General features: G+C 69.0%; 44 protein-coding genes and 2 pseudogenes (1 of these 46 running past the window's edge). 19 read left to right on the top strand and 27 right to left on the bottom strand.

Going from position 1 to position 57,671, the window contains the following annotated elements; all coding sequences use genetic code 11:
- The 6 genes from ACTMVF_RS40560 to ACTMVF_RS40585 form a co-directional block, all read left to right on the top strand.
- On the top strand, positions 1-328 hold a 328-nt coding region (locus ACTMVF_RS40560; RefSeq protein ID WP_441276114.1), incomplete at its 5' end, for a zinc-binding dehydrogenase.
- Between the two features lie 66 nt (positions 329-394).
- Positions 395-1,261 (top strand): alpha/beta fold hydrolase, encoded by an 867-nt coding sequence (locus ACTMVF_RS40565; RefSeq protein WP_441276115.1) that lies wholly within the window; start codon positions 395-397, stop codon positions 1,259-1,261.
- Between the two features lie 31 nt (positions 1,262-1,292).
- Positions 1,293-2,099: a strictosidine synthase gene (locus tag ACTMVF_RS40570; RefSeq protein WP_441276116.1), complete on the top strand. Its 807-nt coding sequence runs from the start codon at positions 1,293-1,295 to the stop codon at positions 2,097-2,099.
- 118 nt (positions 2,100-2,217) lie between these two features.
- Positions 2,218-3,051, top strand: a complete 834-nt coding sequence (locus ACTMVF_RS40575; RefSeq protein ID WP_441276117.1) for an enoyl-CoA hydratase/isomerase family protein — start codon at positions 2,218-2,220, stop codon at positions 3,049-3,051.
- Between the two features lie 847 nt (positions 3,052-3,898).
- On the top strand, positions 3,899-4,501 hold the full coding sequence (locus tag ACTMVF_RS40580; protein WP_441276118.1) for a TetR/AcrR family transcriptional regulator: 603 nt from the start codon (positions 3,899-3,901) through the stop codon (positions 4,499-4,501).
- Between the two features lie 195 nt (positions 4,502-4,696).
- The gene (locus ACTMVF_RS40585; RefSeq protein ID WP_441276119.1) at positions 4,697-5,014 is read left to right on the top strand and encodes a hypothetical protein; all 318 of its coding nucleotides are present in this window, start codon (positions 4,697-4,699) and stop codon (positions 5,012-5,014) included.
- 36 nt (positions 5,015-5,050) lie between these two features.
- Here the strand turns inward: ACTMVF_RS40585 and ACTMVF_RS40590 are convergent, their stop codons facing one another.
- On the bottom strand, positions 5,051-5,728 hold the full coding sequence (locus ACTMVF_RS40590; RefSeq protein WP_441276120.1) for a TetR/AcrR family transcriptional regulator: 678 nt from the start codon (positions 5,726-5,728) through the stop codon (positions 5,051-5,053).
- A 68-nt stretch (positions 5,729-5,796) separates the two neighbouring features.
- Between ACTMVF_RS40590 and ACTMVF_RS40595 the strand changes: the two genes are divergently transcribed.
- Positions 5,797-6,636, top strand: a complete 840-nt coding sequence (locus tag ACTMVF_RS40595; protein WP_441276121.1) for an alpha/beta fold hydrolase — start codon at positions 5,797-5,799, stop codon at positions 6,634-6,636.
- Positions 6,637-6,712: 76 nt separating this feature from the next.
- Here ACTMVF_RS40595 and ACTMVF_RS40600 read toward each other — a convergent pair.
- The 4 genes and pseudogenes from ACTMVF_RS40600 to ACTMVF_RS40615 form a co-directional block, all read right to left on the bottom strand.
- Positions 6,713-7,448 (bottom strand): annotated as a pseudogene (locus ACTMVF_RS40600) (IS5 family transposase); the annotation flags it as partial.
- Positions 7,449-7,501: 53 nt separating this feature from the next.
- Positions 7,502-8,332, bottom strand: coding sequence for a carbohydrate ABC transporter permease (locus tag ACTMVF_RS40605; protein ID WP_441276122.1), 831 nt, complete (start codon positions 8,330-8,332; stop codon positions 7,502-7,504).
- Positions 8,329-9,276: a carbohydrate ABC transporter permease gene (locus tag ACTMVF_RS40610; RefSeq protein ID WP_441276123.1), complete on the bottom strand. Its 948-nt coding sequence runs from the start codon at positions 9,274-9,276 to the stop codon at positions 8,329-8,331. Before ACTMVF_RS40610 ends, ACTMVF_RS40605 begins: the two co-directional genes overlap by 4 nt.
- Positions 9,276-10,586, bottom strand: a complete 1,311-nt coding sequence (locus tag ACTMVF_RS40615; protein ID WP_441276124.1) for an ABC transporter substrate-binding protein — start codon at positions 10,584-10,586, stop codon at positions 9,276-9,278. The genes ACTMVF_RS40610 and ACTMVF_RS40615 overlap by 1 nt, the downstream gene beginning before the upstream one ends.
- Before the next feature lie 163 nt (positions 10,587-10,749).
- Between ACTMVF_RS40615 and ACTMVF_RS40620 the strand changes: the two genes are divergently transcribed.
- From ACTMVF_RS40620 to ACTMVF_RS40635, 4 genes are all read left to right on the top strand, one after another.
- Complete coding sequence (locus ACTMVF_RS40620; RefSeq protein ID WP_441276125.1) at positions 10,750-13,161, top strand: glycoside hydrolase family 2 protein; 2,412 nt, start codon at positions 10,750-10,752, stop codon at positions 13,159-13,161.
- On the top strand, positions 13,158-14,192 hold the full coding sequence (locus tag ACTMVF_RS40625) for a LacI family DNA-binding transcriptional regulator (RefSeq protein ID WP_441276126.1): 1,035 nt from the start codon (positions 13,158-13,160) through the stop codon (positions 14,190-14,192). The genes ACTMVF_RS40620 and ACTMVF_RS40625 overlap by 4 nt, the downstream gene beginning before the upstream one ends.
- A 160-nt stretch (positions 14,193-14,352) precedes the next feature.
- On the top strand, positions 14,353-15,579 hold the full coding sequence (locus ACTMVF_RS40630; protein WP_301996093.1) for a thiolase family protein: 1,227 nt from the start codon (positions 14,353-14,355) through the stop codon (positions 15,577-15,579).
- Positions 15,576-17,702: a 3-hydroxyacyl-CoA dehydrogenase NAD-binding domain-containing protein gene (locus tag ACTMVF_RS40635; RefSeq protein WP_441276127.1), complete on the top strand. Its 2,127-nt coding sequence runs from the start codon at positions 15,576-15,578 to the stop codon at positions 17,700-17,702. Before ACTMVF_RS40630 ends, ACTMVF_RS40635 begins: the two co-directional genes overlap by 4 nt.
- 180 nt (positions 17,703-17,882) lie before the next feature.
- Here ACTMVF_RS40635 and ACTMVF_RS40640 read toward each other — a convergent pair whose 3' ends face one another.
- Positions 17,883-18,899: a hypothetical protein gene (locus ACTMVF_RS40640; protein WP_441276128.1), complete on the bottom strand. Its 1,017-nt coding sequence runs from the start codon at positions 18,897-18,899 to the stop codon at positions 17,883-17,885.
- 222 nt (positions 18,900-19,121) lie between these two features.
- Here ACTMVF_RS40640 and ACTMVF_RS40645 point away from each other — a divergent pair, with 222 nt between their 5' ends.
- Both ACTMVF_RS40645 and ACTMVF_RS40650 read left to right on the top strand, forming a co-directional pair.
- Positions 19,122-20,018, top strand: coding sequence for an NAD(P)-dependent oxidoreductase (locus ACTMVF_RS40645; protein WP_441276129.1), 897 nt, complete (start codon positions 19,122-19,124; stop codon positions 20,016-20,018).
- Between the two features lie 24 nt (positions 20,019-20,042).
- Positions 20,043-20,414, top strand: a complete 372-nt coding sequence (locus ACTMVF_RS40650) for an NTP pyrophosphohydrolase (protein ID WP_441276130.1) — start codon at positions 20,043-20,045, stop codon at positions 20,412-20,414.
- 41 nt (positions 20,415-20,455) lie between these two features.
- On the opposite strand, the gene ACTMVF_RS40655 is transcribed toward ACTMVF_RS40650, so the two are convergent.
- The 10 genes from ACTMVF_RS40655 to ngcE all read right to left on the bottom strand — a co-directional run bounded on the left by ACTMVF_RS40655 (position 20,456) and on the right by ngcE (position 34,215).
- Positions 20,456-21,913, bottom strand: coding sequence for an ArnT family glycosyltransferase (locus ACTMVF_RS40655; RefSeq protein ID WP_441276131.1), 1,458 nt, complete (start codon positions 21,911-21,913; stop codon positions 20,456-20,458).
- Between the two features lie 95 nt (positions 21,914-22,008).
- On the bottom strand, positions 22,009-23,532 hold the full coding sequence (locus tag ACTMVF_RS40660) for an amino acid permease (RefSeq protein ID WP_441276132.1): 1,524 nt from the start codon (positions 23,530-23,532) through the stop codon (positions 22,009-22,011).
- Between the two features lie 145 nt (positions 23,533-23,677).
- Positions 23,678-25,606: a 1-deoxy-D-xylulose-5-phosphate synthase gene (dxs, locus tag ACTMVF_RS40665; RefSeq protein WP_441276133.1), complete on the bottom strand. Its 1,929-nt coding sequence runs from the start codon at positions 25,604-25,606 to the stop codon at positions 23,678-23,680.
- 194 nt (positions 25,607-25,800) lie between these two features.
- Positions 25,801-27,150 carry a sugar ABC transporter permease gene (locus tag ACTMVF_RS40670; protein ID WP_441276134.1) on the bottom strand — a complete coding sequence of 450 codons (1,350 nt, stop codon included), beginning with the start codon at positions 27,148-27,150 and terminating at the stop codon, positions 25,801-25,803.
- Positions 27,147-27,938, bottom strand: a complete 792-nt coding sequence (locus ACTMVF_RS40675; protein WP_441276169.1) for an ATP-binding cassette domain-containing protein — start codon at positions 27,936-27,938, stop codon at positions 27,147-27,149. Before ACTMVF_RS40675 ends, ACTMVF_RS40670 begins: the two co-directional genes overlap by 4 nt.
- 244 nt (positions 27,939-28,182) lie before the next feature.
- Positions 28,183-29,277, bottom strand: a complete 1,095-nt coding sequence (locus ACTMVF_RS40680; RefSeq protein ID WP_441276135.1) for a sugar ABC transporter substrate-binding protein — start codon at positions 29,275-29,277, stop codon at positions 28,183-28,185.
- 124 nt (positions 29,278-29,401) lie between these two features.
- Positions 29,402-30,601, bottom strand: a complete 1,200-nt coding sequence (locus ACTMVF_RS40685) for an ROK family transcriptional regulator (protein WP_441276136.1) — start codon at positions 30,599-30,601, stop codon at positions 29,402-29,404.
- Positions 30,602-30,811: 210 nt separating this feature from the next.
- Positions 30,812-31,744: a carbohydrate ABC transporter permease gene (locus tag ACTMVF_RS40690; protein ID WP_441276137.1), complete on the bottom strand. Its 933-nt coding sequence runs from the start codon at positions 31,742-31,744 to the stop codon at positions 30,812-30,814.
- Positions 31,745-31,758: 14 nt separating this feature from the next.
- Positions 31,759-32,682 carry a carbohydrate ABC transporter permease gene (locus ACTMVF_RS40695; RefSeq protein ID WP_441276138.1) on the bottom strand — a complete coding sequence of 308 codons (924 nt, stop codon included), beginning with the start codon at positions 32,680-32,682 and terminating at the stop codon, positions 31,759-31,761.
- A gap of 66 nt (positions 32,683-32,748) precedes the next feature.
- A complete protein-coding gene (ngcE, locus tag ACTMVF_RS40700; protein ID WP_441276139.1) occupies positions 32,749-34,215 on the bottom strand; it encodes an N-acetylglucosamine/diacetylchitobiose ABC transporter substrate-binding protein in 1,467 nt (488 codons plus the stop codon).
- Between the two features lie 354 nt (positions 34,216-34,569).
- On the opposite strand from ngcE, the gene ACTMVF_RS40705 reads away from it, so the two are divergent.
- From ACTMVF_RS40705 to ACTMVF_RS40725, 5 genes are all read left to right on the top strand, one after another.
- Positions 34,570-38,373 carry a GH92 family glycosyl hydrolase gene (locus tag ACTMVF_RS40705; RefSeq protein WP_441276140.1) on the top strand — a complete coding sequence of 1,268 codons (3,804 nt, stop codon included), beginning with the start codon at positions 34,570-34,572 and terminating at the stop codon, positions 38,371-38,373.
- Positions 38,374-38,393: 20 nt separating this feature from the next.
- Positions 38,394-40,343, top strand: coding sequence for an alpha-glucuronidase (locus ACTMVF_RS40710; RefSeq protein WP_441276141.1), 1,950 nt, complete (start codon positions 38,394-38,396; stop codon positions 40,341-40,343).
- 86 nt (positions 40,344-40,429) lie between these two features.
- Positions 40,430-41,170, top strand: coding sequence for a VanZ family protein (locus tag ACTMVF_RS40715; protein ID WP_441276142.1), 741 nt, complete (start codon positions 40,430-40,432; stop codon positions 41,168-41,170).
- 80 nt (positions 41,171-41,250) lie between these two features.
- On the top strand, positions 41,251-41,970 hold the full coding sequence (locus tag ACTMVF_RS40720; protein ID WP_441276143.1) for a response regulator transcription factor: 720 nt from the start codon (positions 41,251-41,253) through the stop codon (positions 41,968-41,970).
- Positions 41,963-43,042, top strand: coding sequence for a sensor histidine kinase (locus ACTMVF_RS40725; protein ID WP_441276144.1), 1,080 nt, complete (start codon positions 41,963-41,965; stop codon positions 43,040-43,042). Before ACTMVF_RS40720 ends, ACTMVF_RS40725 begins: the two co-directional genes overlap by 8 nt.
- Here the strand turns inward: ACTMVF_RS40725 and ACTMVF_RS40730 are convergent.
- From ACTMVF_RS40730 to ACTMVF_RS40750, 5 genes are read right to left on the bottom strand one after another with little or no spacing between them, the layout of a single operon-like run.
- Positions 43,014-45,083, bottom strand: a complete 2,070-nt coding sequence (locus ACTMVF_RS40730) for a beta-galactosidase (RefSeq protein ID WP_441276145.1) — start codon at positions 45,081-45,083, stop codon at positions 43,014-43,016. The two genes, ACTMVF_RS40725 and ACTMVF_RS40730, sit on opposite strands and share 29 nt — an antisense overlap.
- Positions 45,080-45,763, bottom strand: a complete 684-nt coding sequence (locus tag ACTMVF_RS40735) for a hypothetical protein (protein WP_441276146.1) — start codon at positions 45,761-45,763, stop codon at positions 45,080-45,082. The genes ACTMVF_RS40730 and ACTMVF_RS40735 overlap by 4 nt, the downstream gene beginning before the upstream one ends.
- Positions 45,760-47,415, bottom strand: coding sequence for an ABC transporter substrate-binding protein (locus tag ACTMVF_RS40740; RefSeq protein WP_441276147.1), 1,656 nt, complete (start codon positions 47,413-47,415; stop codon positions 45,760-45,762). The genes ACTMVF_RS40735 and ACTMVF_RS40740 overlap by 4 nt, the downstream gene beginning before the upstream one ends.
- A 22-nt stretch (positions 47,416-47,437) precedes the next feature.
- Complete coding sequence (locus ACTMVF_RS40745) at positions 47,438-48,310, bottom strand: carbohydrate ABC transporter permease (protein ID WP_441276148.1); 873 nt, start codon at positions 48,308-48,310, stop codon at positions 47,438-47,440.
- Entirely contained in the window at positions 48,304-49,299 is a 996-nt protein-coding gene (locus tag ACTMVF_RS40750; protein ID WP_441276149.1) for an ABC transporter permease, read from the bottom strand. The genes ACTMVF_RS40745 and ACTMVF_RS40750 overlap by 7 nt, the downstream gene beginning before the upstream one ends.
- Positions 49,300-49,457: 158 nt before the next feature.
- On the opposite strand from ACTMVF_RS40750, the gene ACTMVF_RS40755 reads away from it, so the two are divergent.
- A complete protein-coding gene (locus ACTMVF_RS40755; protein WP_441276150.1) occupies positions 49,458-50,489 on the top strand; it encodes an acetylxylan esterase in 1,032 nt (343 codons plus the stop codon).
- Positions 50,490-50,516: 27 nt separating this feature from the next.
- Here the strand turns inward: ACTMVF_RS40755 and ACTMVF_RS40760 are convergent, their stop codons facing one another.
- From ACTMVF_RS40760 to acnA, 6 genes and pseudogenes are all read right to left on the bottom strand, one after another.
- The gene (locus tag ACTMVF_RS40760; protein ID WP_441276151.1) at positions 50,517-51,389 is read right to left on the bottom strand and encodes a transferase; all 873 of its coding nucleotides are present in this window, start codon (positions 51,387-51,389) and stop codon (positions 50,517-50,519) included.
- Positions 51,386-52,651 carry a glycosyltransferase family 4 protein gene (locus ACTMVF_RS40765; RefSeq protein WP_441276152.1) on the bottom strand — a complete coding sequence of 422 codons (1,266 nt, stop codon included), beginning with the start codon at positions 52,649-52,651 and terminating at the stop codon, positions 51,386-51,388. Before ACTMVF_RS40765 ends, ACTMVF_RS40760 begins: the two co-directional genes overlap by 4 nt.
- A gap of 143 nt (positions 52,652-52,794) precedes the next feature.
- On the bottom strand, positions 52,795-53,889 hold the full coding sequence (locus ACTMVF_RS40770; protein WP_441276153.1) for a lytic polysaccharide monooxygenase auxiliary activity family 9 protein: 1,095 nt from the start codon (positions 53,887-53,889) through the stop codon (positions 52,795-52,797).
- A 255-nt stretch (positions 53,890-54,144) separates the two neighbouring features.
- Entirely contained in the window at positions 54,145-55,698 is a 1,554-nt protein-coding gene (locus tag ACTMVF_RS40775; protein WP_441276154.1) for a sensor histidine kinase, read from the bottom strand.
- Positions 55,695-55,871: pseudogene (locus ACTMVF_RS40780) on the bottom strand (winged helix-turn-helix domain-containing protein); the annotation flags it as partial. The gene ACTMVF_RS40775 and the pseudogene ACTMVF_RS40780, both read right to left, overlap by 4 nt.
- A 268-nt stretch (positions 55,872-56,139) precedes the next feature.
- Positions 56,140-57,671, bottom strand: the 3' portion of a protein-coding gene (acnA, locus tag ACTMVF_RS40785) for an aconitate hydratase AcnA (protein WP_441276155.1). 1,186 nt of this gene lie beyond the right edge of the window; only the last 1,532 of its 2,718 coding nucleotides appear in the window; its start codon lies off the right edge, out of view; its stop codon occupies positions 56,140-56,142.

Genomic DNA, 57,671 nt, shown 5'->3' on the forward strand with positions numbered 1-57,671 from the left:
GCTCAAGCCCGGCGGCAAGGCCATCGGGATCACCGGTCCCCCGGACCCCGCGTTCGCCCGCGAGGCCGGCCTGAACCCGCTGATGCGCCTGGCGGTCGCAGCCCTGAGCGGCAAGATCCGCAGGCAGGCCAAGAAGCTCGGCGTGACGTATGAGTTCCTGTTCATGCGCGCCAGCGGCGACCAGCTCCGCCAGATCACCACCCTCATCGACCAGGGCGTGGTGCGTCCGGTCGTGGGAAAGGTGGTCGGCTTCGACCAGACCCCGCAGGCGCTGCAGTCCCTGTCCCAGGGCGGCATTCGCGGCAAGGCCGTCATCGGCAGCAGCTGACCCGCCGCAACCGCGACGGGCGACACGAAACACGCAGCGACACAGAACACGCAAGGAGAATCCGTCATGAGTAGCACCGACACCCCGAACGAAGCCGTCATCACCTCCTACGCGAAGGCCCCGGCCCGCACCGTCAACGCCGGTGGCGTCACCTACGCCTACCGCGAGCTGGGCCCGAAGGGCGGTATCCCCGTCGTCTTCTTCGTCCACCTCGCCGCGACCCTGGACAACTGGGACCCCCGCATCATCGATCCCATCGCGAAGGGCCGTCACGTCATCGCCTTCGACAACCGCGGTGTCGGGGCGTCCACCGGTCAGGTGCCGGACAGTGTCGAGGCGATGGCCGACGACGCCTACACCTTCATCAAGGCGCTCGGGTACGACAAGATCGACGTCTTCTCCTTCTCCCTCGGCGGCATGGTCGCTCAGGCCCTGGTGGTGAAGCACCCCGAGCTCGTCCGCAAGCTGGTCCTCACCGGCACCGGGCCCAAGGGCGGCAAGGACATGGACAAGGTCGCCAGAATCACCTACTGGGACATCCTGCGCGCCACCTTGACCCGTTCGGACCCCAAGGAGTTCCTGTTCTTCAACCGCAACGCCACCGGCAAGGCCGCCGGGCGCGCGTTCGTCAACCGGCTCAAGGAGCGCACTGTCGACCGCGACGCGGAGATCAAGACCAAGGCGTTCCAAACGCAGCTGAAGGCGATCAAGAAGTGGGGGCGCTCCGCCCCCGACGACCTGTCGTCGATCACGCAGCCCACCCTGATCGCCAACGGCGACAACGACCGCATGGTGCCTTCGGTCCTGTCGGAGGACCTGCACCGGCGCATCAAGGGCAGCGAGCTGATCATCTACCCCGACTCAGGGCACGGCGGCATCTTCCAGTACCACCAGGAATTCGCCCCCCTAGCGGTCGAGTTCCTGGCGCGATGACCACCAGCTGACCAGGAAAAAGGGCAACATCATGAGCACGTCACCGGCCGCCGCGCCCCTGGAAGTGAAGAAGCCTCTCACCTCCTCGATCCTGCTGTGGGTGCGCACCGACCAGCCCCGCCAGGCCGGCATGGACCACTGGAAGGGCCCGCACTCAGGGATCATCTCCGCCACCCCGGGCCTGGAGGAGTACCGGCAGATCCACCTCGCCGAGCACAACAAGGGCCTGTGGCCGGCCATCGACGGGGTCCAGACCGCGATCCCCGCCGACCGGAAGATCGACGGCGTCGCGGAAGTCACCTTCCAATCGGTGCTTGCACCCCTGAAAGGGCGCGAGCAGACGAAGCTGGCCTACGCCGACGAGATCAACGTGTTCCGCCGCACCCTGCTCTACGCCGGCCCGCCGAACTCATCCCGCTGGTACGACGTCGCAGGCCCCGGAGAGACGGTCGGTGCCCGCGCGCTGATCTACCTTCGCCGCAGACACGGGGTCGGCGCCGGCGCCTTCCGGAAGTTCGTCAACGAGCAGCTCGCACCCGCGCTCGCCGAAACCGGAGTGCTGAAGGAGCTGCGCACGCAGACGTTCCTGCCCTGGATCGAAAAGCTCTGGGACACCCCGGACGTCGCCCACGACAACCCCCACGACCAGCACTTCCACGCCTCCGTCAGCCTCGGGTTCACCGACACCGCAGCACGGGACGCCTTCTTCACCGGCCACGTGATCGAGGACCTGTCCAACCGGCTGGCACCGCAAGTCTCCGCGATCCACGCCTACGACGTCAGCGCCACCCTCACCTACGTCAAGAACGGCGAGATCCTCCCGCGCTACCAGGAGTGAGCAGCGCAGACGGGAAGCGGGACCGACGGATCTGCTCAGCAATCCATCCGCCCCGGCTTCCTTGCCCTCCTCGCACCCCAATCACCGTCTGATACCCCTCACGCATCCGGAGCCAGCCATGAGCGAGCAGCAGAGCACCATCCACTACGAGCGCACCTCACCGCAGATCGCGAAGATCACCTTCGCCAACCCGCCCGTCAACCTCATCACCGGCGAGACAGTCCTGCGCCTCATCGAGATCGTCACCGAACTGGCCACCGACCCGGACATCCAGGTCGTGCTGTTCGACAGCGCCACCCCCGACTTCTTCTACAACCACTTCGACCTGGCCGCCGCCGCCGACTTCCCCGCCCCCGAGGACCCGGACGCGGTGCCGGCCTGGACGAATCTGGTCCTGGAACTCTCCAAAGCGCCGTACATCACGATCGCGGTCATCCGGGGACGCACCCGCGGCGGCGGGAACGAGCTCGCCCTCGCCCTCGATCTGCGCTACGCCAGTCGTGAGAAGGCGATCTTCGGACAGCCCGAGGTCGGTAGCGGACTGCTCCCCGGCGGTGGTGGCAGCGAACGCCTCCCCCGCGCCATCGGACGCGACCGCGCCCTGGAAGCCATCCTCACCAGCGACGACTACGACGCCGACACCGCCGAGCGTTGGGGCTGGGTCACCCGCGCCCTCCCCGACAGCGAACTCGACGCCTTCGTCGGCACCGTCGCCGCCCGGCTCGCCTCCTTCGACCGCACCTCACTCGCCTCGGCCAAAGCCCAGATCAACCGGGCAACCCTGCCCCCGGACGCGGACCTGGTCGCCGCGTACGGCGAGTTCACCCACTCCCTCACCCTCCCCGGCTTCCTCACCCGGGCCGCAGGCACGCAGGCCGTCGTCGAACAGGCCGGCATCGACTTCGAGTACCAGCTCGGGCACTACATCGGCATCGCCAACCAGCAACGCTGACACCCATCAGAAAGCGAGGACGGACGCAGCCGATGCCGCGTCCGTCCTTTTTTGCCCTGGGGCCCACCTGATTTCCGACGTCTTCGGCACCCTGGTCGACCGGCGCACCAACATCGCGGGCGAATTCGAACGCATCGGCGCCCTCTCCGGGCCACGGGCCGATTGGCCGGGACTCACCACCCAGTGGCGCAGCCTGTACCCGCCGACACCGCTGCGAGTGGCGGCGGGGGAAGTGCCCCGGCGTTCGCTGGACGAACTACACCGGATGATGCGCGGACGAGTGCGTGCCGAGCATGGCCTGACCAAGGCTTCGCCGACACCGACATCCACCGCTCGACGGCCGCGACGGTGCACTTCTCGACGCCGGTCGGCCAAGTGTTCGAACGCCATGGATCACGGGGGCCCGACGTGAAGAGATGGCTCGCGCTCGGCGGGATGGCGCCCGCGTTGTTGACGAGCACGGTGACATCCGCCGCGGCGGCGACGGCCGCGGCGATCGATGCGCGGTCGGTGACGTCAAGGGTCAGGGGGACGATGCGTTCGTCGTCCCAGGCGCGGGGGGAAACGGGCGGTGGCGCAGACCTTGGCGGCGCCGCGTGCCAGGGCGTCGTGGACGAAGTGGGTGCCGAGACCGCCATTGGCGCCGGTGACGAGGACGACTGCTCCATCGAGAGAGGGCACTGGTTCCTTCTGCCAAGGGGATGTGAGGTGCGTGGCGGTGTACGGATGGAGCAATGACTCCTCGCCCGGCCGTGGGAGAATGAGCGGAGCCACATTCGAGCCCACGCGATAGCGACTGCAATCGCAACTGATTGCAGTCAGAATCTATCCCTGGAGGACACCGTCCATGTCTGTCGCCTCCCAGTCGGTCGGACGGCGCGAGCGGAACAAGCAGGAAAAACTCGACCGCATCGTCGCTGCCGCCAGTGAACTGTTCGCCGAACACGGCGTCGACGAGGTCACGACCCAGCAGATCGCCGACAAGGCCGACATCGGCACCGGGACCCTGTTCCTTTATGCCAAGACCAAGGGCGAACTCCTCCTCCTTGTCCAGAACGCCAAGTACGCCGAAGCACTTGAGCAGGGCCGGGCGGACGCCAAGACCGTCCCAGGCGTGCTGGACGCGGTGCTGGCGATCGTCCGGCCGATCGTCGAGTGCAACCGCATCCAGATCGACAACGGACGCACCTACCTGCGAGAGATGGTCTTCGGCGACCCCGAGGAGCCCCGGCACGGCGCGGCACTCGCCATCGTCGCGCAGACCGAAGAGGCCGTCGCCGCCGTGCTGCGCCGAGACGAACGGGTCGCACAGGGCGACGCCGCGACGCTGGCACACATCGTGTCCGCCGTGATGTTCCTCAGCATGGCGGCGAGCATGAACATCGCCTTGAGCGTCGAGGAGATCGTGCAGGACATCCGCAGGCAGGTCGACGTCCTGCTGCCTCGCTGAAGCGCGGCCCCAGCCTCAGGCCCGGGCGACCATCCGGGTGGTCCTCGGCTGCGTCATGGCCCGAACTCCTAAATGGCAGATCGTCCGGCCGTTGCTGCCCATTCCGACACGGCCGGAGGGGTGGGGCGGGCGGCCGGAGGGCTACCGCCACCGCGTGCTGCTGGGATTTCGGAGATTGCCGGCCCATTTCGTGGCGTGGCGTGGGACATCCTTCTCCACCCCGAGCACGGCGACGTCCGAGGACGGCAGTACGACGACCGCCGCGCCCTGCTCGCCGACCTGCTGCAGGAGTACGACGTCGGGCCACCGATCCAGCTGGTACCGATGACCGACGACCCCACGGTGGCCATGACCTGGTACCGACAACTCCCGGACCAGGGCATCGAAGGCATCGTCGCCATTTCCCTGTTGGATCGGCCTGTCTTCATGCGCGTACAACGGGAAGACCACCCCGGCGGGAGCCCCGCGCGACCCCGCACGTTCGGACCGCAGCCGTCTTGCGGCGGCATGTGACCGGGGGGTGGTGGGGCTTGCGTCGGTCGGCTGTGGTCAGGCTTCTGGGCTCCGTGCCGCCGGCTGGTCGCTGTTGCCGCGTGCCAGTGACGCGAGAATCTCCTTGCGGCAGACATCGAGGATTTCGTCCGCCAGCGGAGAACCGTCCGGGCATGCGCGCGACAACATGACCGCGCCGACCGAGTGGGCGAGCATGTCGATCACCATGGTGCGGGTCGCGCGCTGGTCCGCATCCGCATCCCCCGGCGTATCACTCTGGGTCTGAAGGGCCGTCAGCAGGCTCTCGATCCCCGCCGCGAACTCCTTCTGGATGTCCGCCGGCTGGCGTGCGGCATCGCCACTGAGGGCCGCGATGGTGCAGCCGTCACCGCGCCCGTCGCGATGCTCCCGGGAGACGTAGCGCTCGACGAACTCGGCGGCGTCCCGGCCCTCGGCCTGCGCCGCGGTCTGTGACAGCCCGCTCGCGGACGCCTCGGCCATCAGGTCGGCCTTGGAGCGGAAGTGCTTGTAGAACCCGCCATGAGTGAACCCGGCGGCTGCCATCAGTTCCGCCACGCCGACACCGTCATATCCGCGCTCACGGAACAGCCTGGCGGCTGTCGCGACGATGTGGGCCCGGTTCTGCTCTGCCTGTGCCTTGGTGACCCGCATGTCCAGCCTTCCCTTCCTCGGTCGACGCTCGACGGTCAAGCATACATAGATGTCGATCGACATCAAAGAGGTTGACTTTTTAGATGATGACCGTCATCGTATTGCTCACCCACTACAGAAAGGCCCAGGCCATGAGTGACACACATCTGACCGCACCGACTCAGTACATCGAGGTCGACGGCGACCGATTCGCCTACCGCCGCTGGGGCAAGCCCTCCGGAGTCCCGCTCTTCCTGGTCCAGCACTTCCGCGGGGGAATGGACCACTGGGACCCGCTGCTCACCGACGGCCTGGCCGAAGGCCGTGAGGTCATCCTGTTCAACGGGCGCGGCATCGCCTCGTCATCGGGCACGCCGCGTAACCGGATGGAGGACATGGCCGACGACATCGCCGCGGTCATCCGGGCACTGGGGCTGGAGCAGGTCGACCTGCTCGGCTTCTCGCTCGGCGGTTACCAGGCGCAGGAGGTCACGCTGCGCCACCCCCAGCTGGTGCGCAAGCTCCTCCTGCTCGGCACCGGCCTCCGCGGCGGGGACCCGACAAGTGACCCCCAGGTGCCGCAGTACGCCCTGAACCCGGTCCCCACCCTGGAGGACTTCCTCTTCCTGTTCTTCGGCCGCTCGGAAGCCGCGAAGCAAGCGGGCAAGGCCTTCTGGGAGCGCCGCCACCAGCGGGCCGACCAGGACCCGCCGAGCTCGCCCGCGGTCGCACAGGCGCAGTTCGAAGCGGTCACGGCCTACGCGGAACCGCTGCCGGGCGAGAATCCCTATGCCTTCCTGAACGCGATCACCCAGCCGACGCTGGTCCTCAACGGCGAGAACGACGTGATGATCGCCTCCATCAACTCCTGGCACCTCGCCCAGAACATCCCCAACGCGCAACTGCTGATCTACCCCGATGCCGGGCATGGAGCGCAGTTCCAGTATCCCGAGCGGTTCCTGAAGCACGCCATTCAGTTCCTCGACGAGTAACACCTGCGGGGCTTCGGTGCAGTCGCTGACGCCTGGTCCATGGTGACGGGCCGACTCATCGGATCCCCGGAACGCGACGGTTGAAGCACCGTTCCACGACGTTGCGTCGCTTGCAGACCTCACGGTCGAAGGCCGGCGGGTAGCCGCCCTGGCTGCCGCGTCGGGCACGGTTGCGGACCTGGTCGGCCCGCTCCGGGATGGTGTGACAGATGGTGCGGCGCCGCAGCCAGGTGCGGATCGCCCTCGAGCTGTAGCCCTTGTCACCGATGACGTGCGCGGGCCGCACTCGCGGCCGTCCCGGCCCCAGGCGGGGGACCCGTATCCCTTCCATCACGGCGGTGCACCGAGTGCAGTCGTTGGTGTTGCCGCCCGTGAGCACCAGGGCGAGCGGGCGGCCCGGGCCGTCGCAGGCCAGATGGATCTTGCTGGTCAGCCCGCCTCTGGAGCGTCCGAGCGCCGGGCTGCGGTGCCCCTTTTCGGGCCCCGGCCGCGTGCTGGTGGGCCCGGGCGATGCCGGAGTCGACCGACACCAGCCAGTCGACGTCCCCGGCCGCGTCGGCCCGGGCCTGCCCGGCCTGCAGCATCCGGTCGAACGTGCCGTCCGCGGCCCGGCGTCGGAAACGGGTGTGCAGGCTCGCCCAGGATCCGTACCGCTCGGGCACCTCCCGCCAGGCCACCCCGGCCCGGAACTTCCACACGATCCCGCTGAGCATCGCCCGGTCATCCGTCCGCGGCCGCCCCATCGACGTCCCAGGCAGCAACGGCCGCACGAAATCCCACTCGCCATCGGTCAGTTCATGGCGACCTATCACCCGACCATGATCCACCCACCGAGATCACATCGACGACAGACCCCAGAGGCTTCTCACCTGGTCGCGCCTTTCATGAAGCCGTTGTAGATGAACCTCTGCAGCAGCAGGAAGACGAGCAAGGTCGGCAGGATCACCAGTACCGATCCTGCCGAGATCGTTTCCCAGTGGGCGCCGAACGGGCCCTTGAAGCGGAACAACGACGTCGAGATCACGCCAAGGTCCTCCGAGGGCATGTAGAGGAACGGGATGTAGAAGTCGTTGTAGGTCGTGATGCCCTTGACGATCACCACCGTCGCGATCGCCGGCTTGAGCAGCGGGAAGATGATCTTGCGGTAGATCGTGAAGGCGTTGGCGCCGTCCAGGCGGGCCGCCTCGTCCAGGGAGGTCGGGATGGAGCGGACGAACTGCAGGAAGATGTAGATCGAGACGATGTCCGTGCCCATGTAGAGGGCGATCGGCGCCCAGAGGCTGTCGAACATGCCGAAGCTGTTGACGATCTGGAAGGTCGCCACCTGGGTCGTGACGCCGGGGACCAGCGCGGCGATCAGGAACAGGGCCACGACCAGCTTCTTGAAGCGGAAGGTGAAGCGGTCGATGGCGTACGCCGTCATGGAGCCGATGAGGACCGTGCCGCCGATGGCGAAGAGCAGGATGATCGCCGTGTTGGCGAAGGCCAAGAGCATCCGGCCGTCCTGGAACGCCGTCGCGTAGTTGCCGAAATTCAGCAGGTCGTCGGGGAGGGCCAGCGCTCCGCTGTCGTTCGCCATCTCCTGCTCGGACTTGAGCGACGTCAGGACCACCGCCGCCAGCGGGAGCAGGACCACCGCCGTCGCGGCGATCAGGGACAGGTACACCAGGGTGCGGGCCACCGCGCGGCGGGTCATGCGAGGTCCACCTTGTCGTCGGGGACGAGGCGCCGCTGTACCCAGGTCACGGCCAGGACGATCAGCAGCAGCACGACCGCGGCCGCGGAGGCGAGCCCCGTCTTGTTGAACTGGAAGGCCAGCTTCACGGTCTGGATCACGAAGGTCTCGGTGCCGGTCGCCCCGCCCGTCATGATGTACGGGATCTCGAAGACCGAGAGCGAGCCGGAGATCGAGAGGATCACGGTGAGGGAGAGGACCGGCTTGATGCCGGGCGCGATGATGTAGCGGAACTGGTGCCAGCGGCCGGCGCCGTCCAGTTCGGCCGCCTCGTAGAGCTCCCCGGGGATCGACTGGATCGCGCCGAGGAAGAGCACGAAGTTCAGGCCCAGGTAGCGCCAGACGGAGACGGCGGCGAGGGAGGTGTTAGCCGACTCCGGGGTGCCGAGCCAGGCTCGGTCCGTCTCCACGCCGAACAGGCCGAGGACGGAGTCGAGGGTGCCGCCGTCCTGGAAGAAGTAGAGGAAGACGAAGCCGATCGCGACCCCGTTGATCAGGTACGGGAAGAACAGCACGCCCTTGAAGAAGTTCCGGAAGCGGACGTTGAAGCTCAGGATCGTCGCGAAGTAGAGCGCGGCGACGATCTGGAAGACGGACGCGGCCAGGTAGTAGCCGCTGACCCAGAAGACCTCGAACAGGTCGGAGCGCGTGAAGAGTTCGGCGTAGTTCTCGGTGCCCGTGTAGTGCAGCTCGGGGCTGACGCCGTCCCAGTCGGTGAAGCTGTACGCGACCATGTTGGCGATCGGCGCGTAGGTGAAGGTGAGCAGGAGGGCCAGCGGGGCGAGCAGGAAGAGCCAGGGGGTGGCCCCGCGCCACAGACGGGCTGTGCGCGGGGCGGGGGCCGGTTCGGGGACGGTCGGTCCTGACGAGGGCTCGACCTCCGCCTTCTCGGTCGTATCCGTCATCAGGACCCCAGCGACTTCTGGGTGTCCGTCCACTTCTTGCCGAGGCCGTTCAGGAAGTCGTCCAGGCTGCCCTTCGTGGCGCCGCGGGCGAGGTCGACGAGGTCCTGGCGGTAGTCGGGCTTGTAGATGCCGACCTCGGACTGGTTGTCGATGGACTTGACCTGGGCGCCCTTGGCGTCGTCGAGGTCGAGGAGCTTGACGCCCGCCTCCTCGTACGGCTTCAGGATCGCCGGCAGCGGATCGGCCTTGAGCGGGGACAGCGCGAGGTTGTCCGCCGCGTAGCCGGACTTGTCGGTGAACCAGTCGATCCAGGCGCGGGCCGCCTCCTTGTGCTCGGAGTTGATGTTGACGGCCTGGTTGTAGTCGGGCAGCGTCACCGCGCAGAACGTGCCGTTCTTCTGGGCGGGGAAGGGCATGAACCCGATGTCGTCCGGGTCGGCGCCGGCCTGCTTCGCCGCGCCCTGCATCTGGATGACCGCCCAGGAGCCGAGCCACATCGTGGCGATCTCGCCCTTGGCGATCCGGGGCTTGGACGCCTCCCAGTTGGTGGTCGTCGGGTCCTTCTCGATGAGGCCCGAGTGCACGATGTCGTACAGCAGCCTGTCGCCGGTCCGCAGATCGGCACCCTCGGCCCACGGGTTGCCCTCGGCGAGCCTGGTGGTGGCCTGTTCGTCGCAGCTGACCGAGCCGTTGACCTCCGTCCACTGCCTCAGCGGCCACATGTCCTTGAAGTTGGTGTAGTACGGGATCGCGTCGGTCTTCGACTTGATCGCCTTCAGGTCGCCGAGGAACTCGTCCGGTGTGGTGGGCCAGTCGGTGATTCCGGCCTCGCTCCAGACCTTCTTGTTGTAGATGAAGCCGGGGACGGCGCCGAGCGGACTCTGGCCGTAGACCTTGCCGTCGACGGTGGTGTAGTCGGTGAAACGGTACTTCTTGCTCCGCTCGGCCTGGGCGCCCAGCGAGGCGAAGAACCTGGGGTAGTCCTTCTTCTCGATCACGGCCGGGATCATGAGGACGTCGCCGTAGTTCTCCGTGTTCATACGGATCTTGACTTCGCCCTCGTAGTCGGTGATGGCGTCGAACTCGACCTTCACCTTGGGATACGTCTTGTTGAACTCCGCGGCGTACTTCTTCATCGTCCCGTCCTGCACGAGGTCGGTCCGATGAGTGAGAACGGTGATGGTGCCGCTCACCTTCGACGGGTCGGCGGCCGCCTTGGCCTCGGCCCCCTGCGAGCTTCCTCCGGTGCCGGTGCACGCCGAGAGCAGCAGGGCACCCGTGACCATGGCGGGGAACGTACGGCGGTTCATGTGCGTCAGCTCCGTTCTTGGGACGGACGAGCACGAGCGGGTTGGCTGGTTCCGAACTCTGACAACGTTTTCTTAACCGGTAAAGTCCGTATCTCGCCAACGATGGCCGACGATGCCAATTGGTTTTCCCGCGCTGGGACTTGATCGGTTTAGGAGAGCGCGCATGCTTCAGGCCACACCGCTCACCGACGGATGGACCCTGCGGCACGAAGGAGCGGCACTCCCGGCCGCCGTGCCCGGCTGTGTGCACACCGATCTGCTGGCGGCGGGGGTGATCCCGGATCCGTTTCTCGGGCGGAACGAGGCCGAGGTGGCGTGGCTGGGGCGGCGGGACTGGACCTATGAGACCGACCTGACGGCGGCGTCCGCCCAGTCGGCAAACGAACAGCACGAGCAGACCGACCTCGTCTTCGACGGGCTCGACACCGTCGCCGAGATCCTGCTCGACGGTCGACTCCTGGGCCGCGTACGGAACATGCACCGCTCGTACCGCTTCGACGTGACGGGGCTGAGCGGGCGGCTCTCGGTGCGTTTCGCCTCCGCGTACGCCGAGGCCGAGGCCGTGCGCGGCAAGCTGGGCGAGCGGCCCGCCGCGTACGCCGAGCCCTATCAGTACCTCCGCAAGATGGCCTGCTCCTTCGGCTGGGACTGGGGGCCGACCCTGGTGACGGCCGGGATCTGGCGGCCGGTGCGGCTGGAGCAGTGGTCGACGGCCCGGATCGCCCGCGTACGGCCCCTGGTGACCGTCGAACAGGGCACCGGACACGTCGAGTTGGCGGTCGACGTCGAGCGGACCCGGGTCGAGGCGCCGCTCACCGTGGAAGCGACGGTCGGCGGGATGCGAGCGCGGGCCGGGATCGACGGGGCGGGCGGGGTCGTACGGCTGACCGTGCCGGACGTGGAGCTGTGGTGGCCTCGTGGATCCGGTGAACAGCCGCTGTACGACGTCGAGTTGACGCTTCTCCAGGGCGAGGAGGCGCTGGATGTGTGGCGGCGGCGGGTCGGTTTCCGGACCGTCGAGCTGGACCGGCGGCCCGATGAGCACGGCACCGGCTTCACCCTGGCCGTCAACGGCGAACGGCTGTTCGCGCGGGGCGTCAACTGGATCCCGGACGACGTGTTTCCGTCCCGGGTGACCCGCGAGCGGTACCGGGAGCGGCTGCGGCAGGCGGCCGACGCGGGCGTGGATCTCGTACGGATCTGGGGCGGCGGGATCTACGAGAGCGAGGACTTCTACGACGCCTGCGACGAGCTGGGGCTGCTGGTGTGGCAGGACTTCCCGTTCGCCTGCGCCGCCTATCCGGAGGAGCAGCCGTTGCGCGGGGAGGTGGAGGCCGAGGCCCGCGAGAACGTCGTACGGCTGATGCCGCATCCCTCGCTCGTGCTGTGGAACGGCAACAACGAGAACCTGTGGGGGTTCCGGGACTGGGAGTGGGAGCCCCGGCTGGCCGGGGACTCCTGGGGCGAGGGGTACTACCTGGGCCTCCTGCCGCGTGTGGTGGCCGAGTTGGATCCGACGCGGCCGTACACGGCGGGCAGCCCCTGGTCCGGGTCGTGGGACCGGCATCCCAACGATCCGGCGCACGGTACGCACCACTCCTGGGAGGTGTGGAACCGGGAGGACTACGCCGACTACCGGCTGAGCGTGCCGCGTTTCGTGGCCGAGTTCGGCTGGCAGGCGCCGCCCGCGTACGCCACGCTGCGGCGCGCGCTGCCGGGCGAGGAGCTCGCGCCGGACTCCCCCGGGATGCTGCACCACCAGAAGGCGGACGACGGGAATGGGAAGCTGCGGCGGGGGCTGGAGCGGCATTTCGCGTTTCCCGAGGGGGACTTCGAGGGGAACTCCGAGGGGAACTTCGACCGCTGGCACTACCTCACGCAGGTCAACCAGGCGCGGGCCGTGGCGGCCGGGATCGAGCACTGGCGGTCGCACTGGCCGGTGTGCGCGGGCACGGTCGTATGGCAGCTCAACGACTGCTGGCCGGTGACGTCCTGGGCGGCGATCGACGGGGACGGGCGGGAGAAGCCGCTGTACCACGAGCTGCGGCGACTGTACGCGGACCGGCTGCTGACGCTGCAAGTGCGGGACGGCGGGCTGGAGTTGGCCGTCGTCAATCAGGCGGCCGAGGGCTGGGCGGGGGCGGTGCGGCTGCGGCGGATGTCCGTCGAGGGGGTGGTGGTCGGCGAGACGAGTGTGGGGTTCGGTGCCGAGGGGCGGACGGTGAACCGGGTCGGTGTGCCCAGGGAGCTGGAGCCGGTCGGGCCGAAGGAGTTCCTCGTGGCGGACGCGGACAGCCTGCGGGCCGTGCACTTCCCCGCGCCGGATCGGGAAGTCCCGTATCCCCGGCCGGAGTTCGACGTGGCGCTCGTGTCGGGCGGGATCGTGGTGACGGCCCGTACCCTCGTACGGGACCTGCTGCTCCAGGCCGATCGGCTGCATCCGGACGCCCGGGCCGACCAGGGGCTTGTCACGCTGTTGCCCGGCGAAGAGGTGACCATCGGGGTGCACGGCTGGGAGACTCCCGACGCGCAGGCCGCACGCTCCGCCCTGTACTGCATGGAGCCCAGCCGATGACGGCCACGCCGACCCCCCGCGTCACCATCAAGGACGTCGCCGCGCGCGCCGGTGTGTCCAAGGGTGCCGTGTCCCTCGCCTTCAACCACAAGCCGGGGCTGTCGGAGGCGACCCGGGACCGGATCTTCCGGGCCGCGCGGGAGCTGGGCTGGGCGCCGAACCTCACGGCGCGGACGCTGGCCGGGTCGCGGGTGGACGTGGTGGGCCTCGCGATCTGCCGGCCGGCGCGGCTGCTCGGCCTCGAACCCTTCTACATGGAGTTCGTCTCCGGCGTGGAGAGCGTCCTGACCGAGCACTCCTGTTCGCTGCTGCTCAGGCTCGTACGGAATCTGGACGAGGAGGTCGGGCTCCAGGAGTCGTGGTGGCGGGGGCGGCAGATCGGCGGTTCGATCCTGGTCGACTTCCGCGCCGACGACCCGAGAGTGGCGGCGGCGCAGCGGCTGAAGATGCCGGTGGTCGCGGTCGGGCACCCGTCGCTGACGGGCGGGCTGACGTCGGTGTGGACCGACGACGCCACCGCCGTGACGGAGGCTGTGCGGTATCTGGCCGCGCTGGGGCATCGGCGGATCGCCCGGGTGGGCGGGGCGGCGGCACTCGGGCACACGTCCATCCGTACGGCCGCGTTCGACGAGGCGGCCGGGGCGCTGGCGCTGGCCGGGGCGTGGCAGGTGGCGACCGACTTCTCCGGGGAGGCGGGGGCGCGGGCGACACGGTCCCTGCTCACGGCTGCGCCGCCTGACCGGCCGACGGCGATCGTGTACGACAACGACATCATGGCCGTGGCGGGGCTTTCGGTGGCGGCGGAGATGGGGTTGCGGGTGCCGGAGGATGTCTCGCTGCTTGCCTGGGACGACTCGCAGTTGTGCCGGCTCACGCATCCGACCTTGTCCGCGATGAGTCATGACGTGCATGGGTTCGGGGCGGAGGTGGCTCGGACGTTGTTCGGGGTGATCATGGGGGATGGGGTGGGGTCGCATCCGGTGCCCACTCCGGTGCTGACTCCTCGGGGGTCCACAGCGCCGCCTCGGTGACCAAAGGGGCGCTCCCCGCCCCCGGTGTTCGTATGTGACGTTCGCCGCTCCCCCTGCCAGGACTGTGCAGCTACGTTACTCATAAGTAGCATGGGTCCTGAGCGCGCGCTCAGCGCAGCGCACCGCAGCAGTGCCATCCCGCACCTGGAGGAGAGCCATCGTGCCTCGTACCGTCAGGGACGTCGTCTTCGTCGACGGCGTCCGCACCCCGTTCGGCAAGGCGGGCCCGAAGGGCATCTACCACGAGACCCGTGCCGACGACCTCGTCGTGAAGGCGATCCGGGAGCTGCTGCGCCGCAACCCCGGTCTCGACCCGAAGCAGATCGACGAGGTCGCCATCGCCGCGACCACGCAGATCGGTGACCAGGGCCTGACCCTCGGCCGTACCGCCGGCATCCTCGCGGGCCTGCCGCAGTCGGTGCCCGGCTACTCCATCGACCGTATGTGCGCCGGCGCCCTGACCGCCGTGACGTCCGTCGCCGGTTCGATCGCCTTCGGCGCCTACGACGCCGTCATCGCCGGTGGTGTCGAGCACATGGGCCGCCACCCGATGGGCGAGGGCGTGGACCCGAACCCGCGGTTCGTCAGCGAGAAGCTGGTCGACGAGTCGGCGCTGTTCATGGGCATGACCGCCGAGAACCTGCACGACCGCTACCCGACCATCACCAAGCAGCGCGCCGACGAGTACGCGGTGCGTTCGCAGGAGAAGGCCGCCAAGGCTTACGCCAACGGCAAGATCCAGCAGGACCTGGTGCCGATCTCCGTACGCCGGACGAACGCCGAGGCCGGCGAGACCGGCTGGGGTCTGGTCACGGCGGACGAGCCGATGCGTCCCGGCACCACCCTGGAGAGCCTCGCCGGTCTCAAGACCCCGTTCCGTGTGCACGGCCGGGTCACCGCCGGTAACGCGGCCGGTCTGAACGACGGCGCCACCGCGTCGATCATCGCGAGCGAGGACTTCGCCCGTGAGAACAACCTGCCGGTGAAGATGCGCCTGGTCTCGTACGCCTTCGCGGGCGTCGAGCCCGAGGTCATGGGCTACGGCCCGATCCCGGCGACCGAGAAGGCCCTCGCCAAGGCCGGTCTGTCGATCGAGGACATCAACCTCTTCGAGATCAACGAGGCCTTCGCGGTCCAGGTGCTCGCCTTCCTGGAGCACTACGGCATCGCCGACGACGACGCGCGCGTCAACCAGTACGGCGGCGCCATCGCCTACGGCCACCCGCTCGCCTCCTCCGGCGTCCGTCTGATGACGCAGCTGGCCCGCCAGTTCGAGGAGCAGCCGGAGGTCCGCTACGGCCTCACCACCATGTGCGTCGGCTTCGGCATGGGCGCCACGGTGATCTGGGAGAACCCGCACCACAAGGACGCCGGAGGCGACAAGTGAGCACCGCTGAACTTCTCAAGGGAGCGGCCGAGCTGTTCCCCGACGAGGTCGTGACGTCCGCGCACGTACGTCACCTCGACCTGCCGTACGGCGCCGGGCGCTTCGCGCTCATCACGCTGGACAACGGCTTCGACCACACCAAGCCGACCACCTTCGGCCCGCAGTCGCTGGCGAACCTCGACACCGCCATCGACCAGGTCGAGGCCGAGGCCGCCGCCGGTGACATCGTCGGCGTCGGCATCACCGGCAAGCCGTTCATCTTCGCCGTCGGCGCCGACCTCAAGGGCGTCGAGCTCCTCAAGGAGCACAAGGACGCGCTCGCCATCGGCAAGGGCGGCCACGAGGTCTTCAAGCGCCTGTCGGCCCTCGCGGTGCCGACCTTCGCGTACTACAACGGCGCCGCCATGGGCGGTGGCGTCGAGGTCGGTCTGCACTGCAAGTACCGGACCGTGTCGAAGGCGCTGCCCGCCTTCTCGCTTCCCGAGGTCTTCCTCGGGCTGGTCCCCGGCTGGGGCGGCTGCACGATCCTGCCGAACCTGATCGGTGCCGACAAGGCCGTCTCGGTGATCATCGAGAACAGCCTCAACCAGAACAAGCAGCTCAAGGGACAGCAGGTCTTCGACCTCGGTATCGCCGACGCCATCTTCGAGGGCGCCGACTTCCTGGAGCAGTCGCTGAACTGGACCGCCCAGGTGCTGAAGGGCGACGTCGAGGTCGAGCGTCCGGTGATCGACCGCGGTGAGGCCTGGGACCAGGCCGTCGCCAAGGGCCGCTTCATCGCGGACAGCAAGGTGCACGGGGCCGCTCCGGCCGCCTACCGCGCCCTCGACATCATCGCCGCCGCCAAGAACGGCGACCTCCAGCAGGGTTACGACGCCGAGGACAAGGCGCTCGCCGACCTGATCATGGGTGGCGAACTGCGGTCCGGCATCTACGCCTTCAACCTGGTGCAGAAGCGCGGCAAGCGTCCGGCGGGTGCGCCGGACAAGTCGCTCGCGCGTCCGGTCACCAAGGTGGGTGTGGTCGGCGCGGGCCTGATGGCCTCGCAGCTGGCGCTGCTCTTCCTGCGCCGCCTGGAGGTGCCGGTCGTGCTGACCGACATCGACCAGGAGCGCGTCGACAAGGGTGTGGGCTACGTCCACGCCGAGATCGACAAGCTGCTCGGCAAGGGCCGTATCAACCAGGACAAGGCCAACCGCCTGAAGGCCCTGGTCACCGGTGTGCTGGACAAGGCCGAGGGCTTCGCGGACGCGGACTTCGTCATCGAGGCCGTGTTCGAGGAGATCGGCGTCAAGCAGCAGGTGTTCGCGGAGGTCGAGGCGGTCGCCCCGGCGCACGCGATCTTCGCCACCAACACCTCCTCGCTGTCGGTCTCCGAGATGGCGTCGAAGCTCAAGAACCCCGAGCGGGTCGTGGGCTTCCACTTCTTCAACCCGGTCGCGGTGCTGCCGCTCCTTGAGATCGTCCGCGGCGAGAAGACCGACGACGCCTCGCTGGCCACGGCCTTCGCCGTCGCCAAGAAGCTGAAGAAGACCGCGGTGCTGACGAAGGACGCCCCGGCGTTCGTCGTGAACCGCATCCTCACCCGCTTCATGGGCGAGATCCAGAACGTCATCGACGAGGGCACGCCGGTCGAGGTCGCCGAGAAGGCGGTCGAGCCGCTGGGCCTGCCGATGTCGCCGCTGGTGCTGCTGGAGCTGGTCGGTCCGGCGATCGGCCTGCACGTCTCCGAGACGCTCAACAAGGCGTTCCCGGACCGCTTCAAGGTGTCCCCGAACCTCGCGGCCGTCGTCAAGGCGGGCAAGCGCGGCTTCTACGTCTACGACTCCGGCAAGCCCGAGCTGGACCCGGAGGTCGCCGCGCTGCTGAAGCAGGGCGACACCGTCCTCACCGAGGAGCAGGTCCGCGCCCGCGTCCTGGACGCCGTGGCGCAGGAGATCGGGCTCATGCTCGACGAGGGCGTCGTCGCCGAGGCCCAGGACATCGACCTCTGCCTGATCACGGGCGCCGGCTGGCCCTTCCACCTGGGCGGCATCACGCCGTACCTGGACCGCGAGGGTGTCTCCGAGCGCGTGAACGGCAAGAAGTTCCTGGCCCCGGGCGTGGCGAGCGTCCCCGCGTAAGCGCTCCGCTGTGAACGCCGGTGCCCCGCATGCCGACTCGGTGTGCGGGGCACCGGCGTTTGCGCGCACGTGCCTGGGGCTACGCCCCCAGACAGGCTGAAGTTGCCGGGACCGGCGTTCAGAGCAGCCACGTACCACCCGCAGCCGCCGTACAAGAGCGGCCCCCACCCCTCAGGCGCCTCAGACCTCCCGCCAAGCCTCCAACGCCAGCCCCGGCTCGTCCTTGCGTCGGGTGAGCAGCAGTTGCCTCGTCGACGGGGACACCGACGCCGCCACCACCCGCTCGGCCTCGTCCACCGCCAGCCCCACCACCGCGTCCACCGGCAACTGCGGCCCCGACTCCGTCCACCACGCCCCCGCCGACTCCTGCTCCGTCGGATACGCGGCGAAGGCTACGCGGCCGCTCGCCGAGCGCTGGGCGAGCAACGTGCAGTCGTGGCCGTCGAGTTCGCAGCGGATCGCGGACACCGGGCCGGGGCCGGCGGACGGCAGCAACGTCACCGGCTTGATGCCGGGGCGCCAGGCGCACAGGTCGCCGGAGTCGTCGGCGTAGAAGAGGGTGGTGTGGTCCGCGGAGGTGGCCAGGGCATGCAGGGTGCCGGGGCGGACCGGGGTCTCCATCGCCTCCTCCAGGACGGGGACGCTGCCCGGCTTCTCCTGCTGCCAGTGCAGGATGGCACCGGGGACGGCCGCGTACAGCTCGACCCGTCCGGACTCGCCGGTCACGGCCGCCAACTCGCCTTGTACCTCACGCCCCTTGAGGTCGCGCCAGGGGCCCCAGCCGCCCACCTCCTTCTGGCCGCGCATGCTCACCCCGCCCGCCTTGTTGGGGACGAAGACGTGGGCCCGCCCCTGGGCGTCGACCGTGACGGCGGGCGTGCCGGTGCGGTCGCCGGCCTGGTCCGGGTGGCCGATGGAGATCCAGTCCAGGGCGGCCAGACGCGGGCGGAAGTGCGTGGAGTGGACGAGGCCCGCCTCGCCCGCCTTGGTGGGCCGCCAGGCGGCCAGATGGGCGTAGGAGTCGGCGCCCTGCCCGACCGCGGGGCCGGGGCGCAGCTTCTGGTCGCCGCCGACCCGGCGCGGGGGTTCCCAGGGGCCGCCGGGTCCGAGTTCCGCCCGGCACAGGACGCCGTCGTCGGTCGGCAGATAGACGCTGAGGCGGCCGTCGCGGCCGCGGATGAGCCAGTCGCCGTTCACCGTTTCACCTTATGCGGGGCGGGTGGGCGCGCGCGTGCCGCCCCCTGCCTGGTCAGGCGCGGCACCCGCCGGGCTCGTCGAAGGCCTGGGCGCCGCGGATTCCGTTGATCACAATCTGGAGCGATCGCACATGACTCGGCGGTCAGGTGCGTGCCGCCCGGCGCCGAGAAGGCAGGCTGGACGTCGGCAGCAAAGTCCGTAGGAGAAGGGGAAGTCGACGTCATGACCGACAAGCTCACCGTGAGCGTCCTGGGTACCGGCATCATGGGCGCCGCCATGGCCCGCAACCTCGCCAGGGCCGGCCACACCGTCCGTGTCTGGAACCGCACCCGCGCCAAGGCCGAGCCCCTGGCCGCCGACGGCGCGTTCGTCGCCGACACCCCCGCCGAGGCGGTCCAGGGCGCCGACGTCGTCCTGACCATGCTCTACGACGGTCCCGCCGCCCTGGACGTCATGCGTGAGGCGGCGCCCGCGCTGCGTTCCGGTGCCACGTGGGTACAGTCGACGACCGCCGGCATCGAGGCGATCGCCGACCTGGCCGTCTTCGCCCGCGAGCACGACCTCGTCTTCTACGACGCCCCCGTGCTCGGCACGCGCCAGCCCGCTGAGGCCGGCCGGCTCACCGTGCTGGCGGCGGGGCCGGTCGAGGGGCGCGGGACGGTGACGCCCGTGTTCGACGCCGTCGGCGCCCGTACGGTGTGGACCGGCGAGGACGGCGGGGCGGGCACGGCAACCCGGCTGAAGCTGGTCGCCAACAGCTGGGTGCTCGCGGTGACCAACGCGGCCAGTGAGGTGCTGGCCCTCTCCAAGGCCCTGGACGTGGATCCGCAGCGCTTCTTCGACGTGATCGACGGCGGCCCGCTCGACATGGGGTATCTGCGGGCCAAGACCGGGCTGGTCCTGAACGACGGGCTGTCCCCGGCCCAGTTCGCGGTGTCCACTGCGGCGAAGGACGCACGGCTCATCGTGGAGGCGGGCGAGCGGTACGGCGTACGCCTGGATGTGGCGGCGGCGAGTGCGGAGCGCTTCGAGCGGGCGGCCGCACAGGGACACGGGAACGAGGACATGGCGGCGGCGTACTTCGCGAGCTTCGACGAGAACGGGACGGCCGAGGAGTGAGCCACGCCGTGCGACGCTTGCCCCATGACTGAGGACAGCCCGCTGCTCGTGATCGTCGACGCCGCCAATGTCGTGGGATCCGTGCCCGACGGCTGGTGGCGGGATCGGCGCGGGGCCGCCGAGCGGCTGCGGGACCGGCTGGCGGCGGACGGTGTGCCGGGGTACCCGGGGCCGGTCGAGATCGTGCTCGTGGTGGAGGGGGCCGCTCGCGGGGTGGAGACCGTGCCGGGCGTGCGGGTGGAGTCCGCTGCCGGGAGCGGGGACGATCACATGGTGGAGCTCGTCGCGCGGGCGGGTGGGCGGCCCTGTCTGGTGGTGACCGCGGATCGGGAACTGCGCCGCAGGGTGACGGAGTTGGGGGCGGAGGTGGCGGGGCCGCGTACGGTACGGCCGTAGGGGCCCGTGGGGATCTGTAGGGAGCCGTACGGATTGCTTACCTAGGTACGGCTCCGTACGTACAGCACCGCCCCCTCCACCATCCCCGCCTCCTCGTACCCCGCCGCGAGCAGCCGCCGCAGACTGGGCACCCTCTGAGGTCCGTACGGCTTCCCCCGCGAGTCGTCGACCACCAGCGCCGGCGCCCGCTCGGTCATCTCCTCGCGGAAGACCGCCCACGCCCCGTCGACCGCGTAGCGCTCACCGACCTGTGGGCCGTCGCGTCCCCCGCTGTAGTTGGTGAGGAGCCCCGCCGTCAGATAACGGCTCGCGGGTCTGCGGTCGGCCAGCCAGTACGTCTCGGGGTGTATGCCCCAGACGAGGACCCGCTCCCCCGGCTCCGTCCGCATCGCCACTTCGTCCGCCAGCCTCCTCGCGTGGTCGAGCTCGGGTCGGGGCGCGAGCAGCCCCCAGGTGAGGAACAGGGCGCAGCAGCAGGCCGAGGTCAGGACCGCCTGGGTCAGGCGCTCGCGCGGCAGGATCTGCAGCGCTGACGTCGCCAAAAGGGTGAGGGGCGGCAGGAGTTGGAGGTAGTAGTGGCCGAAGAAGTGAAAGCCGAGCACGACCGCGCCGGCCGACGCGGCCGACCACAGCCAGAGGTCGGCGGCTCCCGTGCGGGCCGGCCGCAACACCCGTAGCACCGGCGGGATCAGTCCGGCGCATGCCACCGCCAGGATCGCCGCGTTCGTCAGCCCCCGTACCAGGACGTGGATCTCGGAGCCGGTGAACGAGGCGTACGCCCCCGATCCCGTGACCGTCCAGAACAGGAACCCCGCCGGATCGGTCACCACGGCCACGCCCAGCACCGGCACCACCACCCCGGCCCCCAACCGCACCAGTCCCCCGGCCCGGACCTCTCCCGCTGACACGCACAGCCACATCACCGGCACCAGCACCGCCCCACCGGTCTGTTTGGTGAGGAAGGCGGCCGCGACCGCCAGGCCCGCCGCGCCCCACCGGCGCCGGTCCGCGCACCACATCGCCGCCGCCGTGCACGGCAGCATGAACACCTCGAAGGTCGCGGCCTGGGCGTCCTCCGGGTTGAGCCCGACCGAGACCAGCAGATACAGCACTCCGGCCGTCCCGCCCGCCGTATCGCCCCAGCGGCGGCGGGCCAGCGAGGCCAGCAGCACGGCGGTCAGCAGCTGGGCCGCGACGGCCAGGACCCGCACCGACGTGAGCGATCCGGACCCGGCCACCGCGAACGCGGCCTGGTACAGCCACGGCACCAGCGGCGGCTTGCGGTCGACGACGGTGGCGTACAGCTCTCCGCCCTGCGCGAGCAGACGTGCCTGTACGGCGAGATAGCCCTCGTCGGGGTTCCACAGCGGCCGGGTGAAGGAGGGGACGCGGGTGACGCAGGCCAGCAGGGCCAGGGTGGGGAGCAGCCGTCTCCAGTAGCCGCGTTCCGCGCGTGGGGTGGACACGGAGCGTGGTGGTGTGAGGAGCTCGGCGACCATGAGGTGAACGCTATCCGGCCCCGCAGTTCCTGCCGAAGCAGGACATACGGGGCCGGAGGGCGGCAGGTTGACCGTCCGTCAACCGCTGGTTTCGACTACGCGGTGTCTCCCTTCGGCGGCTTCGTGACCTCGCCGACAGTCGTCTCCGCGTGCCGTCCGAGCCGGCTGTGGGTGCGGCCGTAGAGGAAGTACACGATGAACCCGGCGGCCATCCAGAGGGCGAACCGCACCCACGTCTCGGCGGGCAGGTTGATCATCAGCCACAGCGAGGCGCACACCGACAGGATCGGGATGACCGGGACCCAGGGGGTGCGGAAGGACCGGTGCAGGTCGGGGCGGGTCCTGCGGAGGATGATCACGCCGATGGCGACGACCACGAAGGCGAAGAGGGTGCCGATGTTCACCAGGGCGGCGAGTTCGGTCAGGGGGGTGAAGCCGGCGAGGATCGCGATGACCACGCCGAGCAGGATGGTCGGGCGGTGCGGGGTCTTGAACCGCGGGTGGACGTGGGAGAAGAAGCGGGGCAGCAGTCCGTCGCGGCTCATCGCGAAGAAGACCCGGGTCTGGCCGAGGAGCAGGATCATGCAGACGGTCGTCAGGCCGACGGCGGCGCCGAAGCTGATGAAGCCCGCGTACCAGGGATGCCCGGTGGCCTTGAAGGCGTCGGCGAGCGGGGCGTCCACGGACAGCCGGCTGTAGTGCTGCATGCCGGTGACGACGATCGACACGGCGACGTACAGGGTCGTGCAGATGAGGAGGGAGCCCAGGATGCCGCGCGGCATGTCGCGCTGCGGGTTCTTGGTCTCCTCGGCGGCGGTGGCCACCACGTCGAAGCCGATGAACGCGAAGAACACCACCGAGGCGGCGGTGAAGATGCCCATCACACCGAAGTTGGAGGGCGCCCAGCCGAACATGAGCTGGATCAGAGGGGCCTGGAGACTCTCCCCGGCCTCCACGGCCTTCTGCTTCGGGATGAACGGGTCGTAGTTGTCGCCGTCGATGAGGAACGCGCCCGCGATGATCACGACGAGGACGACGGTCACCTTGATGGCGACGACGATCGACGTGATCCGCGCGGACAGCTTCATGCCGACGACGAGGATGGCGGTGAGGACGAGGACCAGCGCCGCGGCGAGGATGTCGAAGCCGAAGACGTCGGAGCCCTCCCGACTGCCCAGGGCCGCGGGCATCTCCCAGCCCGCGTTGTCCATGAGCGACTGGATGTAGCCGGACCAGCCGACGGCCACCACCGCCGTGCCGAGCGCGAACTCCAGGACCAGGTCCCAGCCGATGATCCAGGCGGGCAGTTCGCCGAGGGAGGCGTACGAGAACGTGTAGGCGGACCCGGCGACCGGGACCGTGGAGGCGAACTCGGCGTAACACAACGCGGCCAGCGCGCAGGCGACGCCGGCCGCGACGAATGCCAGGGCCACCGCGGGCCCGGCGTTGTTCTTGGCGACCGTACCGGTCAGGACGAAGATGCCGGTGCCGATGATGACGCCGACACCGAAGACGGTCAGATCCAGCGCGGACAAGGACTTCTTGAGCGCGTGCTCTGGCTCCTCGGTATCGAGGATGGACTGCTCGACTCTCTTCGTCCGGAAGAGACTGCTGCTCACGGGGCTTACCTCCCACGCTTGTCGTCCTCGACATGATCGAGAGGGGGCGTGGTACGCATGCCCGGGCACGGACGGATTCACACAGATGGGCCGGTTTCGCCACCGACACGGTGGAGAAACCGGCCCATCCGGCCGTATGAAGGTGTCAGTCGCGCGCGGGCTCCACCGAGTCGACCTCGGCCGCCGTACGGTCGAACCGGCCGTCCAGCTTGGAGACCAGCCCGGTCACCTGGCGGGCGATGTCGGGGGCGGTGAGGCCGATCTCGGCCATCACCTCGGCGCGGGAGGCATGGTCGAGGAAGCGCGGCGGGATGCCGAAGTCCCGCAGCGGGACGTCTACGCCCGCGTCGCGCAGGGCCTGCGCGATCGCCGAGCCGACGCCGCCGACGCGGGAGTTGTCCTCGACGGTGACGACCACGCGGTGCCGCTCGGCGAGCGGGGCCATGGCCTCGTCGACGGGCTTGACCCAGCGCGGGTCGACGACGGTGGTGGAGATGCCCTGCTTGTCGAGCAGGCCGGCGATCTCCAGGCACATGGGGGCCAGCGCGCCCACGGAGACCAGCAGCACGTCCGGGGTGTCGGTGCCGGGCTCGCGCAGGACGTCCATGCCGCCCACCCGCCCCACGGCGGGTACGGCGGGGCCGACGGCGCCCTTGGAGAAGCGGACGACGGTCGGCGCGTCCTCGACCGTGACGGCCTCGCGCAGTTGGGCCCGTACCTGGTCGGCGTCGCGCGGGGCGGCCAGCCGCAGTCCGGGTACGACCTGGAGGATCGACATGTCCCACATGCCGTTGTGGGAGGCACCGTCGGTGCCGGTGACGCCGGCGCGGTCGAGCACGAAGGTGACCCCGCACTTGTGCAGCGCCACGTCCATGAGGACCTGGTCGAAGGCGCGGTTGAGGAAGGTGGCGTAGACGGCGAAGACGGGGTGCAGCCCGCCGTGGGCCAGACCCGCGGCCGACACGGCGCCGTGCTGCTCCGCGATGCCGACGTCGTAGATCCGGTCCGGGAAGGCGTCCGCGAACTTCTTCAGGCCGACCGGCTGCAGCATCGCCGCGGTGATCGCCACGATGTCCTCGCGCTCCTTGCCGAGCCGCACCATCTCGTCGCCGAAGACGGAGGTCCAGTCGGCGCCCGACGCCTTGATGGGCAGGCCCGTGTCGGGGTGGATGGGGCCGATGCCGTGGAAGCGGTCGGCCTCGTCCTGGAGGGCGGGCTGGTAGCCGCGGCCCTTCTCGGTGAGGCAGTGCACGATGACCGGGCCGCCGAAGCGCTTCGCGCGCGCGAGCGCCGACTCCAGGGCCTCGATGTCGTGCCCGTCGATCGGGCCGACGTACTTCAGGCCGAGGTCCTCGAACATGCCCTGCGGCGCGATGAAGTCCTTGAGCCCCTTCTTGGCGCCGTGCAGGGTCTCGTAGAGCGGCTTGCCGACGACCGGCGTGCGGTCGAGGATCTCCTTGGTGCGGGTGAGGAAGCGCTCGTAGCCGTCGGTGGTCCGCAGCGTCGCCAGGTGGTTCGCGAGGCCGCCGATCGTCGGCGCGTACGACCGCTCGTTGTCGTTGACGACGATGACGAGCGGGCGGTCCTTGGCCTCGGCGATGTTGTTCAGCGCCTCCCAGGCCATACCGCCGGTCAGCGCGCCGTCACCGATGACGGCCACGACATGGTCGTCGCGTTTGCGCAGCTGGTTGGCTTTGGCGAGGCCGTCGGCCCAGCCGAGGACGGTCGAGGCGTGCGAGTTCTCGATGACGTCGTGCTCGGACTCGGCCTGCGAGGGGTAGCCGGACAGGCCGCCCTTCATCTTCAGCTTGCTGAAGTCCTGGCGGCCGGTGAGCAGCTTGTGGACGTAGGACTGGTGGCCGGTGTCCCAGAGCACCTTGTCCTTGGGTGAGTCGAAGACCCGGTGCAGGGCGATGGTCAGCTCCACCACACCGAGGTTGGGGCCGAGGTGGCCGCCGGTCTTGGAAACCGCCTCGACGAGGAAGGTGCGGATCTCCTCTGCCAGCTGGTCCAGCTGCTCAGGGCTGAGCCGGTCCAGATCGCGCGGTCCCGTGATGCGGGTCAGCAGCGGCACCCGTGCCTCCTTGCAGTAGAGCTGTTCGAGCTGTTGCCGGGCTTGTCGAGTCTAATGTTCCGCCGTTGCGGCCCGCGCCCGGGCGGTGCGTGATGCGTCACGCGTTCGGCTGTACCCAAGTTGTGGCGTCCCTACGACATGACTGTGCCCGGCACCGTCATCGGTGCCGGGCACAGGGTAGGTGCGCGGTGGCGCTACGCGCGCCCCGCAGCCTTCTGGCTCCTACGGGAGACGGAGTCGATGACGACCGCCCCCAGAAGCACCGCACCCGTGATCATGTACTGGATCGACGTGTTCATGTTCAGCAGGTCAAGACCCGTCTGGATCGACTGGATCACCAACATGCCCAGCAGCGCCGACCACACGGACCCACGCCCGCCGAAGAGGCTGGTACCACCGATGACGGCCGCCGCGATGGCGAGCATCAGGGTGTTGCCGCCACCCGCGGAGAGCGTCGCGCTCGCGGTCTGACCGGCGAAGAACATACCGCCGACCGCCGCGAAGCCACCGGAGATGGCGAACACGCTGATCCGGATCATCGGCACGTTGATACCGGCACGGCGAGCGGCCTCGATGCCGCCGCCGACCGCGAAGACCTGGCGGCCGTAGGTCGTACGGCGCAGCACGAAGTCCACGATCACCAGCGCCGCCAGGAAGATCACCAGCGCGTTGGAGACACCGGCCGAGTCGTTGAGCACGGCCGCGGCGACGAAGGACGCCAGGCCGAGCGCGCCCACGCGCAGCAGGATCTCGCTGGTCGGCCGGAACGGCACCCCCGCGGCCTTGCGGCGGCGCTGCTCGTTGAAGTTGCCGACGAGGGTGAGCACGACGGCGAGGCCGGCGAGCAGGTACGCGCCGATGATGGCCTGGTCCATGAAGAACGAGCTCTGGCCGAGCAGATGGACCGGACCCGCTTCGGACGGGATGTTGATCGTGCCGCTGTCGCCCAGCAGCCACAGCATCAGACCGTTCCAGCCGAGGAAGCCGGCCAGGGTCACGACGAACGCCGGTACGCCGATCCTGGCGAAGAACCAGCCGTGCAGCGCGCCGATCGCGATGCCGGTGAGGACCGCGAGGACCAGCGACAACCAGGCGTTCACCCCCTGGTTCACCACGAACACGGCGAACAGGGTGGAGGCCAGACCGCTGACCGAGCCCACCGACAGATCGATCTCGCCGAGCAGCAGGACGAAGACCAGTCCGATGGCGAGCATGCCGGTGGCCGACAGGAAGTAACTGATGTTCGAGAGGTTGTCCGCGCTCAGGAAGCGGTCGTTCTGCAGCTGGAAGATCGTCCAGATGACGATCAGGCCGATGACCACCGGCAGCGAGCCCAGCTCGCCGCCCTTCACCTTGCGCTTGAACTCCGTGAGGTAGCCCTTGAAGCCCTCTTCGCGGACCAGCAGACGCGGGTCGACGACGGTGACCGGCGCGGCCGTGGGGTCGTCGGCGGGAGCGACGGTGGTCTGGCCCTCTGCCGCGCCCGCGCCGACCGTCGCGGTCTCGGCGGAATCGCTCTTCACGGTTTTCGACGTGTCGCTCACTGTGCCGCCTCCGTGGTGCGCCGCTCCGCGCGACGGGTCACGGCGTTGTCCGTGGCACCCGTGATGGCGGCGATGATCTCTTCGTGGCTGGTGTCCTTCACGGGGAAGGAGCCGTTGTTCTTGCCCAGGCGCAGCACGGCGACGGTGTCGGCGACCGCCTTGACGTCGGCCATGTTGTGGCTGATGAGGATGACGGCGAGGTCGCGTTCGCGCAGCCGCTCGACCAGGTCGAGGACCTGAGCGGTCTGCTCGACGCCGAGGGCGGCGGTGGGCTCGTCCAGGATGACGAGCTTGGGGTCGCCGATCAGGGCACGGGCGATGGCGACGACCTGTCGCTGACCGCCGGAGAGGCTCGCGATCGGGATACGCACGCTCGGGATCCGGATGGAGAGCGTGGACAGCAGCTCGCGGGCGTTCTTCTCCATCGTCACCTCGTCGATGACGCCCCGGTGCAGCAGTTCGCGGCCGAGGTAGAGGTTGCCCACCACGTCGAGGTTGTCGCAGAGCGCGAGGTCCTGGTAGACCGTCGCGATGCCGAGGCCCTGGGCGTCGTGCGGCTTGTTGATCTTCACCGAGTTGCCCTGCCACTCGATGGCGCCCTCATCGATGGGGTGGACACCCGCGATCGTCTTGACCAGGGTCGACTTACCTGCGCCGTTGTCGCCCACCAGGGCGACCACTTCTCCGGCGTGGACCTCCAGATCGACATCGGTGAGTGCCTGCACCGCACCGAATCGCTTGGAGACTCCGCGCAACGCCAGCACGGGCGTAGCGGACACGTGAACCATCTCCTTCGCCGCCTGACCGGCGGGGATGCCGCGCTTGGGGTGTGCGCGGAGCGACGTGCGGGTCGCGGCGGGAGGCCGCGCCACGCACGTGGTTTACAAAGCGAACAAGTTCCGTCCGACGCCCGCCCCGCAGCGGGGTCTGAAAGGTGGGGCGGGCGTCGGAGGGGGTTTCGTGGCACCGCTCGCAGGTCCGGGTCCGAGTCCCTCACCGGGGACTCGGACCGGGGCGCGTGCGGTGGCGCGATTACTCCAGGCCGGCGGACTTGCAGGCCTTGGCGAACTCGGCGGTGCAGATGTTGGCGACCGTGTACAGACCGTCCTTGACGACCGTGTCCTTGATGTTCTCCTTGGTGACGGACACCGGGGTCAGCAGCTTGGCCTGCACCTTGTCACCGGAGCCGCTGGTCACCGTGGTGTCGGCCAGGGACTTGATGTCCTTGCCCTGAAGCAGGTTGACGGCGAGCTCGGCGGCGGTGTCGGCCTCGGGCTTGTAGGCCTTGTAGACCGTGGAGGACTGGGTGCCGGCGACGATCCGCTGGATGGCGGCCAGTTCGGCGTCCTGACCGGTCAGCGGGATGCCGCTGATCTTCGCGCCCTTGAGGGTGTTGGCGATGCCACCGGCCATGCCGTCGTTGGCGGCGTAGACGCCCGCGATGTTCTTGGCGCCCAGCTGCGTGATCGCCGCGGACATCTTCTGGGCGGCGACGGTGTCCTTCCACAGGCCGGACTGCTCGTAGGCGATGTCGACCTTGCCGTCGAGGGCCTTGTGGGCGCCTTCCTTGAACTGGCCGGCGTTCGGGTCGGCGTCGTCACCGTTGATCATGACGACCTTGGACTTGGTGGTCGCCTTGTCGCCGAGTGCGTCGAGCAGGGCCTGACCCTGGAGCTCGCCGACCTTGACGTTGTCGAAGGAGACGTAGGCCGAGACCGGGCCCTGGGCGAGGCGGTCGTACGCGATGACCTTGACGCCCTTGTTCACCGCGGACTGGATGGAGGACTTGATGGCGGCGGAGTCCTGGGCGGAGATCACGATGACCTTCACACCCTTGGTCACCATGCTGCTCATCTGCTGGGCCTGCTTGGCCGGGTCGGCAGCGGCGTTCGCGTACTGGACGTCACAGTCGGAGCAGAGCTCCTTGACCTTGTCCTCGAAGTACGGCCGGTCGAACTTCTCGTAGCGCGCCGTGACGTTGTCGGGGAGCAGCAGGCCGATGGACTTGCTGTCCGAGGTGCTGCCGGAGTCGTCCTTGTCGTCGCCCGCCTTGCCGCACGCGGCAATCGACAGTGCCATGGAGACGGCGGTGGCGCCGATCACGACTCTACGCATCGTTGCGTTCATGTTGGGTTGTGCCTCCCTGACAGGGCCGCAACGCTGCGGCCGAGGTGGCTGGAAGTCAACTCGGCCACACGTGCGACGTCAAGAAGTAAATCCTTAACGGGTTGGCAACGGCGCCATCCGTTCTCTAAGTGAAGGCAGGGGTGGCCGCATGCAGGGTGCTGTCCAAAAGGGTTGAATCGCCCATCTCACTGAGTGCGAGCGCCAGCGCTCCGAGCACCTCCGCACGACCGCCAAGTGCCCCGGGAAGAACGGACAGTTGGCGCGCCGCGCTGGGGATGGCGTAGCGGCCGACGGACTCCCGGATCGGCCCGAGCACCAGCTCACCGGCCTCGGCGAGATCACCGCCCAGGACCACCCTGCTCGGGTTCAGAAGATTGCAGAGATTGGCGACTCCACTGCCGATGTGGCGGCCGACGTCGGCGATCACCCGACGACAACCCGGGTCTCCGTCCCTGGCCAGCCGTACGACACCCTCCATGGTCAGATCGGTACCGTGACTGGACTGAAGGAGCGGGAGCACATAGCGCGCGGCCGCGAAGGTCTCCAGGCAGCCCCGGTTTCCGCAGCGGCAGACAGGGCCGGACTCATCAAGAGTAATATGCCCGATTTCTCCGGCTGTGCCACCGGGGCCCCGGTAGATCTTGCCGCTGATGACAAGGCCTGCGCCGACACCGCTGGCGACCTTGATGTACGCCAGGTCCCGCACGCCCCGCCCACTGCCCCACACCATCTCCCCCAGGGCACCCAGGTTGGCGTCGTTGTCCACGTGCACGGGCACGCCCAGCCGACCGCGCAGCTCCTCGGCGGGCTTGGTGCCGATCCAGCCCGGGAGGATCGCGGAGGAGCCCAGGGTGCCGGACTCGACGTCGATCGGGCCGGGCACACCCAGACCCACTCCGGCGATCTTGGACCGGTCGACGCCGGTTGCCTCGATCAGCCGGTTGACCAGCTGTTCGGCCCGGTCGAAGCCCTGCGCCGAGGAGGCGTCGACGTCCAACGGTTCGGACTCCTCGGCCAGCACCTGGTGGGCGAGGTTCCCGACCGCGACGCGCAAGTGCGTATGGCCGAAGTCGACCCCTATGACGATCCCGGCGTCCCCGCTCAGGGAGACGCTGCGGGCCCGGCGGCCACCCGCCGAAGTGGGCGTGACCTCGACCGTTCCGCCGTCCTTGAGCTCCCGGACGATATTGGAGACCGTCGCCGCGGACAGACCCGTCGTCCTCGCGATCTCCGCCTGGGTGAGCGATCCGGCCAGCCGGACGGCCCGGACGACCCGCTCCAGGTTGGCTCGGTGCAGCGACGACTGCGACCCCGGAGTCTCCACGACGACCTCCTGCGCGCGGGACCGCTTCGACGAGGCCCCGTTACGTGTCCAACTAGTGAACTCTAAGCTGAGCCGTTCGGGTTGCCTCCCGTCAAGAGGTTGAACCCGATCCGGGAGTGTGTACGCGCACACGTGAACCGCCCCGGGGCGAGGCGGCTCCTGTGTGACGTGGGGTGATGTGACGCTTACCGTGGAGCGAACAGAGAGCGTTTACTTCAGCGCGCCGGCCGTCAGGCCCGCCTGCACCTGCCGTTGGAAGATGAAGTAGACGATCAGCACCGGCAGCATCGCGATCATCATGCCGGCCATCAGGGCGCCCCAGTCGTTCTCATAGCCCTGCTGGAGGGCGATCATGGCCAGACCCTGGGTGAGGACGTACTTGTCCTCGTTCTGGTTGAGGACCATCGGCAGCAGGTACTGGTTCCACTGCCCCAGGAAGTTGAAGATGCCGATGCTGATCAGACCCGGCTTGGCCATCGGCAGCATCACCTGGAAGAACGTGCGCGTGTGCGAGGCGCCGTCGATCAGCGCCGCCTCCGCGACCGACGTGGGCAGCGTGCGGAAGAAGGCGGTCATGAAGAAGACCGTGAACGGCAGCGAATAGGCGATGTAGACCAGGATCAGCCCCTGGTACGTGGCGAGCAGCGAGCTGCCCGGGAAGTCCCGCAGCACGAAGAACAGCGGGATGACCAGCATGAACACCGGGAAGGACATGCCGGCCACGAACATGAAGTAGATGAACCGGTTGCCCGGGAAGGTGAACCGGGCCAGCACGTACGCGGCCATGGAACCCAGCACCATCGTGCCGACCACCGAACCGCCCACCACGATCGCGGTGTTGAGGAAGTACTGGCCCATGTTCGCCTTGTTCCAGGCGTTGGCCCAGTTCTCGAAGTGCAGCGAGGTCGGCAGCCCCCATGGGTCGGAGAGGATGCCGTTGCTCGTCTTGAAGGAGCTCCACAGCACCCACAGCAGCGGCACGCCGACCATCAGCGCCCACACGACGAGCATGCCGTGCGAGAAGACGTGGAGTACGCCTCCCTCGGAGCTGCGGCCGTCGGTCGGGCCGAGCTTCGTGGTGACCCTCGGCCGGTCCGCCTCGTCCGTCTTGGTGACCGTGCCCGTGTTCGTGTCCGTCGTCATGTCGCCCCGTACCCCTAGAACTCGATCCGCTCACGCCGCGCGAAGCGCATGGTGAGCACTGCGAACGTCATGGTGACGATGAGCATCGCGACGCCCATCGCGGACGCGTAGCCGAACTGGCTGTCGCGGAACGCCGTCAGATACAGGCGCAGCGGCATGACGTCCGTGGCGCCGTCGGGGCCGCCCATGTTGACCGACATGATCTGCACCAGGGCGAAGCCGTCCAGGGCGATGATGCCCATGTACACCCAGCCGGTCTGCACGGTGTCCCACAGCAGCGGCAGGGTGATCCGGAAGAAGGTGGGGAAGCGGCCCGCGCCGTCCAGCAGCGCCGCCTCGTAGATGTCCCGCGGAATGGACGCCATCGCCGCCGAGAACAGCACGACGTAGAAGCCGACGTGGGACCAGATCATCACCGCCATGATGCAGAGCAGGGCGAGGCTCTTCTCGCCCAGCCAGGCGTTCTGGAGGCTCTCCAGACCCACCGCGCCCAGCAGGGAGTTGAGCATGCCGTCCTGCGGGTCCGGGTTGTAGATGTTGAACCAGATGACGGCGATGATGGTGATGGAGATGACCTGCGGAAAGAAGAAGACGAAACGGTAGAACTTCGAACCCGTGACCCCGGTGATGACTTCGTTCTTACGGCGCTTTCCGCCGACATTGAGCATGAAGGCGAAGAACAGGCCGAGTCCCAGTGTCACGATCGGCACCGCGATCAGCATCCAGACGTTGTGCCACAGCGCGTTCCAGAAGTCCTCGTTGTGCCACAGCTTTTCGAAGTTCTCGAATCCGACGAACTTCGCCGTGCCGACAAGCCCCGACCAGTCGGTCAGCGAGATCTGGAACGCCTGGACGAACGGCGAGATCACGAAGACCGCGTAGACGATGACGGGCAGGGCCAGGAAGCCCACGATGAATCGGTATTTGCCGTGTTGCATGGTGCTTCCCGGCCCTTCCCCTTGAGTGCCGTTGTGCCTGACCGGACTCTGTGCCTGACCGGATACCTACTTCTCGCGCTTGAACTTCTTCACGGAGTCGTCCTTCGCCACGGCGTCGGCGTATTGCTGCGTCTTCTTGATCCAGTCGGCGGCGCTCATCTCACCGGTGAGCAGCTGCCCGGTGAGACCGCCGATCTTCTCGTCGGTGAGCGAGGGGTACCACTCCTGGAGCTGCAGGCTGATGATGTTGTCGCCGGCGTCCTTGAACGCCTTGCTCGCCGAGGCGAGGCCCGGCGAGAGACTCATGCCCTCGGTGGCGTCGACGACACAGGTCAGCGACTTCACCAGCTTGGCGAAGTTCTGCGCGTGCTTCTTGGACAGCATGATGCGCAGCAGTTCCATACCGCCGGCCGGGTTCTTGCCCTTGCTGGCCACGATGTACGGCTCGCTGGGCTCGGCGCGGAGCGTTCCGTGCGGCATCTTGTCGCCGCTGCCGCCGTCGAAGAGGGCGCCCACGGACATCTGGAAGTCCTTGGGCGTGGTCGGGGCCGCCTCGTTCTCCACCCAGGAGCCGTTGGGGATGAAGATGGCTTTGCCCTTGTTCCAGGCGGTCTGCGACTGAATGTGCGTCAGGCCCTGGCTGCCTTCCAGGAAGTACTTCTTGGCGGCCAGCTCCTCATAGTGCTCGACGACCGTCTTCACCGCGTCGTTGCTGGTCCAGGCGTTGGGCTCCAGGTTGTCGATGGCGATCCAGCCGTCCATGCCGCCGATCTTGGCGATCTGGGCGAACAGGTTGAAGTGGGCGTAGTACGGATACTTTCCGGCGTACGTCCAGGGCGCGATGCCCTTCTTCTTGATCTCGCCGCACAGCTTGACCATCTCGTCGAGGGTCTTCGGGTATTCCCAGCCGTTGTCGTCGAGGGCCTTCTGCGAATACCAGGTGCCGTAGATGGTGAAGGCGTAGTAGAGCACGTCGAAGGTGTCGCCGTGCTTGCCCTTCTCGATGGTGCTCGGGTGGATGACTTCCGAGATCTTCTTGCTCGCGTCGTCCATCGAGGGGGCGTCGAGCAGCGCCTGGAGGTCCTGGAGCTGGCCCTGGGTGGAGAGCTTGTTCATGTCCAGGTGGTCGGCGCCGGAGTTGTCGATGACGTCCGGCGGGTTGCCGCCCGCGAAGCGGGGGGTCAGCTTCGGGCCGACCTGCTGGGTGCCGGTGTGCTTGACCGAGGCGCCGTACGTGGCCTTGTAGTCGGCCTCCGCGTCCTTGGCGTACTGGTCGCCCAGGCCGCCCTTGAAGATGAACGCCTCCAGGGCGACGCCCTTCTCGACGCCGAGCGGGTTGGTGGCGGACTTCGCGCCGCCGGGCGCCTTGCTCTCCTTCTCCTCGCCGCCGCCACCGCCGGTGGCACACGCGGACAGGAAGCTCATCGTCGGTACGGCGATCAGACCCAGCGCGGCGGACCGCTTGATCAGATCGCGGCGTCCGACGCCTGCGGAGCCGTTCTTCTCAGGGTTCTCGGCAGAAGTGGATCCCATGCTCAAGTCCTCGCCTTCTCCAGGACTCAGGCGGTGAACCGGATCCTCCCCGGCACCGCGATCGGGTCAAGCTGGGGTCGTGCAGGAAGTGCGGAATCATGTGAAGTGCCGACAGGTATAGTCCACTTCCCGCCAGCGGAGCAAGATCGAATGCAAGGTTGGCCGATGGTCTTTTCCGAGTTGAGACCTCACGGAAATATGAGCGGCCTGTGGGCGGCTTGCCGGAAAAATCCGCGACATAGGCCCTGAATGGCGCAGGCAACACCCTTGACAATACTTGGCACTTGAGCCACAACTGATCCTTGCGCAGCGAAGTTGACAACGTTGTCCCGTGCGCAGGGAGGGTACCGGCTTATGCAGCAGAGAGCTCGGCACAGATGGGGTACGGCGGTCGTGTCGGCGACCGCCTTTTGTTTGGCCGTGGCATCGCAGGGCGCGGCCGTCGCCCTGCCTCAGGCGCCCGTGGCGGCCGACCGGGAGTTCGCGTCCTCGTTCGAGGCGGGCGACCCGGCACCCGACTGGCTCAACACCGTCGACACCGCGCCGGACGGCGGCAAGCGGGCCTCGGGTGTCGACGGCGGCTACAGCAGCGGCATTCCGGGCAATGTGACCGACCAGGTCACGGACGTACGGGCGAGCGGCGAGAACACCGGCGGCGGGGAGGTGAAGGAGAACCTCGCCGACGGGGAGCCGAGCAGTAAGTGGCTGGTCTTCGAACCCACCGGGTGGGTGGAATTCGACTTGGACAAACCATTAAGGCTCACGAAATATGCGCTTACCTCAGCCAATGACCATGCCGAGCGCGACCCGCAGGACTGGACCCTGAAGGGCTCCGCGGACGGCAAGGACTGGAAGACCCTCGACACCCGCTCCGGCGAGACATTCGCCGAACGGTTCCAGACAACGACGTACGACATAGCGGAACCGGCCGAGTACCGGCACCTCCGGCTGGAGGTCTCCAAGAACAACGGCGCCCCCGACATTCTGCAACTCGCCGACGTCCAGTTCTCGACGGGCGGCGGTGACGGCCCCGTCCCGCAGGACATGCTCTCCCTCGTCGACCGCGGCCCCAGCGGCTCGCCGACCGCGAAGGCGGGCGCGGGCTTCACCGGCAAGCGGGCCCTCAGGTACGCCGGACGTCACACGGCGGACGGGCGGGCGTACTCGTACAACAAGGTCTACGACGTGAACGTGGCCGTCGGCCGCGACACCCGGCTGTCGTACCGCGTCTTCCCGTCGATGGCGGACGGCGACCTCGACTACGACGCCACGAACGTCTCCGTCGACCTCGCTTTCACCGACGGCACGTACCTGAGCGACCTCGGCGCCACCGACCAGCACGGCTTCCCGCTGACGCCGCGCGGGCAGGGCGCGGCGAAGGTGCTGTACGTCAACCAGTGGAACAACGTCGTCTCGCGGATCGGGTCGGTCGCGGCGGGGCGGACGGTCGACCGGATCCTCGTGGCGTACGACTCCCCCAAGGGCCCGGCGAAGTTCCGGGGCTGGCTGGACGACGTCGCGCTGAAGCGCGTGGCGCCCGAGAAGCCGAAGGCCCACCCCTCCGAGTACGCGCTCACCACGCGCGGCACCCTCTCCAGCGGCGGCTTCTCTCGCGGCAACAACTTCCCCGCGACGGCCGTGCCGCACGGCTTCAACTTCTGGACGCCGGTGACGAACGCGGGCTCGCTGAGCTGGCTGTACGACTACGCCCGCGCCAACAACGATGACAACCTGCCGACGATCCAGGCGTTCAGCGCCAGCCATGAGCCCAGCCCGTGGATGGGTGACCGGCAGACCTTCCAGGTGATGCCGTCGGCCGCGTCCGGCACCCCGGACACCGGGCGTGAGGCGCGCGAGCTCGCTTTCCGGCACGAGAACGAGACCGCACGGCCGTACTACTACGGGGTGCGGTTCGAGAACGGGCTGAAGGCGGAGATGGCGCCGACCGACCACGCGGCGGTGCTGCGCTTCACCTACCCGGGCGACGACGCGAGCGTCCTCTTCGACAACGTGACCGACCAGGCCGGGCTCACGCTCGACAAGGAGAACGGGATCGTCACCGGCTACTCGGACGTGAAGTCCGGGCTGTCGACGGGTGCGACACGGTTGTTCGTGTACGGCGTGTTCGACAAGCCCGTGACCGAGGGCTCCGCCGGCGGAGTGAAGGGCCACCTCCGCTTCGACGCCGGATCCGACCGGACCCTCACCCTCCGCCTCGCCACCTCGCTCATCAGCCTCGACCAGGCGAAGGACAACCTCCGCCAGGAGATCCCCGACGGCACCTCCTTCGACACCGTGAAGTCGCGCGCCCAGCGTCAGTGGGACCGGCTGCTCGGCAAGGTCGAGGTCGAGGGCGCGACGCCGGACCAGCTGACCACGCTGTACTCCAGCCTGTACCGGCTGTACCTCTACCCCAACTCCGGCTTCGAGAGGGTCGGTTCGAAGTACCGGTACGCGTCTCCGTTCTCGCCGATGCCGGGTCCCGACACCCCGACGCACACCGGCGCGAAGATCGTGGACGGCAAGGTGTACGTGAACAACGGCTTCTGGGACACCTATCGGACGACGTGGCCCGCGTACTCACTCCTGACACCAAGTCAGGCAGGCGAGATGGTCGACGGGTTCGTGCAGCAGTACAAGGACGGCGGCTGGACCTCCCGCTGGTCCTCCCCCGGCTACGCCGACCTCATGACCGGCACCTCCTCGGACGTCGCCTTCGCGGACGCGTACGTCAAGGGCGTCGACTTCGACGCGAAGTCGGCGTACGACGCGGCCGTGAAGAACGCGACCGTGGTGCCGCCGTCGTCCGGCGTGGGCCGCAAGGGGATGGCGACCTCACCCTTCCTCGGCTACACGAGCGCCGAGACGCACGAGGGTCTGTCGTGGGCGCTGGAGGGCTACCTCAACGACTACGGCATCGCGCGGATGGGCCAGGCGCTGTACCGGGAGACGGGCGAGAAGCGGTACAAGGAGGAATCCGAGTACTTCCTCGACCGCGCCCGGGACTATGTGAACCTGTTCGACGGGAAAGCCGGCTTCTTCCAGGGCCGGGACGAGAAGGGCGACTGGCGCGTCGAGTCGTCCAAGTACGACCCGCGGGTGTGGGGGTACGACTACACGGAGACGAACGGCTGGGGGTACGCCTTCACGGCGCCCCAGGACAGCCGGGGCCTGGCCAACCTCTACGGCGGCCGCGACGGCTTGGCCGACAAGCTCGACGAGTATTTCGCCACCCCCGAGACGGCCTCCCCCGACCTCGTCGGCTCCTACGGCGGTGTCATCCACGAGATGACGGAGGCGCGCGACGTCCGGATGGGCATGTACGGCCACTCCAATCAGGTCGCCCACCACGCCGTCTACATGTACGACGCGGCCGGCCGGCCCTGGAAGACGCAGAAGAACGTCCGCGAGGTCCTGTCGCGGCTGTATGTCGGCAGCGAGATCGGGCAGGGCTACCACGGCGACGAGGACAACGGCGAGCAGTCGGCCTGGTTCCTCTTCTCCGCGCTGGGCTTCTATCCGCTGGTGATGGGCAGTGGCGAGTACGCCATCGGGTCGCCCTTGTTCACCAAGGCGACGGTCCATCTGGAGAACGGCCGGGAGCTGGTCGTCAAGGCGCCGAGGAACAGCGCGCGCAATGTGTACGTCCAGGGTCTGAAGGTCAACGGCGTTCCCTGGAGGTCGACTTCGCTCCCCCACTCGCTGATCGCGAAGGGCGGTGTCCTGGAGTTCGACATGGCGCCGCGGCCCTCCTCATGGGGCACCGGCAGGAACGCGGCGCCGGTGTCGATCACCAAGGACGACGAGGTGCCGGTGCCGCGGGCGGACGTGGTGAAGGGTGAAGGGGCCCTCTTCGACAACACCTCGGCGACTCAGGCGAGTGTCACTTCGGTGGATCTGCCGGTGTCCGAGGCCGCCAGGACGGTGCAGTACACCCTCACCTCACCGTCGGACCGGACGAAGGCGCCGACCGGCTGGACGCTCCAGGGATCGGACGACGGGACCACGTGGCGGACCCTCGACAAGCGCTCCGGGGAGTCCTTCGCCTGGGACCGGCAGACACGGGCGTTCTCCGTGGGGTCTCCGGGTACGTACGGGAAGTACCGCCTGGTGCTCGACGGTGAGGCGGTGGTGTCGGAAGTCGAACTGCTCGCCTGAGCAGGTGCATTGGGGGTCTCATGCAGGGTGTCGATCCAGCCTGGCTGCCGGACGAGGCGTTCCGGCCGATCGGCACCCGGCGGACGCTGATCCGTGGTTCGGGTCCGCTGGTGGACACGGTGCACGGGGAAGTGGCGGAGGCCTGCGAGCGGTTCGGGGGGCGCGTCGAGCGTGACGCGCCCCCCGGGCCGTACGACCTGGTGTTGCACCTGACCGGCGACGACGCGTCCGAGGGGTTCACGTTCGAGCGCGGTATCGGCTGTACGACCGTCACCGCAACCGGGCAGTCCGGGCTGCTGTACGGCCTGTTCCACGTCGTCCGGCTCGGCGAGGACGCCTTCCGCGGGCAGCGGCCCCGGGAGACACATGGTCCGGCGCTCGCGCTGCGCATGCTCGACCACTGGGACAACGTGGCCGTGCATCCGGTGATGGGCCAGGTGGAGCGCGGTTACGCGGGCGGCTCGCTGTTCTGGGAGGACGGGCGGGCGCGCGGGGAGTCGGAGCGGGAGCGGGTGCGGGCGTACGGCAGGCTGCTCGGCGCCTGCGGGATCAACGCCGTGGCCGTCAACAACGTCAACGTGCACGAGACCGAGGCACACCTGCTGACCGACCGGATCGGTGAAGTCGCCGAGATCGCGGGCGCGTTGCGGCCGTACGGCATCCGCGTCCATCTGTCGGTCACCTTCGCCGCACCGATGGTGCTCGGCGGGCTGCCCACGGCCGATCCGCTGGACGAGAGCGTGCGCGGGTGGTGGGCGGAGACGACCGCGCGGGTGTACACGGCGATCCCCGACTTCGGCGGGTACGTGGTGAAGGCCGACTCGGAGGGGCAGCCGGGGCCATTCGCGTACGGCCGCACCCATGCGGACGGTGCGAACATGCTCGCCGCCGCGCTCGCGCCGCACGGCGGTACGGTCCACTGGCGGGCGTTCGTCTACAACCACCGGCAGGACTGGCGGGACCGGACGACGGACCGGGCGCGGGCCGCGTACGACCATTTCGTGCCGCTGGACGGCGAGTTCGCCGACAACGCCGTCCTCCAGGTGAAGCACGGGCCGATGGACTTCCAGGTGCGCGAGCCGGTCTCTCCGCTGATCGGCGCGATGCCGCGCACGCGGCTGGCGGTGGAGTTGCAGGCCACACAGGAGTACACCGGCCAGCAGCGGCATGTGTGCTGGCTGGGGCCGATGTGGAGCGAGGTGCTGCGGTTCCAGGTCGACGGGGTGTCCTGTGTCGGGGAGTTGGCGCGCGGCGGCCTCGTCGCCGTGTCCAACGTCGGCGACGACCCGTTCTGGACGGGCCATCCGCTGGCCCAGGCGAACCTGTACACCTTCGGACGGCTGGCCTGGCAGCCGGACGCGGATCCGGGCGGGATCCTCGACGAGTGGATCCGGCTCACCTTCGGGGCGGAGCCCGCGGCGGGGCTGCACGCGATCATGGACGGTTCATGGCGGACGTACGAGAAGTACACCGCGCCGCTCGGGGTGGGATTCATGGTGCAGCCGGGGCACCACTACGGGCCGAGCGTGGACGGGTACGAGTACAGCCCGTGGGGGACGTACCACTTCGCCGATCGGGACGGGGTGGGCGTGGACCGCAGCTGCGCCACCGGTACCGGGTACGCGGGGCAGTACGCCAAGCCGTGGGCCGAGGTGTACGAGTCGCCGGAGACCTGCCCGGACGAGTTGCTGCTGTTCTTCCACCACGTGTCGTACGGGCACATACTGCACAGCGGCAAGACGGTGATCCAGCACATGTATGACACGCACTTCGAGGGTGTCGAGGAAGTGGAGGCGGCCATGACGGTGTGGGCCTCGCTGGCCGCCTCGATGGATCCGGCACGCCACACGCGGGTGATGGAGCGGCTTGAGGAGCAGCTCCGCAGTGCCCGCGAGTGGCGGGATCAGATCAACAGCTACTTCTTCCGGAAGTCGGGTGTGCCCGACGCACATGGACGGCGCATCCACTGAAGAGCCGGTCCACTGAACGGCCCCTATCGCGGGCGTATGGAAAATCGCATACGCCACCGCAACGGCCCTCCGTTTCCCATGGGGGCATGAATCACGACGCATCCCTGTCAGCACCGCCCCGCCACGCGCGCAAGCTCGTGTTCCTCGGCCTGGCGATCCTCGGCGTGGCGAGCGCCGTGTTCGTCGTGCGGGGGCCGCTCATGATGTCCGCTCCGAGGTGCATGGCCGGGCGGTGGCACGGCTGCTTCGACACGTTCAACGGCGTGGTGCTCATGACCTTGGTCGCGCTGCCGTTGGCCGCGCTGGTGGTGTGGGCTCTGGCGCGGCGTCGGCGTGCCGTCGGCGTCACATGGGCGTGGCGGAGGTCGCTGGCGGAGGTGGGCATGGTGCACGGGACGGTGCCGTTCCTGTGGATGACCCTGATGCCGGGTGCCGGGGCCGGCATCGTCCCCGCCCGGGTGAGCCTGGTACCGCTGCGGGACCTGGCCACGATGGGGCCGCTCGGGATCGTCGGCAACCTGCTTGTCTTCGCGGCGCTGGGGTTCTTCGCCCCGATGCGGTTCTCGGCGCTGGCGTCCGTGCCGCGGATCCTGGCGCTCGGGGCGGGCTGTTCGGTTCTGGTCGAAACCGCACAGTACGTCCTGCGGCTGGACCGGGTGTCCTCCGTGGACGACGTACTGGTCAACGCCGCCGGCGCCGTGCTGGCCGCGCTGGCGTCGCGCCGCTGGTGGCGCACCAGGGCGGAAGCGTCGTCGGAGCAGCCTGGTCTCCCGTCAGCGCCGGCATCGACATCGACATCGACCTCGACCTCGACCTCGACAGGCTGAGGCGCGTGTCCGATGTGCATACGTCTTTGCACATGTCCTTGCATACGTCGGCGATACGTTGTGCTGCTTAGGCTTCCGACATGCGCGTACTGATCGTGGAGGACGAGCCCTACCTGGCCGAAGCCGTCCGTGACGGTCTGCGGCTGGAGGCGATCGCCGCCGATATCGCCGGCGACGGCGACCGCGCCCTGGAACTGCTCAGCGTCAACACCTACGACCTCGCGGTCCTCGACCGCGACATCCCCGGCCCCTCCGGAGACGAGGTCGCCCGGCGCATCGTCGCCTCCGGCAGCGGCATCCCGATCCTGATGCTCACCGCCGCCGACCGGATCGACGACAAGGCGTCCGGGTTCGAGCTCGGTGCCGACGACTACCTCACCAAGCCGTTCGAGCTGCGGGAGCTCGTCCTGCGGCTGAGGGCGCTCGACCGCCGACGCGCGTATGCCCGGCCCCCGGTCCGCGAGATCGCGGGCCTGCGCCTCGACCCGTTCCGCCGGGAGGTCTTCCGCGACGGGCGCTATGTCGCGCTCACCCGCAAGCAGTTCGCCGTGCTCGAGGTCCTCGTCGCCGCGGAGGGCGGGGTCGTCAGCACCGAAGAGCTGCTGGAGCGGGCCTGGGACGAGAACGCCGACCCCTTCACCAACGCCGTGCGCATCACCGTCTCCGCACTGCGCAAACGGCTCGGCGAGCCATGGATCATCGCCACGGTGCCGGGTGTCGGCTACCGCATCGACACCGGCCCCGACGCCAGCCCCGACGCCGGCCCCGGCACCACCCGCCCCGGCAGTACGCATGCGTAGACGCCCAGGGCTCAGCGCCCGACTGAAACTCACCCTCAGCTACGCCGGGTTCCTCGCCGTCGCCGGCGCTCTCCTGCTGGCCGTGGTGTGGGGGTTCCTGCTGCGCTACGTACCCGACAACTCCCAGGGCCTTCTGGGGATCTCGCCCAACCGCTACCTCCTTGTGCGCACCTTCTTCCCCGCCGCGGCCGTGGCGATGGTCCTCCTGCTCGTGTTCGGCCTCGTCGGGGGATGGATCCTCGCCGGCCGGATGCTCGCGCCGCTCACACGGATCACGGCCGCGGCGCGGAAGGCCGGGAGCGGATCGCTGTCCCACCGGATCCGCATGGAAGGCCGCCAGGACGAGTTCCGTGAACTCGCCGACACGTTCGACACCATGCTCGAACAACTCGAGTCGCACGTCGCCGAGCAGCAGAGGTTCGCCGCGAACGCCTCCCACGAACTGCGCACCCCGCTGGCCATCTCGCAGACGCTGCTCGACGTCGCCCGCAAGGACCCCACGCGGGACCGGGGCGAACTCATCGCACGCCTGCAGGCCGTCAATACGCGCGCGATCGACCTCACCGAGGCTCTCCTGCTGCTCAGCCGCAGCGACCGCGGGAACTTCACCCGCGAGAGCGTCGACCTCTCCCTCGTCGCCGAAGAGGCCGCCGAAACCCTGCTCCCCCTCGCCGAACAGCGTGGGATCACGCTCGACGTCACCGGCGCGGCGACACGGACCAGCGGCTCCGCGGAGCTCCTGCTGCGGATGGTGACGAACCTCGTCCAGAACGCCATCGTCCACAACCTCGCCGTCGGCGGCACCGTGACGGTCCACACCGAAGCGCAGGGCTACGCGAGCATGCTGCGGGTCGAGAACACGGGCCATCCGCTCCCCCCGGACCTGGTGCCGACCCTCACCGAACCCTTCCGGCGCGGAACGGAACGCGTACGCACCGACGAGCACGCCGGCGTCGGCCTCGGCCTGGCCATCGTGCACAGCATCGTCCGCGCCCACGACGGGACCCTCGGCCTCGTCCCCCGCCCCGCCGGCGGTCTCCTCGTCACGGTCCGGCTTCCCCGCACTCCGTAGGCATCGTGCCCGTGCGCTGCGAGAGGCTCAGGATCGCCACGCCCAGAGGATCGAGGGTCAGGAGCTCACCCTCCTCGACCCCCTTGCCGGTCAGCAGGTCGGTGGCGGGGGTGTGGGCCGTCAGGTGGGCCGGCTCGGGGGCGTGGTTGAGGAGGAAGAGGAGGCGGGTGCCGTCGGGGGCGACTCGGGTCGCCGTCTCGACGGTCGGCTGGTCGGCGTAGGGGCCGAGCAGGTCGTGGCAGGCGAGGACCATGCGGACGACCTTGGCGACGCCGGGCTGGTCCAGGGCGGTGGCGACGTACCAGCCCTCGCCGCCGCTCCCGCCGAAGCGGTTGCGGGTCACCGCCGGGGTGCCCGCGTAGAAGTCGGCACCGTACGTGCCGACCGGCTCGGCGCCGCGCGGCAGCACGATCTCGAAGACCAGCCGGGCTTCGCAGGTCAGCTGCCCCAGCTGGACCGGCTGTACGACCTCCGGAGGCCGCGCGTCCCATTCGTCGACGCGTACGCCCATGAGGGGCGCGAGCGGGCCGGGTACGTCGGTGAGGAAGGCCCGGTCGTGTTCGTCGACGCGCCCCGAGAGAAAGGTCGTCAGGACGGTGCCGCCGCGGGTGGCGACGGCCTCCAGGCGGGCGGCGAGGTCGCCCTTGACCATGTGCAGGACGGGCGCGAGGACCACGTCGTACGCCGTGAGGTCGGCCGTGACCGGGACGACGTCCACGTCCGCGCCGGCCTCGCGGGCGGCCCGGTAGTAGGCGTGCACCACCTCCTGGTACTTGACCGGCCGGGAGGGGCCGTCGGAGATCTCCAGGGCCCACCAGCTGTCCCAGTCGAAGAGCAGGGCGGTGCGGGCCGGGGTGCGGGCGCAAAGGGTCGCGTCACCGAGGGCCGCCAACTCCCGGCCCAGGTCGGCCACTTCGCGGAACACCCGGGTGTCGTCGCGGCCCGCGTGGCCGATGACCGCGCCGTGGTACTTCTCGCAGGCGCCGCGGGAGGCGCGCATCTGGAAGTAGAGGGCGGCGTCGGCGCCGTGCGCGATGGCCTGGAAGGTGGCGAGGCGGAGTTCGCCGGGGCGGCGCAGCGGGTTGACGTCACGGCAGGCCGTCGTGGACGGGGTCTGCTCCATCAGCCAGAACGGGGCGCCGTCCTTGAGGCCGCGCATCAGGTCGTGGGCGAGGGCGGGCCAGGTGGGCGGGGCGTCGAGGGGCGGGTAGCTGTCCCAGGAGGCGAAGTCGAGGTGGGGCGCCCAGCGGTGGTAGTCGAGGGGGCGAAACATGCCCATGAAGTTGGTGGTGACGGGCGTGTCCGGGTCGTGGGCGCGGATCACCTCCTTCTCGGCGAGGAAGCAGCCGAGGAGGGCGTCGGTGGTGAAGCGTGAGTAGTCGAGGGTGATGCCCTGGAAGGCGGTGTGGTCGGGGCCGCGCCAGTGCTCGGTGAGGGCGTTCGGGGGCTCGATCTCGGCCCAGTCGGTGTAGCGGTGGGACCAGAAGGTCGTCCACCAGGCGTCGTTGAGGGCGTCGAGGGTGCCGTACTTGTCCGTCAGCCATCCCCGGAACGCCTCGGCGCACAGATCGCAGTAACAGGCGCCGCCGTACTCGTTGTTGATGTGCCAGGCCAGCAGCGCCGGGTGGTCCGCGTAGCGTTCGGCGAGGCGGTCGGCCATGGCGGTCGCATGGCTGCGGTACGCCGGTGAGCTGGGGCAGAAGTTGTGGCGCTGGCCGTAGCGGTGGCGGCGGCCCTCGAAGTCGGTGCGGTTGACCTCGGGGTGCCGCTTGGCGAGCCAGGGCGGGAGGGCCGCGGTGCCGGTGGCCAGGCAGACCTGACGGTTCTCGGCGGCGGCTCGGTCAAGGATGCGGTCGAGGCTGGTGAAGTCGTAGGTGCCCGGGGCGGGTTGGGTGAGGGACCAGGAGAAGACGCCGACGGTGAGGGTGTCGATGCGGGCCTGGGTGAACAGGCGGTGGTCCTCGTCCCACACCGGCTCCGGCCACTGCTCGGGGTTGTAATCGCCGCCGTACGGGATCCTCGGGGTGCGCGGCGCGGTCATGCGGTGAAGTCCTCCTGGGTCTCGGCGATCACCGGGCGGCTGCTGTGCAGCAGGGAGAGCAGCAGCGGGGCGGCCAGCAGGGCGGGCAGGGCCTCGGTCAGCAGGGCGGTCGACGCGGCCACCAGGACGAGCAGGGAGGCGGCGGCGAGGGTGGCGCGGGCGTGCCGGACGAGGAAGTACGCAGCGAGGCGGGCCGTGTCGCGGGCGCGGAAGGTGAACAGTGAGGTGAGGACCAGTGCGTGCGCGCCCCACAGCAGGGAGCCGGCGCCGATCGCACCGAGCAGCACCGCCCACCAGCCGGGCAGGCCGGTGGCGGAGAAGTGGGTCAGGGTGAAGGCGATGACGGTCAGCCAGGCGAGCAGGGGCGTCCAGAGCTTCAGCGCCGGGAGGGCGTTGAGGCGCCAGCCGCGCGCATAGGTGCGGGCCGGGTGCAGGTCGGTGAGGTCGCGGCTGCGGTGGTGCAGGGCGTACAGCGCGGCGGACAGGGCCGGGCCGAGCGGCAGCAGGCATACGGCGGCCAGCGGCAGGTTGGCGGGGTCGGGGCCGAGGAGGAGCAGGCCGGCGAGTCCCGGCGCGGCGGCGAGGAGCAGCAGCGCCTCCACCGTGACGAGGGTGTGGATCAGGCCGGCGGCACGGGAGAGGACTCCGGTGCCGAAGTCGGCCGTACGCACTCCGCTCACCCGTTCTCCTTCTTGTACCGCTCGTACGCCTTGTTGTGCAGGTCGACGAACTGCTGCATGTTCTTCGACTTCAACTCGGCGACGTACGCCCCCCACTCGGACAGCGGGCGCTTGCCGAGGGCGAACTTGAGGGTGTTCTGGGTGACGTGGTCCCTGAGAGGTGTCTCCCACAGGGAGGCCTGTTCCTGCTCGAAGGACTGCAGCGGGTGGGCGGGGCCGATGGGCGTCTGTTCGCGCTGGGACATGGCGTCCTGGAACTTCTTCTCGTCGGGGCTGAACATGGAGGAGACGAGCTCCCAGCTGCCGCCGTAGGCGAAGACGCCGTTGTAGAAGCCGTAGTCCTTCTGCATGTCCTTCGGGGCGTCCGGGTCGGAGCCCATGAGGCTGATGCCGTCCTTGAGCTTGTACTGGCCGCCGGAGCGGGTGTAGGTGACGCCCTCGACGCCCCAGCGGGCGAGCCGCTGGCCCTCGTCCGAGTACCACAGCCAGTCCACGAACTGCATCATCGCGACGAAGCTGTCGCTCTTGAGCGCCTTGCTGGAGATCATGACGCCGTTCTCCAGGCGGACGCCGCCCAGCACCACCGGGCCGGCGGGCCCGAGCGGCACCGGAATCATCTCGATCTGCGCGCCCTTGACCTGCTTCTGCAGGTTGTACCGGTATTCCTGCACCAGCACCTGCGGGTTGGCGCTGATCGCGAACGACTTCTCGCCCAGCAGCTTCTGCGTGGCCTCGTCGTCGGTCTGGGTGAAGCTTTCGGGGTCCACGAGCTTCTCGGCGACCAGCTTGCGCACGTACTCGATCATCTGCCGGAAGGCGTCCGTCGCTCCGGTGAAGACGTACTTCTGCGCGTCGGCGTCCCAGCTGATGTTGTCGTACGTCCAGCCGGCCCGGACGCCGTACGCCTGGCCGAGATAGCTGAAGAGGGCGGCGGCCGGGTAGGGCGTGTTCTTGCTCCAGCGGTCGGAGAACGGGTAGCGGTCCGGGTACTCCTCCTTGATCGCCTTGAAGACCTCGTACACCTCGTCCCAGGTGCCGGGCAGGCTCAGACCGAGCCGGTCGAGGACGTCGGTGCGCAGCGCCAGCGAGTAGCCGGATCTGGGCTTCTCGTGCAGGCCGGGCAGCAGGTACAGCTTGCCGTCGGCCTGCCGGAAGGAGTCGAGTTCCGGCTCCAGCTTCCAACGCTTGACCTTGTCCTGGAAGTTCGGCATCAGGTGCACGTAGTCACTGACCGGGAGGATCGCGCCCGACGACACGAACGCGACCTCCGAGGGGTGGTACGTCTTGGGGATCAGGAACGGGGCGTCGCCCGAACCGATGAGGACGCTGCGCTTTTTCTCGTAGTCGACCAGGGGGACGGCGACGGGATCGAAGGTGACGCCGGTGCGCTTGCTGAGCTCCTTCCAGAACAGCCAGCTGTCCTTCATCGGGTAGACCGGGTTGTTGTTGTGCAGGACCGAGAACGACAGCGGCTTGGTCGCCTTGAACTGCTGGCCGACGCGATACTCCTTCATCGCGCCGTTCCGCTTCTTCGACAGGTCCTTGGAGTCCTCTCCGTCGTCGCCGCTGCCGCAGCCGGTGAGGGTGGCGAGGCCGATGAATCCGGCGGCGGCGAGCATCTGACGCCGCGACAGCTGTCCTGCGTTGTTCACGGATGACACGGGCACTCCTTTGTTAGCCCTTGACCGCGCCGAGCATCACGCCCGAGACGAAGTAGCGCTGGACGAACGGATAGACACAGAGGATGGGCAGCGAGGTCAGCACGATCGTGACCGCCTGGATGTTCGCCCCCACCTGGCTGAGCTGTGCGTCGGCGGCACCGGCGTTGCCGCCCGTGGTGGCGCCGGAGATGAGGTTGCGCAGATAGACGGTGACCGGCATGAGCTCGGACTTGTCCAGGTAGAGGAAGGCGCTGAACCAGGAGTTCCAGAAGGACACCGAGTAGAACAGCACCATCGTCGCGACGACCGCCTTCGACAGCGGCAGCACGATCCGCAGCAGGATGCCGTACGTGCTCAGGCCGTCGATCTGCGCGGCCTCCTCCAGTTCGGTCGGCAGGTTCTCGAAGAAGGCCTTCATCACCAGGAGGTTGAACACGCTGATCGCGTTGGGGAGCGCGATGGCCCAGACGCTGTTCTTCAGGCCGAGGCTGGTGACCAGGACGTAGTTGGGGATCAGGCCGCCGGTGAAAAACATGGTGAAGACGGCGATGCCGACGAGTACGCCGCGTCCCTTGAGGTGCTTCTTCGACAGGACGTAGGCGTAACAGGTGGTCAGGATCATGGCGACGGTGGTGGCGACCACCGTGTACAGCACGGTGTTGCCGTAGTTCCGCCAGAACATCGAGTCCTGGAACACGATCTTGTATGTGGTGAGGTTGAACCCCTCGGGCCACAGCGTCACTTCACCGGCCCGGATCTGCCGCTCGGAACTGAAGGAGCGGGCGACGATGTTGGCGAACGGATACAGGGTGACGAGCACGACCAGGGTGAGGATGACGCCGTTGACGCCCTGGAAGACACGGTAGGAACGGCTCGGCTTCACCACAGGCTCGTCCCCACTGTGCGGCGTGAGAGCTGGTTGGCGGACGTGATCAGCACCAGGCCGATGATCGCCTCGAAGAGCCCGATGGCGGCGGCGTAGCTGAAGCTGTTGGACTCCACGCCCGCGCGGTACAGATACGTCGAGATCACGTCGGCGGTCGGATAGGTCAGCGGGTTGTACAGCAGCAGGACCTTCTCGAAGCCGACCGCCATGAACGTGCCGATGTTGAGGATCAGCAGCGTGATCATGGTCGGGCGGATGCCGGGCAGGGTGACGTGCCAGATCTGCTGCCAGCGGTTGGCGCCGTCGATGCGGGCGGCCTCGTACAGGTCCTCGTCGATGGTGGTGAGCGCGGCGAGGTAGAGGATCGTGCCCCAGCCGGCGGTCTGCCAGATCTCCGAGCCGACATAGACCGTACGGAACCACTCGGGTTCCTGGATGAACCGGATCGGGTCGTGGCCGAACCACCCCAGGACGTGGTTGACCGGTCCGTCCGTGGCGAGCATCTGCATGGTGATGCCGGCGACGATCACGATCGACAGGAAGTGCGGCAGATACGACACCGACTGCACGAACCGTTTCAGCGCACGTCGGCGCACCTCGTTGAGCAGCAGCGCGAGCACGATCGGGATCGGGAAGCAGAAGACGAGCGTGAGTCCGCCGAGCCACAGGGTGTTGCGGAACACCTGCCAGAAGGTCGGGTCGTTGAGGAACATCTGGACATAGCGCAGCCCCACCCACTCCTCGCCGAAGATCGATCCGCCCGGCTCGAAGCGCCGGAAGGCGATCACGTTGCCGATCATCGGCAGATAGCGGAAGACCAGGAAGAACAGCAGCGGCAGCACGGCCAGCGAGTACAGCTGCCAGTCCCGGCGCAGCGCCCGCCGCCAGCCGGTGCGCACCGGCCGCCGCCCGCGGCGGGGTGGGGCCTTCGTCGGCGGCGGCCCCTTCGTGCCGGGCGGTGGAGCCGACGTGGTGGAGGTGCTGCTCATGCGGTGGCCTCCCCGTGGCACCGAAAGTTTCGGAGTCGTACCGGCAACTTTGCGGCGAGGTTAGGGGCGGGTGTAATGGCTGTCAATGGGGCTGACAGGGAAGGTCAGTTGGGGAGGCCGTTACCGGGGCGAGTCAAGGACCACGAAACATTCTGCTGTTGAGGCGCAACAATCGGAGGCCGTCGTTACCCGCGTTCGATCTGCCGCTCAAGCAACTGGAGCACTACCGTCCGGACCCCCAGGAGCCCGCCGACTTCGACGAGTTCTGGCACGACACCCTCAAGGAGGCCGCGCAGCCGGAGGTGTTGGTGTCGGCGCACCCGGTGGAGACCGGCCTGTGGCTGACCGAGACGTGGGACGTGACGTTCCGTGGGTTCGGCGGTGATCCGGTGCGGGCTTGGTTCAGCAGGCCGGCCGGGATGCGCGGTCAGCTGCCCGCGGTCGTCGAGTACGCCGGCTACGGCCGTGGCCGCGGCCTCCCGCACGAGCGGCTGACCTGGGTGAACGCCGGATACGCGCATCTGCTGATGGACAACCGGGGCCAGGGCGACCAGTACGGCAACGGTGGCGCCACCCCGGACCCGCACGCCACGGCGCCGGGCGGCCCGGGTCCGGCGGTGCGCGGCCTGCTGTCCCCGCGGGACCACCACTACCGCCGCCTGATCACGGACGCCGTACATGCGGTCGCGGCACTGCGCACACTGCCGGGCGTGGACGCCGCACGCATCGCCGCCGTCGGCAACAGCCAGGGCGGCGGGCTCGCCCTGGCCGTCGCGGGACTGGTCCCCGACCTCGCGGCGGTCCTGGTCACCGCCCCGTTCCTGTGCGGCATCCGGCGCGCACTCGACCTCACCGACGCCTCGCCCTACGGCGAGATCGCCGCGTACCTCTCCGTGCACCGGGGCGCCGAGCGGGCCGCGTACGACACGCTGTCCTACCTGGAGGGGATCGCCTTCGCCCGACGCGCCCACGCGCCGGCCCACTTCGGGGTCGGCCTGCGCGACACGGTGTGCCCACCGAGCGGGGCGTACGGCGCCTACAACCGCTATGCGGAGCTGTCGGGCGCCGATCCGCGCAAGGAGATCCACGCCTATCCGTTCAACGGCCATGAAGGCGGCGACGCGGTGCATGTGCGCCGCCAACTCGACTGGCTGGCAGCCGTGTCGGGCTTCAGCGCACAGCGAGCGTGAAGACGTGGAGGTCGGTGTCGTCGGTCCTCACTCCGTCGCGGCGGCCACCTCCACGGACAGGTCGTTGTCGACCGTGTAGTAGGGACGCACGGTGGCATCGCCGACCACGGCGGTCGGATAGACGAAGATCTCCTTGCGGTCCGCCACGTCGTCCAGCAGCCGGCCGATGCGGATCACCGGGGCTCCCGCATCGGAGCTGGGCTGGACGGAGAGGTCCCAGACGCGGGTTCCGGCGGCGGGGCCCGAGCCGCGGTCGGTGGCCAACTCCTCGTAGTCCACGGTGCAGGAGAACGCCCGGCCGTCGCTCTCGGCCTGCGGCTCCAGCGTCCGTACGACGCCGCCACCGCCCCGCAGGCGCAGCCGTACGGCGGCTGCCTCGGTGAGCGTGGCGCCATGCAGCCGGGCCCTGACCGTCATCGACCGGTCCCTGACGTCGATGCCCTCGACCTCCGCATGGGCGGTGCGCAGCCAGGCCCGCACCGCGAGGTAGCCGTCCTTGGTGGTGTACGGGACGCGCACGGCCACGGGTGACGGCCGGTCACGGGTGTGCCCGTCGACGAGGGCGCGCTGGTCACGCAGGCCGGGGCGCAGGCGCTGCCGTGCCGCTCCGGGTTCGGGGAGCAGGTACACGTCCCACCGGCCCTCGGCGAGTGCGGGCTGCGGCTCCAGGACGGCGCGCAGGCGGCCGTCGTCCAGGGGCTCCGGATCGAGCACCTGCAGGAGCTTCTCGGGTTGGCCCTTCTTGGGGCGCAGCCGCAGCAGCAACTGGGGCGACTGGGGGGCGGCGTTCGCCGGTCGCTGAAGGAGGAAGGTGATCCGGCCGTCCGCGTCGGTCGTGCAGTGGACCCGAAGGTGGGTGTCCCGGGTGGTGTCGGGTGTCGTACCCGGTTTTGTGTTCATCGACGTCCCCTTCGTACCGTGCGCAGGGCGCCGGAGGCCGCCGCATACGCGGCGTCGCGTGCGGCGAAGCCCTGGCTGACCAGGGCGCGATGTATTCGGCCGCGTGGCGGTGCGACCGGTTGCTCGGCCTTGCGGGCCGAGATCGCCTCGTCGATCAGGCGCTCCGCCTGCTCCACGACCGGGGCGGGGGCGAACCGCCGCGCGTTCTCCATCGCCGTACGCCCCATCTGCCGGCGTCGCTCGTCGTCGCGGACCAGGTCCAGCAGCGCGGCGCCCAGCGCGTCCCGGTCCCCGACCGGGACCAGCCGGCCGTCGACGCCGTCGTCGATGATCTCGCCGGGTCCGTACGGGCAGTCGGTGCTCACCACCGGCAGGCCGCAGCGCATCGCCTCGACGATGGTCATGCCGAACGGCTCGAAGTTGGACGCGGCCGCGCCGATCGAGCCCTTGACCCACTCCGCCTCCATGGGGGCGGCAGCGCCCATCAGGTAGACGTTCTCGCTCAGGCCGAGACCGTGGACGAGCTGCCGCAGCCGGGCGTGCTCCTCCCCCTTGCCGTAGATGCGCAGGTGCCAGTCCGGGTGTTCGGCGGCGACCAGGGCGAAGGCCTCGATGAGCAGGTCGTAACGTTTCACCGGGACCAGCCGACCGGCCGCGACCACCACCTTCGCGGTGCCGTCCGCCGCGGGCAGCACCGGGTCGGGGACGCTGTTCGGGAGCGCCGCCACCCGGACGCCGGGCAGCCGCATCTTGCGCCGGTAGGCGGCGGCGTCCGCCTCGGTGACCGTGGTGAGCACGTCGAGCCGGCGGTACGCCCGGCGCAGTGCGGTGCGCAGCCGGGGCGGATGGTTGTCGAGGGTGAGGTGCTCCTGCCCGACGCGGACGACGCGCTCCGGCGCCTGGAGCGCGAGGTGCACATTGAGCCCCGGCCGGGTGCCGATGACGACGTCGGCCTCGATCGCCGCCAGACACTCCCCGATCCGCTGGTCGGTCAGCTCGCTGTACTGCTGGTAGCGGTACTCGGCGACGGGAAACACCCTTGCCGGCCTCAGATGCAGGGGGTGTTCCTTCTCGTGGCGCAGATCCACCAGAGGCCTTAAGGACACTCTCGGGTCCAGGGTGAAGTTCGGGTGTTCCCGGTGGCGCAGCACGGAGACGATCTCCACCTCGTGCCGCTCGGCCAGCGCCTGGGCCAGATTGAACGTGGTGGTGATCGTGCCTCCGATCCCGTAGGCGTTGTGCAGCAGGAAAGAGATCTTCATGGCGGGCTAGACCTCGCCCGCCTCCTTCAGGTTGCCTGCCGTTATCGCTTTGTTCTCCGGTCAATCACCCCTTCGACAGGCCTCGGGCGACAGGCCCGGTGGACGACGGCTCAGCGCCCACCGGGCCCGCCCAGAACGGCGGTTCAGCCCACCCGGCAGGGCAGGGTCGCCGTACTGTCTCCGCCCGAGCCGGAGACGACGTACCCGAACGTCGTGCTCTGACCAGGACTCAGTGATCCGTTCCAGTGGGCGTTGTGGACCATCACGGCCTGGCCGTTGTAGGTCGCGTTGCCGCTCCACAGGCTGTCGACCTTCTGGCCGGCGGGGAGCGTCCAGTCCACCATCCAGCCGAGCATCGGGACGTCGCCGGTGTTGGTGATGGTCACCTCGGACTGGTAGCCACCGTTCCAACTGCCGGTCGTGCGGCGGGTGGCGGAGCACTCGCCGGGCACCGGGTCGGTGGGGTTGCCGGGCTCCTTGATGCCGGTCACCTCGCCGTTGCCGCCGTCGAAGACGATGTCGGAGCAGGAGTAGAAGGTTTCCTGACTGTCGGAGCGCTGCCAGACCATGTAGATGATGTGGCGGCCCGACTTGTTGTCAGGAAGCTTTCCCGTCCAGGAGTAGTTGGCCTCGACCGTGCCCGGGGAGCCGTTGAGCGGCGGGTGGTCGACCGAGAGGAAGGGCTGCTCCTCCATGTCGTCCCAGGTGAGGGTCTGGGTCGGATCGAAGCCGTCCTTGGTGATGTAGACGTAGAACCAACCCGGGTGCGCGGCCCAGGCGTTGTAGGAGAAGTCGACCGTCGCACCCGAGGTGAGGTGGGTGAGCGGCCAGTCGTCGCGCGGCACGTTGAAGCCGGTGAAGTTGGTGTTGCCGCCGCTGCACAGCTCGCCGTCCGGCACGAAGCCACGGGTGCGGCCGGCGCCGTCCGAGCGGAGCACCGAGAACCAGTTGTAGAACGGCGTTGTACCGCTGATCTGTTGGGCCGCCCTGCAGGCCGGGTTGACCGGCTTGATCTCACCGGTGTCGGTGAGGCCGTCCTGCCAGCACAGGAAGGTGCGGCTGCCCGGTTTCATGGGGGTGCCGTGGGCCTCCGCCTCACCCCCGGTACTCATGACGAGGGCGACGGCCGGGATGGTCGCGAGCAGGGAGACGAGGACGAGGAACAGGGCTCTGGCACGGGTGGGGAGAGTTAATCGGCGGGGCGGCGGCGCGGTCGCCCCTGAGTTTGTCAGGATCATGACACTCAGTCCGTTCCTTCAGGCACGGGCCGTGCGGATGCGGGTGTGGGTGTGCGGGTGTACGTGCGGATGCGCGGGGCGGGAGCGGGCCCGGGGTGGCGGGTTCCGGTCCACCACTATGGGAGCGCTCCCACCCCGTCTGCTGCGGAAGGTAGCGCCGTCCGGCGCGGATGTAAACGCCTGGCGCACCAGAACCGCACCGGGGTCGCTACGGTCCTGCGGGAGCGGTCAGGGGTTGCGGAGGTCGCGGGACCCTCAGGGGTTCCGGGCGAGCACCGGTGTGGACGGCGCCGGGGTCGGCACGGACGGGCCCGACACCGTGTCGAGGAGCGGCGGTTCGGCTCCCATGGGCGGCAGTTCGATGGTGAACTCCGTACGGCCCGGCTCGCTCGCCACGTCGATACGGCCGCCGTGCGCGGAGACGATCGCCGCCACGATGGCGAGGCCGAGACCGGATCCGCCGTTGTGCGGGCCGCTGCGCGCCCGTGAGGTGTCGGCGCGGGTGAAGCGGTCGAAGACCTGTGGGAGGAGCCCGGGCGGAATGCCGGGGCCGTCGTCCCGCACGCGGATCACGCAGCGGTCGGGGTCGGCCTCGACGGAAGCGACCACTGTCGTGCCCTCGGGGGTGTGGACCCGGGCGTTGGCCAGCAGGTTGGCCACCACCTGGTGGAGCCGGGCCTCGTCCCCCAGGACCGGCGCCGGGGCGTCCAGGCGGAGTTCGAGCTGCCAGTCGTGCCCGTCCCCGGCGGCCCGCGCGTCCCACACCGCCTCGGCGACCAGCGCCGCCATGTCCACCTCCGTGGACTGCAGCGGGCGCCCCTCGTCCAGCCGGGCCAGCAGGAGCAGGTCCTCGACCAGACCCGTCATACGGGCCGACTCGGCGGAGACCCGGCGCCAGGCGAGCACCGGCTCGGTCCGGTCGGTGCCGCGGTTCATGAGTTCGGCGTAACCGGCGATCGAGGCGAGCGGGGTGCGCAGTTCGTGGCCGGCGTCGGCGAGGAAGCGGCGCATGCGTTCCTCGGTGCGCTGACGGGCGGTGAGGGAGGACTCGACGTGGTCGATCATGCGGTTGAGCGCGGCGCCGACCTGGCCGGCCTCGCTGGCGGGGTCGGTGTCCCGGGCCGGGACCCGGGTGAGGCCGGTGACCTCGCCGCGGTCGAGCGGCGCGCGGGAGACCTCGGCGGCGGCGGCGGCGACCCGGCCGAGGGGCCGCAGCTGGCGTCGTATGACGACGGCGCACACGCAGCCCGCGACGGTGAGTCCGACGCCCGCGACGACCGCCTCCATCACGACCAGGCCGCTGATCATGTCCTGTACGTCGTCCATCGGCAGCCCGGTCAGCACCCGCACGCCGTCGCTGTCGAGCGCGGTGATCCGGTAGGTGCCGAGGCCGGGCACGGTCCGGGTGTGCTTGCGGCCGTCGGCCTCGATGCCGGTGAGGGCCGCGCGCTGGGCGCCGGTCAGGTTCCGCGGGGCCGCGTCCTGGCCGACGACCTCGGCGGAGAGGATGTCGCCGTCGTCGTCGAACCGGGCGGCGAGCAGGCCGGCCGGATGCCCGTTCTCGTGGAGGAAGCCCAGGTTGTCCGCGAGGTCCGGGTGGAGCAGGGCCCCGCCCGGGCTGCGCTCGGCGGCGTTGGTGACCCGGTCGTCCAGGTTGCCCAGCAGATAGGCGCGTTGGACGAACACGGTGGTGAGCGCCATCGCTGCGCACACGGCGACGAGGGTGGCGCCGATGAAGAGGAGCAGCCGGGTACGCATCGAGCGGGTGCGCGGCCTCGGCCACGGCCTGCGGGAAGTCACCGTGCTCATCTCCCGTCCTCCGCCGGCCTGATGGCGTACCCGAGCCCGCGCACCGTATGGATCACCGGCGCCCGGCCCTTGTCGATCTTGCGGCGCAGACTGGAGATGCAGACCTCGACCAGGTTGCCGCCGCCGTCGAAGGAGCTGCTCCAGACGTGGTCGAGGATCCGGGACTTGCTAAGCGCAGGCCCGCCGGCCCGCCTCCTCGACGGCCACGGGGAGCACGTCGGTGAGCGCAGGCTCGTCGTCGACGATGAGCAGACGCGGCCGTTTCGGAACCCGGTGGTGGCGGTCATGTCCCGATCCTGTCCCCGTCCGCTGAGGGAATCCTGGGTTCCACCTGAGGGTGGGTGATGACCTGGGATTTTTCCGCGTGAGCACGACGAAGGCACGGCAAAGGGCCGCACCCCCGTCACGGGGGCGCGGCCCTCAAGTGGCCTGTGGGAAGGCCTACTTCCGGATCAGGCTGCGCAGCACGTACTGCATGATGCCGCCGTTGCGGTAGTAGTCGGCCTCACCGGGGGTGTCGATGCGGACGACCGCGTCGAACTCGACGCCCGTGTCGGTGGTGACCTTGACCGTGCTCGGGGTGGTGCCGTTGTTCAGCTCGGTCACACCGGTGATGGAGAAGGTCTCCTCGCCGGTCAGGCCGAGCGAGTCGGCCGACTGGCCCGCCGGGAACTGCAGCGGCAGGACGCCCATGCCGATGAGGTTCGAGCGGTGGATGCGCTCGTACGACTCGGTGATGACGGCCTTGACGCCGAGGAGCGCGGTGCCCTTCGCGGCCCAGTCGCGGGACGAGCCGGAGCCGTACTCCTTGCCACCCAGGATGACCAGCGGGGTGCCGGCGGCCTGGTAGTTCTGCGAGGCGTCGTAGATGAAGGAGACCGGGCCGCCCTCCTGCGTGAAGTCACGTGTGTAGCCGCCCTCGGTGCCCGGCGCGATCTGGTTGCGCAGGCGGATGTTGGCGAACGTACCGCGGATCATGACCTCGTGGTTGCCTCGGCGGGAGCCGTAGGAGTTGAAGTCACGACGCTCCACACCGTGCTCGGTGAGGTACTTGCCGGCCGGGGTGTCGGCCTTGATGGCACCGGCGGGCGAGATGTGGTCCGTAGTCACCGAGTCGCCCAGCTTCGCGAGGACACGGGCGCCGGTGATGTCGGAGACCGGGGTGGTCTCCATCGTCATGCCCTCGAAGTACGGGGGCTTGCGGACGTAGGTCGACTCGGCGTCCCACTCGAAGGTGTCACCGGTCGGGATCGACAGCGCCTGCCACTGGGCGTCACCGGCGAACACGTCCTCGTACGACTTCGAGAACATGTCCTCGCCGATGGCGTTGGCGACGACGTCGTTGACCTCGGCCTCGGAGGGCCAGATGTCCTTGAGGAAGACCGGGTTGCCGTCCTGGTCGGTGCCGAGGGCGTCCTTGGTGATGTCCACCTTCATGGAGCCCGCGATGGCGTACGCGACGACCAGCGGCGGGGACGCCAGGTAGTTCATCTTGACGTCGGGGTTGATACGGCCCTCGAAGTTCCGGTTGCCGGAGAGGACCGAGGTGACCGCGAGGTCGTGGTCGTTGACGGCCTTGGAGACCTCTTCCGGCAGCGGGCCGGAGTTGCCGATGCAGGTGGTGCAGCCGTAGCCGACGAGGTTGAAGCCGACCTTGTCCAGGTACGGCGTCAGACCGGCCTTGTCGAAGTAGTCGGTGACGACCTTCGAACCCGGGGCGAGGGTGGTCTTGACCCACGGCTTGCGGGTCAGGCCCTTCTCCACGGCCTTCTTCGCGACGAGCGCGGCGGCGACCATGACGTACGGGTTGGAGGTGTTGGTGCAGGAGGTGATGGCCGCGACCGTCACCGCACCGTGGTCGATCTCGTACGTCGAGCCGTCGGGGGCGGTCACGGTGACCGGGTTGGACGGGGCGCCGTTCGGGGCGACGGCCGGGGCGTCGGAGGCCGGGAAGGACTCCTGGCCCGCCTCGT

This window comes from Streptomyces sp. SD31, assembly GCF_052068475.1.
GTDB lineage: Bacteria > Actinomycetota > Actinomycetes > Streptomycetales > Streptomycetaceae > Streptomyces.

Coding starts and splice junctions, on each gene's coding strand:
- ACTMVF_RS40565 (WP_441276115.1), top strand. CDS start 395: ATGAGTAGCACCGACACCCCGAACGAAGCCGTCATCACCTCCTACGCG.
- ACTMVF_RS40570 (WP_441276116.1), top strand. CDS start 1,293: ATGAGCACGTCACCGGCCGCCGCGCCCCTGGAAGTGAAGAAGCCTCTC.
- ACTMVF_RS40575 (WP_441276117.1), top strand. CDS start 2,218: ATGAGCGAGCAGCAGAGCACCATCCACTACGAGCGCACCTCACCGCAG.
- ACTMVF_RS40580 (WP_441276118.1), top strand. CDS start 3,899: ATGTCTGTCGCCTCCCAGTCGGTCGGACGGCGCGAGCGGAACAAGCAG.
- ACTMVF_RS40590 (WP_441276120.1), bottom strand. CDS start 5,728: ATGTCGATCGACATCTATGTATGCTTGACCGTCGAGCGTCGACCGAGG.
- ACTMVF_RS40595 (WP_441276121.1), top strand. CDS start 5,797: ATGAGTGACACACATCTGACCGCACCGACTCAGTACATCGAGGTCGAC.
- ACTMVF_RS40605 (WP_441276122.1), bottom strand. CDS start 8,332: ATGACCCGCCGCGCGGTGGCCCGCACCCTGGTGTACCTGTCCCTGATC.
- ACTMVF_RS40610 (WP_441276123.1), bottom strand. CDS start 9,276: ATGACGGATACGACCGAGAAGGCGGAGGTCGAGCCCTCGTCAGGACCG.
- ACTMVF_RS40615 (WP_441276124.1), bottom strand. CDS start 10,586: ATGAACCGCCGTACGTTCCCCGCCATGGTCACGGGTGCCCTGCTGCTC.
- ACTMVF_RS40620 (WP_441276125.1), top strand. CDS start 10,750: ATGCTTCAGGCCACACCGCTCACCGACGGATGGACCCTGCGGCACGAA.
- ACTMVF_RS40625 (WP_441276126.1), top strand. CDS start 13,158: ATGACGGCCACGCCGACCCCCCGCGTCACCATCAAGGACGTCGCCGCG.
- ACTMVF_RS40645 (WP_441276129.1), top strand. CDS start 19,122: ATGACCGACAAGCTCACCGTGAGCGTCCTGGGTACCGGCATCATGGGC.
- ACTMVF_RS40650 (WP_441276130.1), top strand. CDS start 20,043: ATGACTGAGGACAGCCCGCTGCTCGTGATCGTCGACGCCGCCAATGTC.
- ACTMVF_RS40655 (WP_441276131.1), bottom strand. CDS start 21,913: ATGGTCGCCGAGCTCCTCACACCACCACGCTCCGTGTCCACCCCACGC.
- ACTMVF_RS40675 (WP_441276169.1), bottom strand. CDS start 27,938: ATGGTTCACGTGTCCGCTACGCCCGTGCTGGCGTTGCGCGGAGTCTCC.
- ACTMVF_RS40680 (WP_441276135.1), bottom strand. CDS start 29,277: ATGAACGCAACGATGCGTAGAGTCGTGATCGGCGCCACCGCCGTCTCC.
- ACTMVF_RS40690 (WP_441276137.1), bottom strand. CDS start 31,744: ATGACGACGGACACGAACACGGGCACGGTCACCAAGACGGACGAGGCG.
- ACTMVF_RS40695 (WP_441276138.1), bottom strand. CDS start 32,682: ATGCAACACGGCAAATACCGATTCATCGTGGGCTTCCTGGCCCTGCCC.
- ngcE (WP_441276139.1), bottom strand. CDS start 34,215: ATGGGATCCACTTCTGCCGAGAACCCTGAGAAGAACGGCTCCGCAGGC.
- ACTMVF_RS40705 (WP_441276140.1), top strand. CDS start 34,570: ATGCAGCAGAGAGCTCGGCACAGATGGGGTACGGCGGTCGTGTCGGCG.
- ACTMVF_RS40710 (WP_441276141.1), top strand. CDS start 38,394: ATGCAGGGTGTCGATCCAGCCTGGCTGCCGGACGAGGCGTTCCGGCCG.
- ACTMVF_RS40715 (WP_441276142.1), top strand. CDS start 40,430: ATGAATCACGACGCATCCCTGTCAGCACCGCCCCGCCACGCGCGCAAG.
- ACTMVF_RS40720 (WP_441276143.1), top strand. CDS start 41,251: ATGCGCGTACTGATCGTGGAGGACGAGCCCTACCTGGCCGAAGCCGTC.
- ACTMVF_RS40725 (WP_441276144.1), top strand. CDS start 41,963: ATGCGTAGACGCCCAGGGCTCAGCGCCCGACTGAAACTCACCCTCAGC.
- ACTMVF_RS40730 (WP_441276145.1), bottom strand. CDS start 45,083: ATGACCGCGCCGCGCACCCCGAGGATCCCGTACGGCGGCGATTACAAC.
- ACTMVF_RS40750 (WP_441276149.1), bottom strand. CDS start 49,299: ATGAGCAGCACCTCCACCACGTCGGCTCCACCGCCCGGCACGAAGGGG.
- ACTMVF_RS40760 (WP_441276151.1), bottom strand. CDS start 51,389: ATGAACACAAAACCGGGTACGACACCCGACACCACCCGGGACACCCAC.
- ACTMVF_RS40765 (WP_441276152.1), bottom strand. CDS start 52,651: ATGAAGATCTCTTTCCTGCTGCACAACGCCTACGGGATCGGAGGCACG.
- ACTMVF_RS40770 (WP_441276153.1), bottom strand. CDS start 53,889: ATGATCCTGACAAACTCAGGGGCGACCGCGCCGCCGCCCCGCCGATTA.
- ACTMVF_RS40775 (WP_441276154.1), bottom strand. CDS start 55,698: ATGAGCACGGTGACTTCCCGCAGGCCGTGGCCGAGGCCGCGCACCCGC.